Origin of the sequence: Amycolatopsis sp. lyj-109, from assembly GCF_046548995.1 — a bacterium.
Taxonomy (GTDB): Bacteria; Actinomycetota; Actinomycetes; order Mycobacteriales; family Pseudonocardiaceae; genus Amycolatopsis.
Genome location: NZ_JAJPWR010000036.1, coordinates 1 through 55,603, shown reverse-complemented (window position 1 = coordinate 55,603; position 55,603 = coordinate 1). Strand labels below are relative to the sequence as shown.

The window sequence follows — 55,603 nt, the reverse complement described above, 5'->3', positions numbered from 1 at the left end:
CGCCGGGAAGTCGAGCGGCTCGATCGTGGTCCGCACGCCGACGTCGGCGAGCTGCGACTGGACGACCTGCGCGGCCGACACCGCGTACGGCAGGTTCGGGATCCGCAGCCGCAGGTTCAGGTTCGTCGCGCCGGCTTCGGACAGCAGCGCCTTGGCCCGCGCGGGGTCGAACCGGTAGGCGTTCGCGAGGTCCTCGTACCAGGGGTCGGTCGGCGGGACCATGCTGCCGATCAACGTCCCCCGCCCGGCCCAGGCGGTGTCCAGCAACGCCTTCCGGTCGATCGCGTACGTCAGGGCCTGGCGCACCCGGACGTCGTTGAGCGGCGGCCGCGCGTTGTTCATGGCCAGCGTGACTTCGGAGTTCGTCGTGCCCTGGACGACCTGGAACCGGTCGTCGGCCTGGAACTGCGGGATCGAGTCGGGCGCGGTGATCGCCGAGATGACGTCGATGCCGTTGCTGGACAACGCGTTGTTCAGCGCGGTCGGGTCCTTGATGTACTTGAGGACCACCGTCGCGTACGCCGGTTTCCGGCCCCAGTACGCGGGATTCGCCGTCAGCACCACGGAGTCGCCGCGCTTGCGCGCCGCCACGACGTACGGCCCGGTGCCGACCGGCTTGGTCGCCAAATCGGCGACGCCGGTCGGGCTGAACATCGCGCCGAGCCGGCTGGTGAGGCTGAACAGCCAGCCGTTGGACGGCTTCGAGAGCACGACCCGCGCGTGGTCCGGCGCGACGACGTCGACGTGGTCGACGACGTCCATCGTGGACTTGATCGAGATCGTCCAGGCGGTCTTCACCCGCATCAGGGAGAACTTGACGTCTTCGGCGGTGAAGGGCGCGCCGTTGCTGAACTTGACGCCCGGCTGGAGCTGGAAGTCGTAGGTGCGCCGGTCCGGGCTGATCGTCCACGACTTCGCGAGCAGCGGGACCACCCGGCCCTGCGCGTCGAGCTTCACCAGGCCTTCGTAGACGTTGTAGAGCAGGGCCTGCGGGATGGCGGTGCCGTCCGTGCGGGTGAAGTCGAAGTTCGCCGGCTCCGCCGTGAAACCGACGGAAAGCGTGTCCGGACCTGCGGAAACACTTGCCGACGAGCCGGCCGAGCAACCGGACACCACGAGCAGCAGCGCCGCTGCCAGCACGTGAAGTCGGGCTTTCATTCGGCCTCCAGGTAAGTACACTGGTCTGACCAGTAGCCTGCACCGACAGCACGACGAGGTCAAGGGATGCGGTTCGAACCGGTGGCTCCGGTCCGCGCGTACGAGCGGGTCGTCGAGCAGATCGAGCAGGCCGTGGTCAGCGGCGCGCTCAAGCCGGGCGAACGCCTGCCGAGCGAGCGCGAGCTGATGACGCAGTTCGGCGTCGGCCGCTCGACGATCCGCGAAGCCCTGCGCGTGCTGCAGGCGGCCGAGATGATCCGATCGCGGCCCGGGGACCCGCGCGGTCCGGAGGTGCTGGCCGCCTCGCCCGTTGCGTTGCACCGCTCGATGCACCGGCTCGCGCGCGCCGACCACGTCGGGCTCGCCGAACTGCTGCAGTTCCGGATGATCCTCGACGGCTCGGCGCACCTGCTCGCGGCCGGGCTCCGCACCGAGGACGACCTGGCCGGCCTCGACGCGGCGCTGGAGTCGATGCGCGAAGGCGTCTCGCGCGGTTATGCCGAGTTCAGCCGCGCCGACGTCGCGTTCCACGAGGTGATCGCGCGCATCTCCCGCAATCCCCTGCTCGTGGTCAGTGAAGAAGTCGTGCGCGGGGTCGTGCTGGAACTGATCGAGGACAAGCTCGAGCACGCCAGCAACCGGACGTCGCTGATGCGCACCTGGCTCGCCCACCACGCCGAGGTGCTCGACGCGATCCGCGCGGCCGACGGCACCGGCGCGGCACACCTGGCCAAACAGGCGTTGTACGACAACTACGCCGAATACGTCCCGGCCGGACAGCGGCCTCTGCTCGCGCCGTTGCTGCGGCCCTAAACTCAACGGGGTGGACTCGGCGAAACGGGACGGCGTCGGCCTTGCGCTCTCGGGCGGCGGCTACCGCGCAATGCTCTTCCACGCCGGCGCGCTCTGGCGGCTCAACGAGCTCGGCTGGCTGCCGAAGCTGACCACCGTCTCCAGCGTCTCCGGCGGATCGATCGCGGCGGGCGTGCTCGCGCACGCGTGGAACAAGCTGTGGTTCGGCGAAGACGGCGTCGCGGAGAACTTCGGCAAGGAGGTCGTGCAGCCGATCCGGAAGCTGGCCCGGACGAACCTCGACATCCCGGTCACGCTCAAGGCGATGGTGATGCCGTGGCGCAGTGCCGGCGAGGAACTCGCGCGCCGCTACGCGAAGCACCTCTTCGGCGACTGCTGCCTCGCGGACCTCGATCCGGCCGGACCGAACTTCGTGTTCACCGCGACCAGCCTGCAGGACGGCTCGCTGTGGTGGTTCTTCCGGCAACCGGGCCCGCACGGGCAGATCCCCCTGGCCACCGCGGTCGCCGCGTCGTCTGCGTTCCCGCCGATGCTCTCGCCGGTCGTGATCCCGGATCCGGCCAAGCCGGACCGCAAGATCGTGCTGAGCGACGCGGGCGTGTACGACAACCTCGGCCTCGACCCGATCGAAAACCAGCGGGCGACCGTCCTGGTCAGCGACGCGGGCAAGAAGATGAAGCACGAGGCCAGCCCGAGGCACAACTGGCCGATGCAGCTGCTGCGCGTGCTCACCGTGATGGACAACCAGGTCCGCGAGCTGCGCACCGGTTCGCTGCTCAAGTCCTATGAGGACAAGGTGTACGCCGGGACGTACTGGGCGACCTACAGCAACATCGAAAACTTCGAATTGCCGGACGCGTTGCCGGCGCCGGTGGAGCAGACCCGGCGGCTCGCCGAGACGAAGACCCGGCTGACCAGGATGCCCGAGAAGGTGCAGGACAACCTGATCAACTGGGGTTACGCCGTCTGCGACGCGGGCATGCGCCGCTGGGTCTGCCCGGGCACCACGCTGAAGCCGGAGTTCCCGTATCCCGGCTCAGGCGTTGGTTAGATTCGCGTACACGATGACGTTGTCTTTGTAACTGTGCTCGGCGTGGTCGAACGCGCCACCGCAGGTGATCAGCCGCAGCTGCGGCTTGTCGCTGTTGCCGTAGACGGCGTCGCGCGGGAACGTGTCCTTCGGGACCTGCTCCACGCGGTCGACGACGAACTTCAGCTTCTTGCCGTCACTGCGGTCGACGTCCACCTCGTCCCCCTTCACCAGCTCCTTGAGCTTGAAGAAGATCCCCGGCTTCTTGTCACCGTCGACGTGGCCGAGCACGACCGCCGGGCCGATCTCGCCGGGCACCGGCGACATCTTGTACCAGGCCGCCTGCATCGGCGTGTGCACCGATGGGACCGAGATCCCGCCGTCGGCCTTCGGCAGCACCGAAACCAGCGACGACTGCGCGCCGATCTTCGGGATGTTCAGCTGCGTCGGGCGCAGGCCGGCGAACGGCTTGGTCACCGGCGGCGGGGCCGGTGCCGACGAGGACGGGCCCGGGGCTGCCTGCGGGTCGGAAGGCCCGCAGCCGGTCAGGGCGAAAGAGAGCGCCAGGGCGGCCGCGAGCACGCGGCCGCCGTGGCGGAACTGCATGGTCATGCGGTCAGGACCGAGCCGTCGCGCCGCCGCCGGTCTCGACGCCGCCGTTCTTCGGGGTGACCTTGACCTGGCCGCCGACGGTGGCCGAGCCGCCGCCGTGACCGACCGGCCGGGTGACCGGCTTGCCCTCGCAGGTCCAGGAGACCTCGGTGCTGTCGCTCAGGTGCTTGCCCTCGTTGAGCTGGATGTCGAAGCCCCAGTAACGGCCGTCCGCGCCGTCCTGGAACGGGCCGGCGGCGACGGTGAAGTCGTTGGCGTTGACGTTCCGCGGCTCGCCCGCCTTGCAGGCGATGACCAGGATGCCGGCGCCGCCCTCGAACTCCCACGCGTACGCGACGTCGTCGATGTAGTCGTCGCCGTGCGGGAACGGGTCGGTCGGCTCGGTGGTCGGCGTGGTGGGCTTGGTCGGCTTGCCCGAGGTGGGCGTGCCGGTGCCGGTGGGCGTGCCGGTCGGCGTCGGCTGCGACGTGGTCGGCTGCTGCGAGGTGGGCTCCGAGGACGGGGTGCTCGTAGGCGCCCCCGTCGTCGTGGGCGCCCCGCTGGTGGAGGTGGGCGCGGCTTCGGTCGTCGAAGCGACCGGAGCCTCCTGCGCGAGCGCGACAGGCGAAACGGTGAGCGTGAGCAGGGCCCCCGCGAGCACAGCGCCCGCGAGACGGCCCAGGGTCTTCTTCAAGATGACTCCCAGGGAAGGAAACGCGCAATGACCCCCACTACGCGAGCCGCCCGGTGCCGAAAGCACAAGATCGGGCGACTCGGACATCCTGCCCTACAACTGGTATATACCGGAAACGAATTGGACGTGAAGAAAACCACTGCGGAAACCGGTAACGTTCGGGCCCCGCGAAATCCACATCGGACAGTGTCGAACACGACGCATTCGGTGTGGATCAACCCGCCAGGTTCGCGTAAACGATGATGTTGTCCCGATAGCTGTGCTCTGCGTGGTCGAACGCCCCACCGCACGTGATCAGCCGCAACTCCGGTTCGGCACTGTTGCCGTAGACGGCGTCGCGCGGAAACGTGTCCTTCGGGACCTGGGTGACGCGGTCGACGACGAACTTCAGCTTCTTGCCGTCGCTGCGGTCGATGTCGACCTCGTCGCCGGGCGCGAGGTCCTTCAGTTTGTAGAAGATACCGGGTTTCTTGTCACCGTCGACGTGCCCGAGCACGATCGCCGGGCCGACGTCACCGGGCACCGGCGAGAGTTTGTACCAGGCCGCCTGCATCGGCGTGTGGACCGACGGAACGGAGATCGAACCGTCGGGCTTCACGGCGACGGCCAGCAGGCTGGACTCCGCGCCGATCTTCGGGATCTTCACCGACGTCGGGCGAAGTCCTTTGAACGGCACGGTCACCGGCACCGAAGACGGGACGGGAGCGGGCGGCGCGGCTTTCGGCGGCGCGGCGGTGCCGCACCCGGCCAAGGCCAGCACCAGGGCGAGCGCTACGCCCGCCCGGCGGACGGTCACCTGGCGGTGCCACCGAAGCCGGTCTCGACCCCGCCCTTGGGCGCGACCTTGACCTGGGCCTTCGGAGCGGCGTTGCCGGCGGGCGTGGAGCTGGTCGCGGTGGTGATCGGCGCGGTGGTGATCGGCGCGGTGCTCGACGCCGGGGCACTCGTGCTGGTCGCGGTGACGGTCGAGGTCGGCGGCTGCTGTTCCTGCTCGAACTCCACGACGCCGTTGCCCTCGGCACCGTCGCAGGTCCAGCTGAACTTCGCGGTGGTGGTGCCCGCCGGGGCGTCGACGACGCGCACGGAGTAGTTCCACAGGCGGCCGTCGGCCTCGTCCTGGTCCGGGCCGCCGGTGACGCTCAGGTACTGGGTCGCGACTCCGCTCGGCTTCCCGGCCGCGCAGGCGATGACCAGGACGCCCTCGCCGCCGAGGCCGACGAAACCGTGCCCGACGTTGTCCTGGTAGTCGTCCTTCGGCGCTTCCTGGACCGGCTTGTCCGGCTCGGCCTCGGCCTTGGGCGCCACCTGCTTTTCGGTGGTCTTGACGTCACCCCGTGCGCTCGACGGCGTCGTCGGCGGTGTCGTCGGCGGGGTGACCGAAGTGGACGAAGGTGCCGTCGTGCTCGTCGGGCTGCCCGAGGTCGGCGTCTCCGAAGTGGACGTCGTGGTGTCCGTGGGTGACGTGCTGGTTTCCGTCTGTGCCAGCGCGGCCGGCGTGGCGGCGAAGGTGGCGAGCGCACCCGCGAAAACGATCCCGGCGACCCGGCTCAGCGTTCTGCTCACGATGCACTCCCAACGCGTTGACCTGCGATGTCGCGACTATCGACGATTCGGCGGCCCGCGTTACTCCGGTAGGGCGATCACGAGGTCGTCCCACAGGTCGTCGGGATCTTCCAGGCCGACGCTGAACCGGATCAGCCCGGCCGGGACGCGCTCTTCGCCCGCCAGCCACGCCCGCCGCTCGACCAGGCTCTCGACACCGCCGAGGCTGGTCGCCGAGCGGATCAGCCGGACCGACGCGCAGAACCGGTCGGCCGTCTCGGCGTCGGCGAGGTCGAAGGCGACCATCATCCCGAAGCCCGGGTAGCGCACCCGCCGCACGGCGGGGTGCCCGGCGAGCCGCTCCGCCAGCAGCGCGGCGGTGCGGGACTGCTCGGCGAGCCGGACGGGCATGGTCCGCAGCCCCCTGAGGGCGAGCCAGGCTTCGAGGGCGCCCGGCGTCGACCCGACCCGCGTCCGGGCACCGCGCAGCTCCGCCGCGACGGCCGGGTCCTTGGCCACCGTGATGCCCAGCAGCAGGTCGCTGTGCCCGCCGATGAGCTTGGTCGCGCTGTGCACGACGACGTCCGCGCCCAGTTCGAGCGGCCGCTGCTGCAACGGCGTCGCGAACGTGTTGTCGACGACGACCCGGCCGCGCGCGGCGGCGGCGATCGGCTCGATGGCCATCACGTCGAGGGTCGGGTTGGTCGGCGACTCCAGCCAGACCAGATCGGACGTCGCGGCCTCGGCGACCCAGGCGCCGGTGTCGGTCGGGTCCAGCTCGGTCACGGCGAGCTTGCCGAGCTTCTGCGCGTGGGCGAGCACCCCGCGCGTCACGGCGTAGCTGAACGTCGGGACGGCGACCCGCGACCCGACCGGCAGCAGGTCCAGGACCGCGGACAGGGTGGCGACGCCGGACGCGAACGCCGTCGCGTGGCCGCCTTCCAGCGCGCCGACGGCTTCCTCGAGCGCGTGCCAGGTCGGCGTCCCGTCGCCGCGCGCGTACACGAAGTCGCCACCAGCCTGGTATGTGCTGGTGGCGACGAGCGGGGTGTTCAGCGGCTCGCCGGGGCCGTGCGGCCGGCCGGCGGCGATGGCCTTGGTGCGAGGCGTCCAGTGGTCCATTCGCCCCACGGTATGCGGCGGTCACCTCTCGTGAGTGGTAATTAGGGTTAGAACCCTAATTACCACTCACGAGCTGCGGCAGGGTCCTCAGTGGGCGTACACCTCGAACTCGTACAGCGAGTAGCCGTACTTGGTGCCGCGCTGGACGCCCTGCAGCTTCACGAACCGGGCCGGGGTGGCGGCGAACGAGACGTTGTCCTGCCCGCCGTCGCCGTCGGTCACCACGGCCGCATCCGTCCAGTTCACCGCGTCGGGCGAGAGCTGGATCCGGTAGCCCTTGCCGAACGCGGATTCCCAGTTGAGCAGCACCCGCGAAACCTGCTGGACCGAACCGAGGTCGACGGTGATCGCCTGGTCGTCGCTCCAGTCACTGGCCCAGCGGGTCGAGGCGTTCCCGTCGATCGCGTTCGACGCCGGCGAGTTGTAGAAGCCGGTCTCGGCGCTGGTGGCGCTGACTGTTTTCGCCGCCGCGAGGTTCGCGACGTTGTCCCCGCGGTGTGCGGCGTACTCGACGACCTGCTGGAACGTCGGGCGGTTCTGCCAGCTGATCTTGTCCTGCGTGATGCCGCCGAGCGGGTTCTGCACGATCGAATCGGCGCACCACTGGTCACCGGCCGAGCAGTTCGCGTCACCGGGGTAGACGGTGTTCGCGGCCTGGCCGGCGGCCGTGGTCAGCGAGTCGACGAGCGCCTGGCGGCACGCGGTGACGTCGCCGTTCCCGCAGAACGTCTGCCCGAGCGGGCCCGCCACCGGCTGGCCGAGCACCTGGCGGATGTCCTTGTTGACGTAGCCCCACCAGCCGAACTGGAACGACGAGCCCTTGTGGGGCTGGCCGGTGTGCTGGCCGTTGCCGTTCTGCCAGCCGGACGGGCTTTCGTTGATGCCGAGCACGCTGGTCATCGCGTTGTAGGCGGGGTCGCCCATGCCCGGCTTGAACTCGGCCTGGACCAGCAGCGGCCACCAGGCGTCGAAGATGCGGATCGCGTCGGCGTCCGCGTACGCCTTGCTGCCCGCCGACGTCTCCGTGCGCAGCTGGCCGCGGGAGAGCCACGCCTTCAGCTTCGCCTCGGCATCGGCCGCCGCGCCGGTGGTCGGCGTCTTGTCGAGCACCTGCAGCAGCAGCGGCAGCACGCGCTCGGCCCGCAGGTCGGCCAGCGCCGCCTCCGACATCGCCTGGGTCAGGTTGACCCGGGTGACCTTGGTGCCGCTGGTGATGAGCTTCTTCACCCGCGAGTCGAGCAGGTCGACGCGGTGCACGGCGGACTTGTCCGCACCGGCCGCGGCGTACCCGTTGGCCTGGGCGTTGTTCCAGCTGACGTAGTAGTCCTGATTGATCGACTGCGGGTGCTGCGACGCCGGCGTGTAGTTCGCGAGGTTGCCCGCCGGGTTCCAGCCGACCCAGTCGTGGCCCTGGTCGCCCCAGACCGGCATGTTCGGATCCACATTGGACTGCCGGGCCGGGTTGGCGCCGGAGTTGAAGTAGGCGATGTCCTTGGAGTCGGCGTAGAACCAGTTGAACGTGAAGTTGATGTCCTGCGCGGCCCGCTGGAAGTCCGCCGCGGACTTGACGAAGCTCGGGTCGTTCAGCTCCTGGAAGCCGATCAGCGAGTCGGTCTCGTGGAAGTAGGACGACCGCAGCGTCGTGTACGCCACCGGCTTGCCGCCGACGGTCGCCCGGCTCTGCACCGGCCCGTACTTGGTCCGGTAGCTGCGCAGCGTGTACGAGCCCGCCGCGGTGCCGTCGGCCAAGGTCGGCTTCCAGGCGTTCTTGACCTCCACCGTCTCCATCGGGACGCACTTGCCCTGGTAGGTGTAGTAGTTCGAGTCCTTCGTCGGCGCGTTGCCGCTCGGGTCGCACAGCTGCAGCGCGTAGGTGTCGATGATGTCCTGCGCCGACGTCGTCGCGCTCCACGAGTAGTCCTGGCCGCGGCCGAGGAGCGTGTACATGCTCAGCCCGGCGAAAGCCGCGCCGCGCGAGCTGATGCCCGGGCCCTGCAGCTCCTGCAGCAGCAGCAGCTGCGGCGCGAAGTACCCGGTCTGCGGGCCGAACACCGCGACCGGGTGGCCGCTGGCGGTCTTCGCGCCGGAGACGAGCAGCGCGTTGGACATGCCGTGCTTCTCGCTCAGCATGTTCGCCGGCAGCACGCCGTTCTCGAACATCCCGCGGGCGGGCTCCTGCTCGGCGGGTGCGGCGACGTCCACAGTGGACGGCGTCGCGGTGGCGGCCGAACCGGTCTGGTCGAACACCAGCGGCTGCGGCGTCACCGAGTTCTTGTCCGGCATGGCCTGCCCGACCGCGTTGGCCGGCGTCTTGCCGTAGGGGAAGGTCTGGCCGTCGTGCAGCGTCTTGACCGCTTCGGGGTCGTCCTCCGCGCGGAGGCTCTGCCACACCTTCTCGCCCTGCACGACGCCGTACTTCTCCTGCAGCGCGAGCTTCGCGATGGCGTTCTGGACCTCACCGCCGCCGCCCGCGCCGAACTCGGCGCCGATCAGCGAGGCCAGCGCGACCAGGTCGGTCAGCTTGAACGGGTCGATCGACCCGGCGTTGGTGATCGAGTCGACGTGCCCGGTCAGCACGTACTCGCCGGGGAAGTACCGGCCGCTGTAGGAGTCGCTGATGTACTTGTTGATGCCGTCCACGTAGGCCTGCGCGTCGGCGAGGCCCTGCGCGCCGCGCGGACCGCTGGCGGCCGTGCGGTCGATCTGCTGCTGCAGCTCGGCTTCGGTGTACGGCGCGTTCGCGAAGAATTGCTGCTCGAGTTCGCGGTTGGCCTGTGCGCCACCGGCGAACGAGGTCACCTGGCCGCGAGCGGCGTGCCGCAGCACGTCCATCAGCCACAGCCGGTCCTGCGCGGCCGCGTACCCGGCGCCGAACTCGGTGCCGGCGCGGGTGGTCCCGGTGATGTGCGGGACGCCGAGGGCCTTGTCCCGCACGATCGTGACGTCGGCACGCGGTTTCGACGTGCTCGCCACCTGGTCGGCCGGGACGCCGAACGAGGAGTCGTTGAAGTACTGGTTGATCGCGCTGGTGGTCAGCGTCTTGTACCCGTTGGCCAGCGAGGAGTACTTCCCGAGCTGGTCGGCGGAGTGCGCCGGGCGGGTGCCGAGCAGCTTGTGCGCCAGGATCTCTGCGAGGGTGGCGCTGCCCTGTTCGCCGGGCGGGAGGATGTCGCTGCACTGCCCCCCGCAGTAGTCGTCGGGCGACACGGCTGCCTGGGCAGCCGGCGCGGTGACGGCGACCTGGGTGAGTCCGGCCACGAGGGCCCCCAGTGCCGTAACGGTCAGGGCGCGGATGCGACGTCGCATGCCGGGCTCCCCTCAGTCCAGAAAAGTGACGAAGCGCACGCTACCCAGCAGTAGGCTACATGTGAAGACTTTTCGCGTTTTTCCCCTCCTTGGGCGTAGTCCGTTCGGCGCAGCGTCCGGGGCGTGGGTACGGTGAGGGCCATGACCTTGGAAAAGCCCCTCATCGACCGCCCGGACGGACCTGCCCCGGCCGAACTCGAGATCACCGACCTCACCGTCGGTGACGGCACGGAGGCCACGGCGGGCAAGACCGTCACGGTGCACTACGTCGGTGTCTCGCACTCGACCGGCGAAGAGTTCGACGCGTCCTGGAACCGCGGCGAGCCGCTGCGCTTCGGCCTCGGCGCCGGCCAGGTCATCTCCGGCTGGGACCAGGGTGTCGCGGGGATGAAGATCGGCGGCCGCCGCAAGCTGGTGATCCCGCCGCACCTGGCCTACGGCGACCGCGGCGCGGGCGGCGTGATCAAGCCGGGCGAGACCCTCGTCTTCGTCGTCGACCTGGTCGGCGTGAACTAGCTCCACGCATTTCCGGCAAACCGGCCCCGGCACCCCGTGCCGGGGCCGGTTTTTGCTCCAAGCAGCGCCTTTCCGGCCCGCGCGCCGTCGCTACGCTCGGAAGTGATCACCGGCAGCAACGGCCGGTGCGCGACAAGGGGGATCCACCGATGCGCGTTCGCGCTGTGCTTTCCGCTGCCCTTCTGACGCTGGCCACCGGACTCGCCATCGCGCCACCGGCCTCGGCCGTGGCCAACGGCGCCGACGTTCCGGCGGGTCAGTTCGGCTTCGCCGCGAAGCTCACCATGACGAACATCCCGAAGCCCGACGGCTCGAAGTACAACAGCGCGTGTTCCGGCGCGTTGATCGCCACGAAGTGGATCATCACCGCCGGCCACTGCTTCCACGACGCCAACCGCAACCGCGTCTCCGGGCCGGTGCCGTACCCGACGTCCGTGCTGCTCGGCACGGTCAACCAGAGCACGCCCGGGGTGACCCGCAACGTCGTCACCGTCTACCAGGCGACCGCCAACGACATCGCGATCGCCACCCTCGACGCGGACGTCACCGGCATCACGCCGCTGACGATCAACCGGGTCACGCCGTCGGCCGGCCAGCTGCTGACCCTCGCCGGCTGGGGCAGCCTCACCGCGGTCAACCCGGCACCCTCGACGAAGCTGCAGCAGGGCACCGTGAAGGTCGGCCAGGTCGCCACCGCGACGCTCGGTGTCCAGGGCGTCGCCCCGACGTCGACGACGAGCGCCTGCGTGTACGACTCGGGCGCGCCGTACTTCGCCGCGGGCGGCTCCGGCGGGCAGCTGGTATCGGTCGAGTCGACCGGCCCGGACTGCCCGCACAACCAGCTCGAGACCACGTCCCGCGTGGACGTCATCGCGGACTGGATCGCGGCGCACACCGGCTGACCCGGCGCCGGGCGTCACCCGATGGTCCACCGGGTGACGCCCGGCCAGGGAATTCCCCGCCCGCGTCGGCGGCCCTAACGTCGAACGTCGACCACCGACTCGACGAAGGGGAAGAATGCGCCTGCGCGCCCTGCTCGCCGCTGCTGTCTTGACCGTCTCCACCGCTCCCGCCGCCTGGGCCGTCGCCCACGGTTCCGACGTCCCGCCGGGCCGGTACGGGTTCGTCGCGAAGCTCGCGATGACGAAGATCCCGCGCCCGGACGGCTCGACGTACAGCAGCTATTGCACGGGCGCGCTGATCGCGCCCAGCTGGGTTCTGACGACCGGCCACTGCTTCCACGACGCCCACCGCGACCGGGTCTCGGGCAAGATCCCGTACCCGACGACGGTGACGCTGGGCCTGACCGACGAAGCCACGGAATCGGGCGTCGCCCGCAAGGCGACCGAGGTCCTCCAGGCCACGGAGAACGACGTCGCCCTGATCCGCCTCGACTCCCCGGTGACCACGGTGACGCCCCTGACGGCGAGCCGCGCGGTCCCGAAGGTCGGCGAGCAGCTGACGCTGGCGGGCTGGGGCAGCCTGACGGCCCAGAACCCCAAACCGGCCACCCGCCTCCAGCAGGGAACGGTGGCGGTGGCCAAGGTGGACCCGACCACGCTGGGTGTCCGCGGCGCAGCCCCGGAGATCACGACGAGCGCGTGCACGTACGACTCGGGAGCGCCGTATTTCACGGGCAACCAGCTGGTCTCACTGGAGGCGACGGGCCCGGACTGCCCCCACGCGGGCATCGAAACGACCAGCCGGGCGGACGTGATCGCGGACTGGATCACCACCCACACGGCGTAACTTCGCCCAGGGCGAACACCGGCTCGTGAGATACCCCACCGGACACGCTGGAAGCCGAGCGCAAGGCACCGTGGGGGGTCCGGGGGGCTCGGCCCCCCGGGAGACATAGGGCCAACGGGAAGAGCCCCGATCGCACTAGCGATCGGGGCTCTGAACAGCGTGGGCGAGGAGGGAGTTGAACCCTCACGTCCTTTCGGACACACGGACCTGAACCGTGCGCGTCTGCCATTCCGCCACTCGCCCGAGTGCTTCCTTGCGCAGCGATGAGAAGACTAGCAGGTGCTTTGGGCCGGTTTCACCGGGGGCCGTGTCGAGGCTCGCTCACCCGGATAGGATCGATGCGGAAGCACACGTGTGAGGAGGTTTTCCCCGGTGGGCCGCGCCGAACGATTCGACAGGCGACTCGAGAACCTGGTGGGGAACACTTTCGCGCGCATGTTCGGTGGCAATGTCGTCACGCAGGAAGTGGCGATCGCTCTGGAGCGGGAGAGTGAGGAAAACGTTCGTGAGCTGGCAGGCGGTCGGCAGCTCGCCCCGAATCACTACATCGTGTCCCTGGGGGCGGCTGACCACGAGCGCATGGCCGGTGACGAGCAACGGGTCACCCAGGTGCTGGCCAAGGCGGTGGCGGAACACCTCGCCGCCGAAGGCCTGGACACCTATGGTGACGTCGTCGTATCACTCGAGCGCAACGAGGCGCTGCATACTGGACAGTTCAAGACCCGTTCGTCCGTCGATCCCGACGCCCGCCCCTCAGGCGCCGGTTCACCGCGGTCGGCACGACCCAGCAACGCAGGAGACCCAGCAATGAGCCAGCCCCCCGGCTACGGCCAATACGACCAGGGTGACCCGTACGGCCAGCAGGGCCAGTACGGCTACGGACAGCAGGGTGGCCAGCAGCCCGGGTACGACCAGGGTTACGGCCAGCAGCAGGGTGGATACGACCAGTACGGCGGCCAGCAGCCCCAGGGCGGCGGCTACGACCAGTACGGCCAGCCGCAGCAGGGTGGTGGCTACGACCAGTACGGCCAGCAGCCCCAGGGCGGCGGCGGGTACGACCAGGGCGGCTACGCCCAGCCCCAGGGCGGCGGCTACGACCAGGGCGGCTACGCGCAGCCTCAAGGCGGCGGCTACGAGCAGCAGGGCTACGCGCAGCCCCAGGGCGGCGGGTACGACCAGGGCGGCTACGCGCAGCCCCAGGGCGGCGGCTACGACCAGTACGGCGGCCAGCAGCAGGGCGGCTACGACCAGTACGGCCAGCAGCAGGCGTACGGCCAGCCGGCCGGCGACCCGTACGGCCAGCAGCAGGGCGGCTACGGCCAGCCCGCGCCCGGCCGTCAGCTCGCGGCGAGCCTGCAGCTGGACGACGGCTCGAACCGGACGTACTCGCTCAAGCAGGGCGGGAACGTCGTGGGCCGCGGCCAGGACGCCGACTTCCGCCTGCCGGACACCGGGGTTTCGCGCCGTCACCTGGAGATCACCTGGGACGGCCAGAGCGCGACGCTCGCCGACATCGGCTCGACCAACGGCACCACCGTGAACGGCACCCCGGTCCAGACCTGGCAGCTCGCCGACGGCGACGTCATCCGGGTGGGTCATTCGTCCCTCGTGTTCCGTACACAGGGCTGACTCCGGACCCGGAATACTGTTCCCGCAGAATTGACGTGCGGGGGGACCGCGGCGTACCCGCGTCGCGGCTGCACGGAAGAGTCGGGAGCGGACACACCAAGTGCCAGAGCTGGTCGTACAACTCACCAGGGTGGGCTTCCTCGTGCTGCTCTGGCTCTTCGTGTTCGCCGCGCTCAGAGTCGTCCGTTCGGACCTCTACGCAGCGTCGGGCATGCGCGTCCAGGTGCCGACCTTCGGGCGCAAGAAGGAGAAGAAGCCGCGCAACAGCAAGTCGCCGCAGCAGCTCCTGGTGACTCACGGCGCGCTCGCCGGGACACGCATCGCGCTGGACGGCAGGCCGATCCTGATCGGCCGGGCCGACGACTCCACACTGGTCCTCGACGACGACTACGCGTCGACCCGGCACGCGCGGATCGCGCAGCGCGGTGAGGACTGGTACGTGGAAGATCTGGGCTCGACGAACGGCACGTATCTGGACCGGGCTAAGGTCACTGCACCCCTCCGGGTCCCGCTCGGAGTCCCCATCCGGATCGGCAAGACGGTGATCGAGCTTCGCCCATGACTCTCGTCCTCCGCTACGCAGCCCGCAGCGACCGGGGCCTGGTGCGTTCGAGCAACCAGGACTCCGTGTACGCCGGCCCCCGCCTGCTCGCGCTCGCCGACGGCATGGGTGGGCATGCGGCGGGCGAAGTCGCCAGCAAGGTCGTCATCGCCTCCCTCGCCCCGCTCGACGACGACGAACCGCGTGACGACCTGCTCGCCCAGCTGCGCGAAGCCGTGGCCAACGGCAACGCCGCGATCGCCGAGCTCGTCTCGCAGGACCCCGACCTCGACGGCATGGGCACCACGCTCACCGCCGTCCTGTTCGCCGGCACCCGGCTGGGGCTGGTGCACGTCGGCGACTCCCGGGCCTACCTGCTGCGCGGCGGTCAGTTCGCGCAGATCACGCGGGACGACAGCTTCGTCAACGAACTCCTCGAACAGGGCCGGATCACGCCCGAAGAGGCGGCGGTGCACCCGCAGCGGTCGCTGCTGCTGAAGGCGCTCACCGGCCACGAGGTCGAGCCCAGCCTGACCGTGCGCGAAGCCCGCTCCGGCGACCGGTACCTGATCTGCTCGGACGGCCTGTCCGGCATGGTCAGCGACGAGACGCTGGCCGAAGCCGTGCAGATCCCGGACCCGCAGCAGTGCGCGGACCGGATGATCGAGCTGGCCCTCAAGGGCGGCGGCACGGACAACGTCACGGTGATCATCGCCGACGTGGTCGACGTCGACTTCGGCGAGGACGCGCCCATCGTGGGCGGCGCCGCCGGGGACGGCAGCGACGAGCTGCACCAGGGCGACTCGCCCGCGGCGCGGGCCAGGGCGCTGACCCAGCCGCCCCCGCCGCCGCGCCAGGACCTGCCGCAGCCCAGCGAAGACCCGAAGGCCCGGCGCCGGAAGCGGTTCCGCTGGCTGGCCGGCGCGCTCGTGGTGCTCGTCGTGCTCGCCGCGGCGGCCATCGCGACCCGCTACTTCGTGCTGAGTCAGTACTATGTCGGCGAGGGAGCGGACGGGGAGGTCGTGATCTATCGCGGCGTCCCCGGCAGCATTCTCGGCATCGACCTGCACGCCTACGAGCAGGGGTCCTGCCCGCCGAGCCAGGTGTGCACGGACAAGCTGCGCGTCACCCAGCTCCAGGAGGACGCTCGGCTGGCGGTGCAGAACGGCGTCAAGAAGGACAACCTCGACGAAGCGCGGAAGTACATCGACGACTTCCTGCAGCTGCGCAAGCGCCTGAACAACTGCGCGCCGGCGGGCGGACAGCCGTCCCCGACGCCGACCCCTCCGGTCACGCCGACGACGACTCCGTCGGCTCCGGCCGGCTCCACTGCCCCGTCGTCGGCGAGCCAGCCAGCGGGGAGGGACTGCTCGACGCCGAGTTCGACGGCACCGACGACGGGAGGCGGTAACTGATGGGCCAGCCCGTCGCGCGTTCCGCCGAACCCCTCGCCGCGCAGTTCCAGACGAACCCGCCGCGCGAGGTCCCGACCCGCCGCAACACCGAACTGGTGCTGCTCGGGTTCGCGTCGTTCATCGTCACCCTCGCGCTCGTCCTGGTGGAGGCGAACCAGGAGCAGGAGCTGACCTGGTCGATCATCTGGCTCGGTCTCGCCTACCTCGCGATCTTCGGCGCGGCGCACCTGGCCGTCCGCAAGTGGGCGCCGTACGCCGATCCCGTGCTGCTCCCCTGCGTCGCGCTGCTGAACGGCATCGGCCTGGTGATGATCCACCGGATCGACCTCGCCCTGGCCGAGCGCGCCACGCAGAACGGCAAGGACTACACGCCGGCCGTCACCGCGCAGGTGCTGTTCACGGTGATCTCGCTCGTGTTCTTCGTCGTGGTACTGATCGTGGTGAACGACCATCGCACGCTGACCCGCTACGGCTACACCGCGGGCCTGGTCGGGATCGTCGCACTGGCGCTGCCCGCGCTGCTGCCGTCGAGCCTGTCCGAGGTCAACGGCGCCAAGGTGTGGCTGAAGCTGCCGTTCTTCTCGATCCAGCCGGGCGAGTTCGCGAAGATCCTGCTGATGATCTTCTTCGCTTCGTTCCTGGTGTCGAAGCGGGACCTGTTCATGGTGGCGGGCAAGAAGCTCGTCGGCGTCGAGCTCCCCCGCGCCCGCGACCTCGGCCCGATCCTGATCGCCGCGTTCGCCTGCATCGGCATCCTGGTGTTCGAGAAGGACCTCGGCACCTCGCTGCTGTTCTTCAGCGTCATCCTGGTGATGCTGTACGTCGCGACCGAGCGGGTCATCTGGGTCGTACTGGGCCTCAGCTTCTTCGCTGTCGGCTGCGTGATCGCCTACAACCTCTTCACGCACGTCCAGCAGCGCGTAGCGAACTGGCTGGACCCGCTGGCCACCTACGACGACGCCGGCGGCGGCTACCAGCTCGCGCAGGGCCTGTTCGGGCTCGGCACCGGCGGCGTCGGCGGCACCGGGCTCGGCGCCGGCCGGCCGGACATGGTGCCCGAGGCCAACACCGACTTCATCACCGCGTCGATCGGCGAGGAGCTCGGTTTCATCGGGCTGGCCGCGGTGCTGATGCTGTACTTGATGGTCGCCATGCGCGGCATGCGCAGCGCCCTCGCGGTGCGCGACACGTTCGGCAAGCTGCTGGGCGGCGGGCTCGCGTTCACCATGGTCATGCAGATCTTCGTCGTCGTCGGCGGAGTCACGAAACTCATCCCGGAGACCGGTATCACCGCCCCGTTCCTGTCCAAGGGTGGTTCGTCGCTGCTCGCGAACTACATCCTGGTCGCGCTGCTGCTCCGCATCTCCGACGCGGCCCGCAGGCCCACCTCGCGCCCGAAGCCGCAGCAGCAGCCGCAGGCCCCGATCGCGGAAGCGCACACCGTGCTCGTGCAGCGGCCGCCGGCGGACGGGGGCGCGCAGGCATGAACACCCCGCTCCGCAAGGTCGGCATGGCGATGCTCGTGATGATCGTCCTGCTGCTGGCCAACGCCACCTACATCCAGGTGGTGAAGGCCGACGACTACCGCACCGACTCCCGCAACGCGCGCGTGCTCTACGAAGAGTTCGCCCGCCAGCGCGGCAAGATCGTGTCGCAGGCCAACGGCGAGGTGCTGGCCAGCATCAACCCGTCGAACGACAAGTACAAGTACATCCGGACCTACGTCGACGGCCCGATGTACGCGCCGGTCACCGGCTACTACTCGATCAACTACGGCGCCGGCGGCCTGGAGCGCGCCGAGGACGACGTCCTCAACGGCTCCGACCCTCGGCTGTTCGTGCGGCGGCTGTCGGACATGGTCACCGGCCGGGACCCCAGCGGCGGCAACGTCCGGCTGACCATCGACCCGGCTGTGCAGAAGGCCGCGTACGACCTGATGACGCAGAAGGGCTACACCGGCGCCGTCGTCGCGATGGAGCCCAGCACCGGGCGGATCCTGGCGATGGTGTCGACGCCGTCGTATGACCCGAACCAGCTCGCTTCACACACGTCGAAGGCGCAGACCGACGCCTGGAGCGCGGCCAACAAGGACCCGAAGAAGCCCATGCTGAACCGGGCGATCTCCGAGACCTACCCGCCGGGTTCGACGATGAAGCTCGTCACCGCGGCGACCGCGCTCGAATCCGGCATCGGTCCCGACACCCCGATCGACCCGGCGGCGAACACGAAGGTCCCCGGCACCAGCAAGACGCTGGAGAACTACGCCGGCCAGCCTTGCCCCGGCACCACGTTCAAGGACGCACTGGCGCACTCCTGCAACGTGCCGTTCGCGCAGTTCGCCGGCCAGCTTGGCGCGGACAAGATGAAGAAGACGGCAGCGAACTTCGGCATCGGGCAGACCGACCTGACCGTGCCGATGAAGGTCGCCGGGTCGACGGTCGGCCCGCTCGACTCGCCGGACGCGCTCTTCCAGAGCGGGATCGGCCAGCGCGACGTCCGGCTGACGCCGCTGCAGGACTGCATTCTCGCGGCCACCGTGGCCAACGGCGGGATGGCGATGAAGCCACAGCTGGTGCAATCGGTGCTGGCACCGGACCTGTCGACGATCGAGGACTACAGCCCCACCGAGCTCACCGGCACCGCGGCGCTGTCGGCGTCGAACGCCGCCATCCTCAAGGACATGATGGTCGCTTCCGAGGGCTTCACCAAGGGCGGTGGCAAGCGCGACGACGTCAAGATCGCGTCGAAGACCGGCACCGCCGAACACGGCACCGACTCCAAGAACACCGCACCACATGCCTGGTACACCGCCTTCGCCCCGGTCGACAACCCGCAGATCGCGGTCGCCGTGATCGTCGAGGACGGCGGCAACCGCGGCCTCGCGGCCACCGGCGGCTCGGTCGCGGCGGAAATCGGCCGTGCGGCAATCAACGCGAAGCTCGGGGGTGGATAGCGCATGCTGTCCTCCGGTCAGCTGCTGGCCGATCGCTACAAGCTGACGAGCCGGATCGCCGTCGGCGGGATGGGTGAGGTCTGGCAGGCCAGCGACACCCGCCTCGACCGGACCGTGGCCGTCAAAATCCTCAAGGCCGAACTCTCCGGCGACGCCGAGTTCCTCCACCGCTTCCGCACGGAAGCGCGGATGACGGCGTCCCTGAACCACCCCGGCATCGCCGCGGTGCACGACTACGGCGAGACCATCTTCGACGGCGACCTGCCGATCGCCTACCTGGTGATGGAGCTCGTCGACGGCGACCCGCTGGCCGGGTTGCTGGCCAAGCACGGACGGCTGTCGGCGGAGTTCACGCTCGACATGCTCGAGCAGGCGGGCAACGCGCTGCAGGCCGCGCACAACCACGGCCTGGTCCACCGCGACGTCAAGCCGGGCAACATCCTGGTGACGTCGGCGGGTCAGGTGAAGATCACCGACTTCGGGGTGGCGAAGGCGGCCGACGCGGCGCCGGTCACCCGGTCCGGCATGGTCATGGGCACCGCGCACTACATCGCCCCGGAGCAGGCGCTCGGGCAACCGGCCGAGCCGGCGTCCGACGTCTACTCGCTGGCGGTGTGCGGCTATGAATGCCTCGCCGGGCACCGGCCGTTCCTGTCCGAGAACGCCGTGACGGTCGCGATGATGCACATCCGCGACATCCCGCCGCCGCTGCCGCCGGACGTGCCGCCCGCGGCGCGCGCGGTGATCGAGGCGACCCTGGTCAAGGACCCGCGGCAGCGCTACAACAGCGGCGGCGAGTTCGCGTCCGCCGTCGCCGCGGTTCGCGCCGGGCTGCCGCTGCCGACGCCGTCCGGGCTGGTCAACGCCACCTACACGACGGGCCAGCAGCCGGTGGTGCCGCAGCAGGTGCAGCAGCAGCCGCCGCCCCCGTCGATGCCGGTGCCGATTCCCCCGCAGCAGCTTCCGCCGCCGCAACAGCAGATGCCGGGTGGCCCGCCGTCCCCCGCGATGAACCCGATGATGGCCATCGGCCCGCCGTCCCGGCCGGCCCCGCGGCAGGTCATGCTGCCCGCTGCCCGGAAGAAGACGCAGTGGGGCTGGTGGGCGCTTCTCGCCGCGATCCTGCTCGTTGTCCTGGTGGCGGGCATCGTGCTGGTGGCGAAGATGCTGGGCGGCGGCAACGGCACGACGCCGCAGTCCGGCCAGCCGCAGAGCCAGGTGTTCCCAGGCAGACAGGCGCCCGCGGAGCAGTCCTCGAGCGGCTACCCGGCGGACACTCCCGGCGCGACCGACGATGGCCGGCAAGGCATCATGACCACACCTTGGACGGAATGGAACGGCACCCAGAGATGAGCACACCCAGACTGCTCTCCAACCGGTACGAGCTGGGCGAAACGCTCGGCTACGGAGGCATGTCCGAGGTCCATCACGGCCACGACGTGCGTCTCGGCCGGGAAGTCGCGATCAAGATCCTCCGTGCCGACCTCGCCAGAGACCCCCAGTTCCTGGAGCGCTTCCGCCGGGAAGCGCAGAACGCCGCCGCGCTGAACCACCCGGCGATCGTCGCGGTCTACGACACGGGTGAGGCGAACGCCGAGTTCGGGCCGCTGCCGTACATCGTCATGGAGTACGTCGAAGGCCGGACGCTGCGCGACATCGTCAAGACCGAGGGCCCGATGTCGCAGAAGCGGGCGATGGAGGTCATGGCCGACGTCTGCGCGGCGCTGGACTTCTCGCACCGCCACGGCATCGTGCACCGCGACGTCAAGCCGGCCAACGTGATGATCACGAAGAACGGCGCGGTCAAGGTGATGGACTTCGGCATCGCGCGCGCGATGCACGACGGCCAGTCCGCGATGACCCAGACCGCCGCGGTGATCGGCACGGCGCAGTACCTGTCGCCGGAGCAGGCCCGGGGTGAGTCGGTCGACGCCCGGTCCGACGTCTACGCCTCCGGCTGCGTGCTGTACGAGCTGATCACCGGCGAGCCGCCGTTCACCGGGGACTCCCCGGTCGCGGTCGCCTACCAGCACGTCCGGGAAGACCCCAGCGCGCCGTCGTCGGTGAACCCGGCGGTGGCGCCGGAGCTCGACGCCGTCGTGCTGAAGGCACTGGCGAAGGGTCCGGCGAACCGCTACCAGTCGGCGGCGGAGATGCGCTCGGACCTGGTGCGCACCCTCTCGGGCCAGCGCCCGGTGGCGCCGATGGTGATGTCCGAGGACGAGCGCACGCAGGTGATGAACGCCGACCGGCGGCAGCCGCAGCGCTACGACGAATACAGCGAGCCGGACAACGAAGACCCGAAGGCCAAGCGCCGTCGCCGCACGATCCTGGCCGCGGTGGCCGCGGTGTTCGTGCTGGCCGCGGTACTGCTGATCATGTGGCTGGCGGGCTCGTTCAAGAGCAACGACAGCTCCACGGTGGCGGTCCCCGACGTGCTGCACCAGACGGTGCCGCAGGCTCGGGAAACGTTGAAGAACAGGGGTTTCAACGGCACGCTCGAGCCGAAGCAGGTCACCTGCGGGGTGCCGGCCACCGACGGCAACCCGGAGTGCAGCCAGGACGACATCAACAAGGTCATCAAGACCGACCCGTCGGCCGGGGTGTCGGTCGCGACCGACACGAAGATCGTGCTGTACGTCGGCGTCGCGCCGGGCAAGGCCAGCGTGCCGGACCTCAAGAACAAGACGCGCGACGAGGCCGAGCAGGCGCTGATCGAGGCGAAGCTGACCCTCGACCCGAGCGTCGGGGAAACCGAGGTCACCGACCAGAACCAGGTCGGCCTGGTGCAGTCGCAGAACCCGAGCGCGGACACCCAGGTCGCCCAGGGCAGCAGCGTGAAGATCACGATCGGTAAGTCCAAGCAGCTCAAGTCGGTCACCGACTTCACCGGAAAGCCGTACTCCCAGGCCAAGGCGGCGCTGGAGGGTGCGGGCTGGAAGACGAAGCGGACCGACCAGCCTTCGGACACGGTGGCGAAGGACTCGGTCATCACCCAGAACCCGAACGGTGGCCAGCTGGCGATCGGCGAGGTGATCACGCTGACCGTGTCGACGGGTCCGACCACCCCGACTTCGACCCAGATCGAGATGCCGCAGCTGGTGGGCATGCCGGTCGACGAAGCTCAGCAGAAGCTGCAGAGCATGGGCTGGACCGGAACGCTGAACCAGCAGTCCGACCGGGGCAGCCGGCAGCCGGAAGGCACGGTGACCAAGCAGAACGTGAAGGCCGGTACCACGATCAGCAACACCCAGACCATCACCGTGTCGGTGTCCGAGGGGAACGGCGGCATCACATTCCCGACGCCGACGTCCTCCGGCGCACCCTGACCGATCTCGCGAAAAGGCCCGCACGGTTCGCCGTGCGGGCCTTTTTCGTCGGTCAGGCTTTGTCGAGGAACCCTTGCACGGCACCGAGAACCTGATCGGCGTCGCTCGCGGCACCGAAGTCGAGTTCGAGTTCCTCGGCGGCGCCCGAGCGTTTGACCTTCAAGGAGACGTGGGATTCCCGTCCCCGGGTCAGCCAGGCGAAGAGCGAGCGGCAGAAAACGCCGGCGGAGGTGCTGGAGACTCCGACCACGACGGCGTCGAAGACCTGGACGCGGCCACGGAGTTCGTCTTCGCCACGCAACCAGGCGGCGAGCTCCGGAAGCTCGCCGTCGGAGTTTGGCACGGTGATCGCGACGATCCCAGCCGTCACCCGATCTCCCTTCACCCAGAACCGGAGAGGCCCCGAACCTTAGTCGGGCGCGTGGTCCGGCTGGAAGACCGGGCCGGAAATTGAAGATTGCAAATTGCAGTCAGGAGCGCCGGTGCACGAGCGCCGAGACGGCGAAGAAGCTGACGGCCAGCATCGCCACCGCCGTCACCAGGGCCAGGACCAGCGGGCCACCGACCGGTTCGTCGTCGGTGAGGGCGTGCAGCAGCGGGTGGACCAGCGGGATCTTCGCCAGCAGGACGACGACGAGGGTGATCACCGCGGCCAGCACCGTCCAGCCGACGCGGTGGACCAGCAGCCGCGAGCACGGCAGCGCGATCGCGATGCCCAGCAGGGCGCACGCGAGGTGCGCGAGCAACCCGATCCCCAGTGCCGTCGGCTGGACCTTGAACGACTTGATCGCCGACCACACCTCGGTGATCGCGGTCAGGACCAGTGAACAGGCCAGCACGGTGAGGATCGCGCCGGAAATCATCCGCCGCCACTGCCGCGCGTGGCTCAGGGTCACCAGGCGCTGCACCGGGTCTTCGATGTCGAGCAGCGCGATCGTCAGCCAGCACGAGACGACCAGCAACCCGCCGGCGCTGACGCCGAACAACGGCAGCGGCGGGGAATTCGGGTCGGCGTAGAGGATCACGCACAGCGCGAGGTAGGCCAGCAACGCCGGCAGGTACCGCTGCGAATGGCCGAGCAGCGCCAGGTAGTACCGGGTCAGGGCGAGCACGGCGCCACCTCCCGCACCGACCAGCCGTCTTCGAGCGCCCGCCGCAGGACCGCGTCGACGCGGGCGACCTCGACCGTGAGCACCACGTGGGGTCCTTCGGCGACGGCGTGCCGCACGCCGGGCTCGTCCGCCCAGCCGGTGCCGCCGCCGCGCAGCACGATCCGGGTGGTCGGCTCCGCGCTCTCGGCCGTCAGCCTTCCGTCGTTCATGAGGTGGACGACGTCGGCGTGGTCGTGCACCACCTGCGGCCGGTGGTCGGTGAACACGACACTCGCCCCGCGCGCCCGCGTCTCGGCGACGAGCTCGCCGAGGATGGTATGCGTGCCGACGTCCAGCCCGGACCACGGCTCGTCGAGGATCAGCAGGTCGGGGCGGACCATCACGGCCTGCGCGAGCCCGACCTTCTGCGCGTTGCCCTTGGACAGGGTGCGCAGCGGCGCGGTCGGGCCGCCGACCAGGGCGAGCCGTTCGAGCAGCGGGTCGATCACCGAAAGATCGGCGAGCCCGTGGATGCGGGCCATGTGCCGCAGGTAGGCGCGGGCGCCCATGCGCTGGCCCGCCGGGAAGCGGTCGGGCAGGTAGCCGATCCGCGGGGTGCCGATCAGGGTGCCGGTGGTCGCGTGCGAGACGCCCGCCATGATCCGCAGCAGCGTCGACTTCCCGGACCCGTTGCTGCCGAGGATGCCGACGACGTGCCCGGGCTCGACGGTCAGGTCGACGTCGCGGAGGACGAAGTCACCGCGCCCGTACCGCTTGCCGACCCCCTCGAGCCGGATCACGCAACAGCGGCCTTCTGGAGCGCCTTGGTCGCGCGCTCGAGCTCGTTCACCCGGGCCGGGTCGACGGAGTGGCCCGCGGTGGCCAGCCAGTTCGCGAGCATCCGGTGACCGCCCTCGGTGAGCACGGACTCCGGGTGGAACTGGACACCTTCCAGCGGCAGCTCGCGGTGGCGCATGCCCATCACGATGCCGGACTCGGTGCGCCCGGTGATCTCGAAGACGGCGTCGGAAATCGTGTCCGGCACCACGGTCAGCGAGTGGTACCGGGTGGCCGTGAACTCCTCCGGCAGGTCCTTGAGGATGCCGGCGCCGGTGTGCCGGACCTGGCTCGTCTTGCCGTGGAGCAGCTCGGGCGCACGGTCGACGGTCGCGCCGTAGACGACGCCGAGCGCCTGGTGACCGAGGCAGACGCCGAGCATCGGCGTGCGCGTTTCGGCGCACTTCCGGACGACGTCCATGCTCTGACCGGCGCGTTCCGGGGTGCCGGGGCCGGGTGAGACGAGCACGGCGTCGAACTCGGGCACGCGGTCGAGGTCCACGACGTCGTTGCGCCAGACGGTGCAGTCGGCGCCGAGCTGGGCCAGGTACTGGACCAGGTTGTAGACGAAGCTGTCGTAGTTGTCGACGACGAGAACGCGCATGGCGCCGAGCTTACCGGCTCCCAGTCCGTGGACCGTACGCCAAATCACATTTCAAGTAAGGTCACCCTAACTTACCGTGGAGGGTGTGAGCCGATCTCTTCGTGTGGCCGTGGTGGGTGCCGGTCCGGCCGGCATCTACGCCGCCGACATCCTGGACAAGTCTGACGCCGACGTCTCGATCGACCTGTTCGAGCGGATGCCCGCGCCGTTCGGGCTGATCCGCTACGGCGTCGCGCCCGACCACCCGCGCATCAAGGGCATCGTGACGGCACTGGAGAAGGTGCTCTCGAAGCCGAACATCCGGCTGCTGGGCAACATCGACTACGGCACCGACATCAAGCTCGACGAGCTGCGCGAGTTCTACGACGCGGTGATCTTCTCGACCGGCGCGTCCGCCGACCGCCCGCTCGACATCCCGGGCATCGACCTGAACGGCAGCTACGGCGCCGCGGACTTCGTGTCCTGGTACGACGGTCACCCCGACGTGCCGCGCACCTGGCCGCTGACCGCGTCTTCGGTCGCCGTCCTCGGCGTCGGGAACGTCGCGCTGGACGTGGCGCGGGTGCTGGCGAAGACGGCCGACGAGCTGCTGCCCACCGACATCCCGGACAACGTCTACCAGGGGCTCAAGGCCAGCCCGGTGACGGACGTGCACGTGTTCGGCCGCCGCGGCCCGGCGCAGGCGAAGTTCACGCCGCTGGAGCTGCGGGAGCTGGACCACTCGCCGAACGTCGAGGTCATCGTGTCCCCGGAGGACATCGAGTTCGACGACGGCAGCATCGCGGCCCTGCGCGCGTCGAAGCAGATCGACATGGTGGTGAAGACGCTGCAGGAGTGGGCCATCCGCGATCCGGGCGCCCGCCCGCGCCGGCTGCACCTGCACTTCTTCCACTCGCCGGCCGAGGTCCTCGGCGAGGACGGCAAGGTGACGGGCCTGCGCACCGAGCGCACCGAGCTGACCGGCGACGGGAACGTCCGCGGCACCGGCGAGTTCCACGACTGGGACGTCCAGGCGGTGTACCGCGCGGTCGGCTACCTGTCGTCGCACCTGCCGGAGCTGCCGTTCGACCACGTGGCAGGCGTGGTGCCGAACCAGGCGGGCCGCGTGCTGGACCTGGACGAGAACCAGCTGCCGGGCGTGTACGTGACCGGCTGGATCAAGCGCGGCCCGATCGGCCTGATCGGCCACACGAAGGGCGACGCGGCGGAGACCATCGCGAGCCTCCTGGCGGACGCGGACACCCTGGCGGCCCCGAAGTTCGCATCCCCGGACGCGATCCTCGATTTCCTCGAGACGCGCGGCATCCCGTTCACGAACTGGGACGGCTGGGGCCGGCTCGACGCGCACGAGAAGGCGCTGGGCTCGGCGGCGGGCCGCGAGCGCATCAAGGTGATCGAGCGCGAGGAGATGACCCGGGTCTCGCGCGGCTGAGCAGTCTGCCGCAGCTTGTCGTGAGTGGTAATTAGGGTTAGAACCCTAATTACCACTCACGACCGGCCGAGGTAGGTGAGGACGGCCAGCACGCGGCGGTTGGTGTCGTCCGAGGCGGTGATGTCCAGCTTCGCGAAGATGTTCGCCGTGTGCTTGCCGACCGCTCCCTCGCTGAAGTGCAGTCGGGCCGCGATCGCCGCGTTGGAGCAGCCTTCCGCCATCAGCGACAGGACCTCGCGCTCGCGCGGGGTCAGCGCCGACAGCGGGTCGGAGGCGTTGCCGGCCACCAGTTTGGCGATCACCTCGGGGTCCATCACGGTGCCGCCCGCCGCGACCCGGCGGACGGCGTCGATGAACTGCTCCGCGTTGAACACGCGGTCCTTCAGCAGGTAGCCGATCGCACCCGTGCCGTCGGCCAGCAGTTCACGCGCGTACAGCTGCTCGACGTGCTGGGACAGCACGAGGATCGGCAGCCCGGGGACCTCCCGGCGGGCCGACAGCGCGGCCTGCAGCCCCTCGTCGGTGTTCGTCGGCGGCATCCGTACGTCCACAATGGACACCTCGGGCCGGTGTTCGCGCAACGCCGCCATCAGCTCGGGGCCGCTGGCGACCGCCGCGACGACGTCGAAGCCGTGCGCGGTCAGGAGATGGGTCAGGCCGTCTCGGAGCAGGTACTGGTCTTCGGCGATGACGGTTCTGGGGTGATCAAGCACGGGATCTCCAGGGTCGCCTTCGTCGGGCCGCCGATCGGGCTGGTCAGCGCCAACCTACCGTCGAAGCCGCCCAGCCGGCGCTCGATTCCCCGCAGGCCCGACCCACGGGCAAGGTTCGCGCCGCCCGGGCCGTCGTCGGTCACCACCACCGTCAGGAGTTCGCCGGCGAACTCCACTTCGATCGACACCCGTTTCGCGCCATGCTTCGCCGCGTTGCCGAGCAGTTCGGACACCGCGAAGTACACGCACGCCTCCACCGGCTCCTCGATGCGTCCCGGCAGCGAGCCCGTGACCTGTGCCTTCAGCGGACTGTCCAGTGCCAGCGCGCGAACGGCGTCCAGCAGCCCGCGTTCGGACAGCACCGGCGGGTGGATGCCGCGGATCAGCGCCCGCAGCTCGGTGAGCGCCTCCGACGACGCCGCGCGCAGCTCCGCCGTGAGCCGTTTCGCCGCCTCCGGGTCGGTGTCCACCAGCGCCTCGACCGCACCCAGCTTCATGCCCATGGCGACCAGCCGCGACTGGACGCCGTCGTGCAGGTCGCGCTCGATCCGGCGCAGTTCCGCCGCTTGCGTGACCGTGACGTCGGAACGCGTCTGCTTCAACCGTTCGACGCGCTGGGCCAGCTGGGCCGACTCGGTCGGCCCGAACCACACCCGCGCGAATCGGGCCTGTTGACGGGCGAGCCACGGCGCCGGCGCCACGGCGATGACCAGCGCCAGCAGGATCAACGGCGTCTGCGCGAGCGCACCGAGGTGCGTCGACACCTCGGGCAGCGGGGACCACTGGACACGTGACGACACGAACGGCCGCCATACCCAGAGCATCCAGAGGCCGGTCATGCCCCAGCCGAAAAGCACGAGCGCCGGCAACGAGCAAGCGAGCGACACGAGGGAGCTCAGTGCGCCGCCGGCCATGTCCCGCCAGGTGGCCCGGTCACCCAGGATCCACCGCGTGCGGGCGTTCTGGAGCGGCCAGAACATCTCTTCGTACAGCTGTCTGCCGACTTGGTAGAGCCCGTCGGCGCGGGGTATGGGCACCCCGGGCGGCGGCTGGTACGGCCGCGGGATCCGCACCCCGGTCCAGTTTTCGGCTTCGCGGCGCAGGGTGTCGGCGATCGAGCGGCTCCACAGCACGACCGGGGGCGCCAGCGGCGTGGCGCCGGCGACGACCACCAGCTGAACCACCGAAAAGACCAGCTGCACCACCGAAAGCGCGAGGATGCCGAACTGGTGGCCCAGTGCTTCGAGGTGCCGATGCAGCCAGTTCTTCCGCGCCAGCTCGGAGGGTGGGTGCGGCCCGATCCACCAGCGCGTCCACCGGCCGTAGCCGTGCAGCACCCGCGGCCCGCCGAGCAGGACGGCCACCGGCAGCAGCAGCGTCAGCAGCGGGTTCACCAGCTGCCAGCTGAATTCGCGGTTCGCCGCCGGGTCTTCCAGCGCCCAGGTGAGGCGGTGCTGCCAGCGGACCCAGAACGCCCGCTTGTAGAGCTGGTTGCCGTCGCGGTACCAGCCGTCGCGCTCGCGGACCGGTTCCGGCGGCTCGGGCCGGTACGGCGCTTCGATCTCGACGCCGCACCAGCGCGCGGCCAGCGTCCGCGCCACCGCCGACCGGCCGCGAGCCCATTCGACCGCGGGGCCGAGGAAGAAGACGAGCCCGCCGCAGAGCAGCACGAACGCGATCAGCTCGACCAGGACGTCGATCCAGCTGAGCAACGAGAACGCGGCCAGCGCCAGCGCCCGGCCGACCGCACGCAGGTACGGCATCCGGCACCTCCTTCCCCCGAGATCCTCGCCGATCCGCGCCGGACCGCGCAGTGCCCCAAGCCCCACGGAAGGGGTGGGCCCAGCTCCACCCCCGCTTCAGCAAAACGCTACCTGAGCTGGGGTTTCAGCGTCATTACGGACGCGGCCGCCGGTTCGTAGCTTTGGCGCCATGCCACTCATCGAAGTCACCGACCTCCGCAAACGCTACGGCTCCCAGGTCGCGGTCGACGGCGTTTCCTTCACCGTCGAGCGCGGCGAAATCTTCGGCATCCTCGGCACGAACGGCGCCGGGAAGACCACCACCGTCGAATGCCTCCAGGGACTCCGCCAGGCCGACGGCGGCACGATCTCCGTGCTCGGCCTGGACCCGGCGACCGACCACCTGGCGTTGACCCGCCGCGTCGGCGTCCAGCTGCAGGAAAGCCAACTGCCCGCGAAGCTGCGGGTGCGCGAAGCACTGGAGCTGTTCGCCTCCTTCTACCCGCAGCCGGCCGACATCGACGTCCTGCTCGACCAGCTCGGCCTGCGCGACCACGCCCGCAGCTTCTTCGGAAAGCTCTCCGGCGGCCAGAAGCAGCGCGTGTCGATCGCGCTGGCCCTGGTGGGGCAGCCCGAGCTGGCGATCCTCGACGAGCTGACCACCGGGCTCGACCCGCACGCCCGCCGCGAAACGTGGCAGCTCGTCGAAGGTGTCCGCGCCACCGGCGTCACGGTCCTGCTCGTCACCCACTTCATGGACGAGGCCGAGCGGCTCTGCGACCGCGTCGCGATCTTCGAGGCCGGACGCGTCGTCGCCACCGGCACCCCGACCGAGCTCCGCGCCGCGGCCGGAGCATCCACTTTGGACGACGCGTTCGTCTCGCTGACCAGGAGCGCCCGGTGAACACCTTCGCCAAGATCACCACCACCGAAACGAAACTCTTCCTCCGCTCGCCCTTCATGGCGCTCGGCGGCCTGCTGCTGCCGTCGATCCTGCTGCTCGCCATCGGCGCCATCCCGGGCATGCGCAAGCCCAACGAGGCGGCGGGCGGGCTCCGGCTCATCGACGCCTGGGTGCCGTCGCTGATCGTCATCAGCCTGGCGATGCTCGCGCTGCAGTCGATCCCGGCCGCCGTCGCCACCTACCGCGAGCAGGGCGTGCTGCGCCGGCTGGCCACGACCCCGGTGCACCCGGCCAACCTGCTGGGCGCGCAGCTGCTGATCCACGTCGTCGTCTCGCTGGCGGGCATCGCGCTCGTGCTGGGGCTGGGCAACGCCGTCCACGACGTCCCGCTGCCGAAACACCCGCTGTCGTTCGCGCTGACGCTGGTGCTCGGAGTGGTCGCGACGTTCGCGCTGGGCCTGATCGCGGCCGCGGTCGCCCGCACGTCCAAGGCCGCCACCGGGGTCGCGATGGTCGCTTTCCTCCCGATCATGTTCTTCGGCGGCGTGTACCTGCCACGGCCATTCCTGCCGGAGGTCCTGCGGCGGATCGGCGACTACGTGCCGCCGGGTTCGCAGGCGCTGCAGGACGCGTGGGTCGGCGCCGGCGTGCAGCCGGTGCAGCTGGCCGCGCTCGCCGCCTTCGCGGTGCTCGGAACGGTGCTGGCGGCGAAGCTCTTCCGTTGGGAGTAAGCCTTCCGCCAAAGTGGTGATGATCATCGTTTTCTCTTGTGGCGGGGCCACCCGGCCGGTAGCCAGGACAGTGGCCCTGCTCAAACTGGAGGTTCGATGTCCCTGGACGTGTCACCCGCGTTGCTGGAGAAGGCCGAGCGCGGCGAGGTCACCGACGCCGAGTTCGTCACCTGCGTCAAGGAATCCCTGCCGTACGCCTGGGAGGTCATCACCGGCGTCATCGCCGACGCCGAAGGCACGGCGGACGGTTTCGCCGACAACGAGACGCCACCGCCGAGCGAGGCCGCCCGCGGACAGCTGCTGCGGGCCCTCGCCTCGGACGCGATCCGCGGCGGTCTCGAGCGCCACTTCGGCGTCAAGCTGGCCTTCCAGAACTGCCACCGGGTCGCCGTGTTCAAGAAGTCCGAATTGGACGGTGACCGCTACCGCGCGTTCGTCTCGCCGCGCGGCCAGCTGCTCAACCAGAGCCCGGAACTGCGGGACTGCTAGCCCGCAGCGCGGGCAGCACCTCGGTGCCGATCCGCGCGATGTTCGCGAACGTGCCCTCCGGCGTACCCGACGCTTCCACGAGCATCAGCACGTGGGAGACGCCGGTGCGCCGGAGGCTCGTTTCCAGCGTCCGGACGCAGTGGCCGGCCTCCCCGATCGGGTGAATGGCGCAGAGCCGTTCGGTGTACGCCCGCGGATCGCGGCCGGGGCCGGGCCGTCCGTCGACCGTGACGTGCGCACCGAGCCCGTCCGCCAGCCACCCGGGCAGGGCTTTCCGGACGACTTCGGCATCGCCCACCTGGCAGAGCACGGTCGAGACGTGGTTCGCGGGCTTCCCGTAGGCCGCGACCGTGGCGGCTTTCTCCTCGTCGTCCGCGTGCAGGCCGAGCAGCAACGGCAGGTCCCGTTCCGCGGCCTGCCGGACCGCAGCCGACTCCGGCCCGCCGCACGCCACCACGACGTCCGGCCGCCGTTCCGGCAGGGGAACCACGGGCACCTCCCGGAAGGCGAAGTGCCTCCCCCGGGCTCCGACGCGGCCGGTGGTGGCGCGCAGGAAGACGTCGAGGGACTCCTCGAAGCCGGTCTCGAAGCGGTCCAGCCCGGTGCCGAAGACCTCCAGGTCCTGCCACGGACCTCCGCGCCCGACGCCGAGCCGCAGCCGTCCCCCGGAAACGGCGTCGAGCATCGCCCACTGCTCGGCCAGCGCGACGGGGTGCGTCGTCGACAGAACGCTCACCGCGGTGCCGACGCCGATCCGCGACGTCCGCCCGAGCACGTGCGCGGCAAGGGTGATCGCGGACGGGCAGACGCCGTAGGGCATGAAGTGGTGCTCGGCGAACCAGACGTCGTCGAAGCCGGCTTCTTCGGCCAGCTCGGCCGCGCGGACCGACCGGCGGAGGACGTCGCCGTCCGCCTGGCCGGGGAAGCGGCCGCTGACCAGGAAGACGCCGAACCTCAAGCGTCCAGCCCGGCGAGCAGGCGCGCGGTCGGCAGCCCGGTCTCGAGGTACTGGACGAAGAGTTCGTTGCTCAACGCCCACGGTGAGCGCCGCTGCCGGACCCGCTCGATCGCGGCCGGCACGCCGAGCCCGAGTTCGACGAGCGTCTGCGCGACGACGAGGCCGGACCGGTTGAGCCCGGCGTGGCAGCGCACGAGCGTCCGCCGGCCCGCGCGGACCGCCTCGGCCGCCAGCCCGGCGAACCGCTCGACGTCGGCGAGCTGCGCCGCGGTCAGCGGCCCGTCCGGCATCTCGGCGAAGTGGTGTTCGATGTCCGGCGGCGGTCCGTGACCTTCGCGCTCGTAGAGGCTCAGCACGAGGTCGAACTCGCGCCGCACGACGACCGGCTCCGCGCCCGCGCGGACGTGCCCGCCCATCCACAGCAGCGGCCCGACCTCGTTCCACGGGTCTTCCGGCGGCCGGTTGGACCGGTCCTTCTGGCGCGTCTTCACGGCGCCCCCTCTCCCGAGAGGGGCAACGGATCGCACGCCCGGCGGGTTCCGGCTCAGTTGACCGCGACCTCGTTGAACCACAGCCGCGGCTCCAGCCACGGGAACACCACGAACATCAGCAGCGCGATCACGCCGAGCACCAGCACGACCGCGATCGTCAGCTTCGCCGCGAACGGGCCGGGGAGCTTCTGCCAGATCCAGGCGTACATCAGGCCTCCCCGATCTTCGAAAGCAGGTCGCCGTAGTTCTTGACCTGGTCCTTCGGCACCTGCTGGGTCAGCACCGACGTGATGATGAGCCGCTCCTTGGCGGAGAACTGGGGGTGGCAGGTGGTGAGCGTGAGCAGCGCGGCCTGCTGGGCCTTCGGGAGCACGTCGGCGCCCTTGTACGGGACCGGGTTCACCGCGGTGCCCTGGCTGGGCAGCACGACCTTGCGGCCGAAGGTCTCGCTGTACGCGCCACCCTCCTCGGCGTTCTGGTCGCGCAGGGTGGAAACGCCCTTGCACTTGGGGTCGGCGCCCTTGCCGGTGGCCCAGTCCGTCATCTCGTCGTCGTAGGGCAGGACCTTGTAGATGTAGAAGTCGGTGGAGGTTTCGATCACGATCTGGTCACAGGAGGAGAGGTTGTCCAGGTCGTTGAACGGGGCGCCCTTGCCGACGCGGTGGCCGGCGACGGCGAAGTTGCCGGGCTCGCCGGGCAGCGCCGTGCCCTTGTAGTGGCCGGGGCCGACTTCGAGGGCGGCGTCGTCGGTGCCTTCCTGGATGGTGAAGTTGTAGTCGACGCCGAAGGTCGGGATGTGGATGCGGGCGAACGCCTTGCCGTCGATCAGCTCGGGGTGCAGCGTGCGGTCGTGCGCCCACTCGCCGTCGAGCTGGTCGCTCGCCTCGGACTGCTTGCCCGCCGAGAACAGGTCGGTCACGTAGAGCTCGTAGACCATGAACAGCAGCACGACCAGGCCCAGCGTGATGAGGACTTCGCCGGCCGTCCGGATCGCGACGCCACCCTTGCCGAGCGGGGCCGCGGCGGGCTTCTCCTTGGTCGCGGCGCCCCCCTTCCCGACCGGGGCGAAGACGACGGTCTCCTCGGCCGCGCCGGGCGGCGGGGGCGGGCTCGCGTAGCGGCGGGCCGGCGGCCCCTGCGGACGCCGCGGCGGCTGGCCCTGAGGGCCGCGCTGGGGCGGTGGGGGCGGCACTTGGCCGCGCGGGGGTGTGACGGGACGGCGCTGCGGCATGGGCGGCTGTCCGGGGTGTCTGCGCCGGTCGTCATCCGGTCCTTCGCGCGTAGCCACGCAAGCTCCTCTCAAGCCGCGTCGAACCCTGGGTGACCCCGTTGTCACGGTCCGGGAAATCCGACCACTCCTGGCCGCTGCTTTCCTGCGGTCGTTTACGTTAACGTGTGCACGTGGCGCCGGTTGCGCACCCTCAGCGGGACATCGCCACCAGACGAGCCCGAAGAGCACCGCGAGGAACACACGATGCCCAAGTCCAAGGTCCGCAAGAAGACCGCTTACACCCCGCCTGCCGACCGGCGCACGCCGGTGAAGGTGCGGGCGGCCGGCCCCACCGGCCTCGCCTGGAAGATCCCCATGTTCGGGTTGATGCTCCTGGGCCTGATCTGGCTCCTGGTCAATTACATCGCCGGGGACAAGATCTCCTGGATGGCCGACCTGGGCAACTGGAACTTCGCCGGTGGGTTCGCGCTGATGATCGCGGGTCTGCTCATGACCATGCGCTGGCGTTGATTGTTACTCCGATCGGCGGCTTGACGTCGAATTACAGCGTTGTGACTCATCCCCAGTGTGGATAACCCCTGTGGATAACTACCCCACCTCCTGGGCACCCCGGCAGGCCGTTGTGGTATCGGCATGGGCGGTCACCGCGCTGCTACTGACCGGCGTGGTGACCGACGCGCTGACCGGCGACCGCGGCGGCCTGGTGCTGTTCGCCCTGGCGGCCGCCGCCGTCGGCGCGTTCGCCGCGCACGCCACCTTGGTGCGGCCCCGCCTGGCCGCCGACGCCGAGGGCCTGGTGGCCCGGACGCTGGGCGGCACGCACCGGCTGCCGTGGGCGCAGACGCGCACCCGGCTCCGCACGACGCGGCGGATGGGCCGCGACGGCGTCACGCTCGAAATCGAGCACGACGAGCAGCTGTACGTCTTCGGGTGGCTCGACCTCGGCGAGGACCCGCGGGACGTCCTGGACGTCCTCAGCGCGCTGCGCGGTCAGCGGCAGGTGTAGTAGAGCCCCTCCGGGTACCGGAGGAACGCGCAGTTCGTCGTGGGATCGGCCTGCACGCCGCGGTAGACCATCAGGCCGAGGAGCGCGACGACGATGATCCCGATGCCGATGGCCTGCCACTGCGCCTGCTTGACCTGCGGCGCGTAGAGCAGCGCGACGGTGACCAGCGCGCCGGTCACCAGGCCGCCGATGTGCCCGAAGATCGAGATGCCCTGGATGCCGAAGGTGATGAAGGCGTTCAGCGCCAGCGTGATGATCAGGCCGGTGGGGTTCAAGCGCAGCTTCAGCACCGTGACGCCGTACGCGCCCATCAGGCCGAACAGCGCCCCGGACGCGCCCGCCGTGCCCGGAACGCCGATGGGGTCGCTGAACAGCAGCACCGCCGTGGAAGCGCCGAGCATGGAGACGAAGTAGAGCGCGAGGAAGCGGCCTCGCCCGCAGACCTGCTCCAGGGCACGGCCCATCATCCACAGCGAGAACATGTTGACCGCGAGGTGGATCGGCCCGTAGTGCAGGAACCCGTTGGTCAGGACCCGCCACCACTCACTGTCGCCCATGGTCGCGTTGCCGTAGAGGGCGCCGTGCTGGAAGAACGACGACTGGTCGTTGGCGGTGAGGCTCTGGGCCTGGAAGACCGTGAAGAGGAAGACCAGGACGTTCACCGCGAGGATGACCTGGGTGACGAGCACCGACTGCGAGAGCCGCGCGCCGAAGACGGTGCGCTGGCCGAGGCCGGCTTCCTGGTACCCGCGGTGCTGACGGCGCTGCTCCTGGCCGCCGGCGTGCACGCAGTCGGTGCACTGGAAGCCGACGGGGGCTTCGCGGAGGCAATCCGGGCACGCCGGACGCCCGCACCGGGAACAGCTCAGTCCGGTCGGGCGGTTCGGGTGCCACCAGCACCCGGGCAGCGCGGCTTGTTCGACGGCGGGGTTCGGCGGTTGGTTCACGATGGCACCAACCTACCGAAACCCACGCGCAGAGGCCGTCAGTGCTCGATCGAAACCTTCTCGATGACGACGTCGGTCAGCGGGCGGTCCGCCGGCCCCGTCGAGGTACGAGCGATGGCGTCGACGACGTTGCGCGACTCCTGGTCGGCCACCTCGCCGAAGATCGTGTGCCGGAAGTTCAGGTGGGTGGTCGGCGCCACGGTGATGAAGAACTGCGAGCCGTTCGTGCCGGGCCCGGCGTTGGCCATGGCCAGCAGGTACGGCTTGCTGAACTGCAGCTCCGGGTGGAACTCGTCGCCGAACTTGTAGCCGGGGCCGCCGCGGCCGGTGCCGGTCGGGTCGCCGCCCTGCAGCATGAAGCCGTCGATGACCCGGTGGAAGATCGACCCGTCGTAGAAGGGGCCGGAGTCCGTACCAGCAGCGTTCGGCTGGGTGTACTCCTTGGTGCCCTCCGCGAGCCCGACGAAGTTCGCGACCGTCTTCGGCGCGTGGTCCGGGAGCAGGTTCAGGTGGATGTCGCCCTGGTTGGTGTGCAGCGTAGCTTTCACGTACTTCATCGTGCCATCTGCGGCGGGCGGCGCAGAAAAGGGGCACGATAGGTTACGGGTAACAGAGCAGTGTCAAAACGAATGATGAGGTGAAGCCCATGTCCCGGGCGACAGCCCAGGCCGTCGAGACCGCCGACAAACTCGTCACCGAGGGTGTCAAGCAGGGGCGGCGCGCGCAGAAGAAGCTCGCGAAGAAGACGGAACTGACCCGCAAGGAGCTCAAGAAGAGCTCGAAGGCCGCTCGCCAGGAGGCGCTCGCGCGCCTGTCCGAGCTGCGCAAGCCGGGTCGCAAGGCGAAGAAGGCCGCCATCAAGGCCGCGAAGGCGGCCGGCGACTCGAAGCGCCGCGGCAAGAAGGACTTCAAGGCGGCGAAGAAGGACTTCTACGCCGCTGTGTCCGAGGCCAAGTCGGCTGCCAAGGGCACCCGCAGCCGTCGCAAGTGGCCGTGGCTGCTGGGCCTGGTCGTGGTCGGCGCAGGCGCCGCCTACGCCCTCCGCTCGAAGCAGGAGCCGCCGGTCGCGCCCGCGCCGCCGAAGGCCACCCCGCCCGCGCCGAAGCCCGCCGAACCGGCGAAGCCGAGCGCGCAGGCGAACGGCAAGGCGCCGTCCGCGGCGCCCGCCGAAAAGAAGAACTGAACAAGACGCGAAGAGGCCCCCGGGGGTGCAGCCGGGGGCCTCTTCAGTCGTGCTTGGGAACCGATCAGACGGCAGCGGCGTGCTTGTCGATCAGCTGGCCGAGCCGCGGCAGCGCCTCTTCGACGTTCTTCTTACCGTTCGGGCGCAGCTTGCTGTAAACCTTCTTGATGCTGTCGCGGCCGCTCTTCTCCGCGCGCGTGTCGGTGACGTTCAGCAGCGCGTCGGAGGCCTCGTCCGAGCGGCTGGTCAGGTAGGCGCCGAAGTCATTGCCGCCCTGGGCGCGGTAGTCGCCGTAGAACGGCTCGAGCGCGGAAGCGAAGTCCGGCAGCAGCGTGTCGACGGCCGAGGGGATGATGCCCGGCTTGATCTTCTTGACCGCGGCGAAGCCGGTCTTCACGACGGCACCCGAAACGCCGCCCTTGTCCGAGACCTCGGCGTCGACGAGGGTCTCGAAGTCGGAGACGACAGCCGGGCGACGGCCGGAGTCGAGCAGGATTTCCTTGAGGGTGTCAGCCACGAATCTTGTCCTTTGTCGTTGCAGAGTTGGTGCCCCGCCCCGGGGTGGGGATCCCCGATGGCTGCGGTGCGCGAGTCCACGAAGCCTGCGCGTGACGCACAGCGTAATACAAGATCAACATCACTCACCCGTGTGGAGGTCACTACCTAGAGCTTCAGGGCAGCGATAGCCTTCTTGACCACTGTGCGTGCCTTGACGCTCTGCTTCTGGTTCGTGGCCGCGATGACCGCCACGGCCCCCTTCGCGACCGCGTAGACGGCGCCGTCGTCGGTCGACAAATACCCTCCCTTCCAGCCGGAAGGGTCGCTCGCCGGGTTGGACGAGTCGAGCGGCGCCGCCTTGTTGACCAGCGCCGTCGCCGTCTTTTCGTCCCCGACGTACACCCGGACGGTGAGCTGGACCTTCCCGTCCGGGCGGTAGAAGAAGCACGCAGGGTGTGGCTGGTCGGCGGACACGCGCACCTTGGACACGTGCTGGCCGTTCGACTCGGCCACGAATTCGCTGCCGAGGTACGGGCAGTCCTCCGTCGCACCCGGTTGCGGGTCCGGCGGCAGGCCGGCGCCCGCGGCGGTGGATGCGGACGCGGTCGGGCCGGGGACCGCGGTGCCGGTCACGATGGTGGCGCTGCAGCCGGCCAGCAAGGCCACGGCGGGCGCGAGAAGTACGAGTCGTCGCATAGCGCGCACAGTCAACCACGAGGCATGTGTGAAAACTGCTGGCTGACGACGGCGTGACCACCGGACGTGCGACGATGACCCCGTGCTCACCCCCGAGCAGTACCTCGGCGCGATGGCCGAGCGCATCCAGCGGGCCGGCGGCCGGCTGAACACCGTGCAGATCGGACCAGCCACGGCCGTCGTCGGGCTGTTCACCGAGTCGGTCATGCTCTCGACGATGAACTACTGCGTGGTCGCGGCCGCCGTTCCCGAGGTCACCGCGGCCGCGCTCTACGACTTCACCGGCCGCGCCACCCAGCACGCCCGCGCGAACCTGACCGGCACCATGGGCTGGACGGCGGCATCCGTCGTGATCGCCGGGCTCGTCGGCGGCCGTGTGTACCCGGACGCCGCGCAGGCCGCGTCGGCGAAGTCGGGCAACCAGTTCGGCGGCGAGACGCGGATGGTCGCGGTGGACCTCTCGGCCGGCCAGCTGTACGCGTTCGTCGGCGGCAAGTTCTGGGGCGCCGCGGTCCAGGGTTCGGTCAACGCCAAGCTGACGTACTGCTTCCCGCAGCCCGCCGAGGTCTACCAGCAGGTCCAGTGGCAGCAGGCGCAACAGCAACCGCAGCACCCGATGCCCGCCCCGGCGCCGCAGGTGCCGCCCCCGCCGTACGCCGGCCCGGCCGGCCCGCAGCCGCCGGTCTACCCACCGCCCGGGCATGCACCCCACCAGGGTCCGTACGGTTATTGACATGGTGCAGTTGCGCGGCTGGCCGTCGTTCCCCGAAGACCTCCCCGGGTTCACGCCGGAAACGGCGCCGCCGGACCCGCAGGCGCTGTTCCTCGAGTGGCTGTCCGAAGCCGGCGAGCACGTGCTGGCGCCGCACGCGGTCACCCTGTCCACCGTGGATGCCGATGGCGCACCCGACGCACGCGTGGTGATCCTCAAGGACGTCGGGTCCGGCGGCTGGGCCGTCGCGACCAGCTCGGAAAGCCCGAAGGGCCGGCAGCTGAGCAAGGACCCGCGCGCGGCGTTGACGTTCTTCTGGCCCGGTCGCGGCCGCCAGGTCCGGCTGCGCGGCCCGGTCTCCCCCGCCACGCCCGAGGTGTCCGCGGCGGACTTCCTCGCCCGGCCGCCGGCGTCCCGCGTCGAGGCGTTCATCGGCCACCAGTCGCAGGTGCTGCCCGATCCGGCGGAGCTCGACGTGGCAGCCGCGGAGGCGCACCGCTGGGTCGAGGAGAACCCGGGGGTGGCCCCCGAAACCTGGACGCGATACCTGGTGGACCCGGACGAAGTCGAGTTCTGGCAGGCCAGTCACGACCGGCGGCACGTGCGCCTGCGGTACCGGAAGTCCGGCGGCGGCTGGGTCCGCGAGCGCCTCTGGCCGTGACCGGCCGCCCTTTCGGGGGTATGCGGGTTCCGCGCGGGTGTGCGCATGATGCACGCATGCGCTCGAAGATGCTGACCGCCGGGCTGGTCCTGGCGCTGACCGCCGCACTCGGGGGTGTGGCCGCGGCCGACGCGCGTCCTGGGGGACGACCGAAGCTGGCGGATCCGCACCCGTGCCCGGGACAGCCGGGCTTCACGTGCTCGATCCTGACCGTCCCGCTCGACCGCACCGGCCGCGTGCCGGGCACGCTCGACCTGCCCGTGGCGACCGCGGACAACGCGGACGCGCCCAAGGGCGTCCTGCTGTTCCTCACCGGCGGCCCCGGCCAGGGCGGCGTCGGCACCATCACGAGGATCGCCAAGCAGCGGCTGCCGGAAGTCGCGAAGGACTACCGGATCGTCATGCTCGACCAGCGCGGCACCGGGCCGTCGGGCGCGTTGCGGTGTCCCGGCCTGCAGGCGGAGGTGGGCAGCTCGGACATCGCGACGCCGTCGGTCGGCGCGGTGCAGGAGTGCGCGCGCATCCTCGGTGACACGGCGCCCCTGTATTCGACCGACCAGAGCGTGGCGGACTTCGACCAGCTCCGGCAGGCACTGGGCGTGCCGAAGCTGGTCGTCGACGGCGTTTCGTACGGCTCCTTCACGGCGGCGCGGTACGCGATCGCACACCCGGATCGCGTCAGCAAGGTCATCCTCGATTCGGTGCTGCCGCACCACGCGACGGCGTCGGCTTCGCTGTACCTGACGGGCTTGACGGCCGAGGCCCGCGTGCTGCGCGCGGCGTGCGCGGTGGCCCCGGCCTGCGGCTACGACCCGGCCGAGGACCTGGCGTGGGTGATCCGCCACCGCGGCACGGCTGATGGCGTGCGGATCTTCGACACGATCGTGTCGTACGAGTTCGCCGACCCGACGTACCGCAACCCCTCGGCGGGCGACATCATCGGCGCGCTGCACGAAGCCCGCGGCGGCACCCCGGCCCGCTTGGACGGCCTCCTGGAGGCGTACCGGTCCGGCGGCGACGACCCGGCGGCGTTCAGCGCCGGCCTCCACGCGGCCACGCTGTGCGCGGACGGCCGGTTCCCGTGGGGCTCCGCGGCGACACCGCTCGCGCTCCGCCGTCCGCTGCTGTCGCTGGCCTCCCACGCGCTCCCGGAGTCGGCGACCTGGCCGTACACGACCGGCGTGGCGACGCAGCAGGGGTTCATCCAGAGCTGCCTGCCGTGGCCGGCGGAACACCCGGCCTCGAACCCGGCCGGCTCGTTGCCCGACGTCCCGGTGCTGCTGCTCAACGGCGACCGCGACCTGTCGACGCCGTTGGAGTGGGCGCGCGAGGAAGCGGCCCAGGCCCCGCGTGGCGAGCTGGTGATCGTGCCCGGCGAGTCGCATTCGATCCAGAACCGCGAGCGCGGCCACGCGGGGCGGGACGCGGTGATCAGCTTCCTGCGGTGAGGGCGCCGAAGACCGCGTCCCGCACTTCGGCATCGGACGGTGTCTCTCGCCGTTGTTCGACGGCGAGCTCGGCGAGGGACACCATGGTGACGTCGGCGAGGCCGCACGCGGTGAAGCGGTGGAAGGCCGCCATGTCCGGATCGACGTTGAGCGCGAAGCCGTGGCTGGTGACGCCCCGGCGGATCCGCATCCCGATCGAGGCGACCTTGCGGTGGTCCGGCGTCCAGACGCCGGCGAGGCTGGACGCGCCCTTCGGCGTATCCCGCCGGACGGCCGGGAAGCCGAGGCTCCCGAGGGCGTCCACCAGGCCGTTTTCCAGCCACCGCACGATGTCGACGGGTCCTCGGGCCGGGTACGCGGCCCGTAGGTGACGATCGGCGGGTGGCTCAGCAGGAAGAGCCGGTCCTCGGCCAGGCCCTGCCGGCGCTCCTCCACCCAAGTGCTCATCTCGGCGAGAGCTTGGTGGTAACCGACCTCACCGAGGTCGACGCGCTTGATCGGCCATCCCACGAAACCAAGCTACGCCCACGTGACCGGCAGCTCGTGGACGCCGTAGATGTTCATGTCCGTGCGCAGCTTCACGTCCCCGGCCGGCACCGCGAGCGCCAGGGTCGGGAAGCGGCGCAGCAGCCCCTCGAACCCGGCGCGCATCTCGATGCGGGCCAGTTGCTGGCCGAGGCACTGGTGGATGCCGTGGCCGAAGGACAGCAGGCCGCGGGCGTTGCGGTGGATGTCCAGCGTGTCCGGGTTTTTCGAAGCGCCGGGGGTCGTGGTTGGCGGCCAGCAGCGAGACCACGACCGTCGAGCCCTTGGTGATCGTTTCGCCGCCGAGCTCGAGGTCCTCCGTGGCGTAGCGGAAGAAGATGTCGGCCACGGACAGGTAGCGCAGCAGTTCCTCCACCGCGCCGGGCAGCAGTTCCGCGTCGGCGCGGAGCTCGGCGACCTGCTCGGGGTGCTCCAGCAGGGCGAACGTGCCCAAGGACAGCATGTTGGCCGTCGTCTCGTGGCCCGCGAGGAGCAGCAGGAACGCCGCGCCGGTCAGCTCTTCGATGGTCAGGTCGTCGTGGCGGGCCAGGTCGGACAGGATGTCCTCGCCGGGCTCGGCGCGCTTGCTCGTGACCAGTTCGGTCAGGTACGTGTTCAGCGCGATGTACGCGCCCATCTTCTCTTCGAGAGTCTGCTCCCGGACCATGAACTGCGCCGAGTTGGCCTGGAAGGTGTCCCGGTCCGCGTAGGGCACGCCGAGCAGCTCGCAGATCACCAGCGAGGGCACCGGGAGCGCGAAATCCTTGACCAGGTCGACCGGCGGGGCGAGCCGCGCGAGGTGGTCCAGCTGCCGCTCGACGACGTCGGCGATGTGCTCCTCCAGCTGCTTCATCCGCTTGACGGTGAACGCGCCGGTGAGCTTGCGGCGCAGCCGGCCGTGGTCCGGCGGGTCCATCGCGATGAACATGCCCGGCATCGGCGGCGACGGCTCGGTGCCACCGGGCATGCCCGTCTCGTACGGCACGTGGATCACGTCAAGGTCCAGGCGGGAGCTGAACCGGGTGTCCGCCATCAGCTGCCGGACCTCTTCGTAGCCGGTCACGAGCCAGCCCTCGTGCCCGTCGGGGAAGATCAGCGGGCTGACCGGGCGGACGTCGCGCAGCCGGGTGAGCGCGCTCGGCGGGTCGAAGGGTCCTGCGTCGCGGTCCATGGGGAGTCCGTGCGGGACGTCGGCCGTCTGGCTCATCGGCTTTCCTTTCGTGGGTGTGCCGACGACGATCGCCGAGCGGGCTGACACGGGCCTGACACGCCTCGGACACCGCCATTCGTGGCAAGATCGGCCGCGTGCAGATCGGGATCCTGGGGCCCTTCGAAGTGCGCACGGACGACGGCGTGCTCGCCGATGTGCCGGGCGCCCGCCTGCGGGGGCTGCTGGTCGCCCTCGCGCTCGAGCCGGGCCAGGTGGTCCCGAAGGCGACGCTCGTCGACTGGATCTGGGGTGAACAGCCGCCCGCCGAGGCACCGAACGCGTTGCAACGCCTGGTTTCCCGGCTGCGGAAGGCACTGCCGGAGGGCTCGGTCGACGGCCGGCCGACCGGCTACCGGCTGGTGGTGGCGCCCGACGACGTCGACGCCGTGCGGTTCGAACGCCTCGTCGGCCAGGCCCGCAAGGACGACGATCCGCGGCGGCTGCGCGAGGCCCTCGCGCTCTGGCGCGGTTCGGCCATGCAGGACGTCGAACTGCCGGAAAGCGGGGCGTTCGAAGCCGCGGTCACCCGGCTCGAAGGGTTGCGCCTGGCCGCCTTGGAGGACCGGTTCGACGCGGAGGTCCGGCTCGGCGGCGGTGCGGAGCTGGTCACCGAGCTGACCGACCTGGTCGCCGCGCACCCGATGCGGGAACGGCTCGTCGCCGCGTCGATGCGCGCACTCGTCGCGACCGGCCGGGACACCGAGGCGCTGCTCGTCTACGAGCGCACCCGGGAAACCCTGGCCGACTCCCTCGGCGTCGACCCGTCGCCGGAGCTGTCCGAGGTGCACGTCGCGCTGTTGCGCGGCGAGCTCGGACGGCGGGAGGAAACCCGGAAGACGAACCTGCGGGCCGAGCTGACCAGCTTCGTCGGCAAGGACGCCGACGTCGCCGCGGTCGGCGAGCTCATCGCCGAACACCGGCTCACCACCCTGATCGGGCCGGGCGGTTCGGGAAAGACCAGGCAGGCCACGGAAACCGCGCGCACGCTGCTCGGCGACTTCCCGGACGGTGCGTGGCTGGTCGAGCTGGCGGGGACCGGCCCCGGCGACGACGTGGCCCAGGCGACGCTCGGCGCGCTCAAGCTGCGGGACTCGCTCGTCGGCGAGGCACCGGACGCGGAGCCGACGGACCGGGTCGTCGCCGCCCTGCGCGAGCGTTCGATGCTGCTGATCCTCGACAACTGCGAGCACGTCATCGAGTCCGCGGCGGCGTTCGCGCACCGGGTGCTCGGGGAGTGCCGCCGGCTGCGGATCCTCGCGACCAGCCGGGAACCGCTCGGCATCACCGGGGAGGCGCTGTGGCAGGTCGCGCCCCTGGTCCTACCCCCGGAGAACGCGGATCCGGCCGAGATCGAGGCCGCTCCGGCCGTCCGGCTGCTGCGGGACCGGGCCGGCGCGGTGCGCAAGGACCTCACGGCGGACGCCCGCACCCTGGCCCGCGTCTGCCGGGCGCTGGACGGGATGCCGCTGGCCATCGAACTCGCCGCGGCCCGCCTGCGCACGATGTCGCTCGACCAGCTCGCGCACCGGCTCGACGACCGGTTCCGCCTGCTGACCGGCGGCAGCCGGACCGCGCTCCCACGGCACCGCACCCTGCGCGCGGTGATCGACTGGAGCTGGGAGCTGCTCTCCGACGCCGAGCGCGTCGTGCTGCGCCGGCTCTCGGTGTTCGCCGGCGGGGCGAGCCTGGAGGCGGCCGAGCGGGTCTGCGGCGACGACTCGGCCGATGTCCTCGACCTGCTGACCTCGTTGACCGAGAAGTCGCTGGTGGTCGTCGTCGGCGAGCGCTACCGCATGCTCGGCACGATCAAGGAGTACGCCGAACAGCGGCTCGCCGAGGCCGGCGAGACGGACGTGGCCAGGCGGGCCCATCTGGCGTACTTCACCGAGCTCGTCGAGACCGCGGAGCCGCACCTGCGCCGCGCCGAGCAGCTGACGTGGCTCGCCACGCTCGAAGCGGAGCACGACAACATCACCGCGGCGATGCGCGGAGCGCTCGCGGCGGGCGAAGCGGCCGAGGCGATGCGGCTCGCGGCGAGCGCCGGCTGGTACTGGTGGCTCGCCGGGCACCGGGCGGAAGGCAACGAGCTGGTCATGGCGGCCACGGCCGTGCCCGGCGAGGTGCCGGACGAGATCCGCGGCTTGGTCTACACGTTCGTCGTCCAGTTCGTGACGGCCGGGCAGCAGAGCGACGAGTACCGGGCGGAGGACTGGATCCGCAAGGCGCACGAAATCAGCCTGCGGGTCGAGCACCCGAGGCTGGCGTTGCGCTTCGCGGGTGCGTTGGAACGCCTCCTGCACGGACCGGACGCGGCGCTGTCGGCGTTCGAACCGCTGCTCGCCGACGAGGACCCGTGGGTGCGCGCGGTGGCCCGGCTGCAGCTGGGCAAGATGCGCATCCAGTTCGGGCACGGCGACCAGGCCGCGGACGCGCTCCTCGAGGCGGCGGTCGCCGAGTTCCGCGCGCTCGGCGAGCGGTGGGGCACGTCGTTCGCCCTCACCGAGCTGGCGGACCGCATCGCCGTGCGCGGCGAGTTCGCCGAAGCGTGCGAGTACTACGAGCAGGCCGTCGAGGTCGTGACCGAGGTCGGCGCCATCGAAGACGTCGTCCGGATGCGGTCGCGGCAGGCCCAGCTGTACTGGCTGCTGGGCGACGAGAAGGCGAGCGCGGCCGCGTTGGCCGGAGCCCAGCGGGCCGCGGAGCGCGTCGCCTGGCCGAACGCACTGGCCGAGCTGGCGCTGGCCAAGGCGGAGCTCGCGCGCTGGAGCGGCGACCCCGTCCAGGCCCGCCGCCAGCTCGAAGTCGCGACGACGATGCTGAGCGAAGACGCCCATCGCGCGAACGTCCAGGCCCTGGTCCGGGACCTGCTCGGTTACCTCGCCGAGGACGTCGGCGAAGCCCGCGCCCACCGCAAGGCGGCGTTCGACGCGGCGGCCGAGAGGGGGCACCCGCTCATGATCGCGCAGGTCCTCATCGGACTCGCGGACCTGGCGCTGCGCACCGGGCAGGACGAACAGGCCGCGCGGTTGCTCGGTGCGAGCGCGGCCGTCCGGGGCCTGCCGGACCGGTCGAACCCGGATCTGCCCCGGATCGAGGAGAGCGCACGACGTCGCCTCGGTGACGAGGGGTTCACCGAGGCGACGCGGGCGGGGGCGGAGGCGAGCTGGCCGGAGCTGGCCGCGGTCACGCTCGCTTCTTGAAGGTGGCCGACGCCCACAGGTAGCCGACGACGGCGATCCCGGTGCACCAGGCCAGCGCGGCGATCAGCGTGCCGGTGGCCGGCGCCCCGTTGAGCAGCCCGCGCAGGGTTTCGATGATCGGCGTGAAGGGCTGGTACTCGGCGAATTGCTTGAGGCCGGGGCCCATCTTGTCCGCCGGCACGATCGCACTGCTGAAGAACGGCAGCATGACCAGCGGCACCGACGCCAGGCCGGCCGTTTCCGGCGATTTCGCCGCCAGCCCCAGCGCGATCGTCAGCCAGCCGGTGGCGAACCCGAGCAGCACGACGACGCCGAGCGCGCCGAGCCAGTCGAGAAAGCCCGCCGCCGGGGCGAAGCCCAGCAGGAAGGCGACACCGAGGAGAGCCGCGATGGCGACCAGGTTGGTCAGCACGCTGGCGACGACGTGCCCGGTCAGCACCGCGCCGCGCGAGACGTCCATGACCTTGAAGCGGTTGATGATGCCCTTGGTCATGTCGGAGTTCACCGCGGTCGCGGTGGCTCCCAGCCCGTAGCAGACGGCCAGCAGCATCAGGCCCGGCGTCGCGTAGTCGACGTAGTTCACGCCGACGCTGAACGCGTCGCCGAACATGTAGACGAACATCAGCATGACCACGACCGGCATCAGGATCGCGTTGAACACCGACATCGGGTTCCGGGCGATGTGCTTGAAGTTGCGGCGCAGCATCACGATCGAGTGGGAGTTCATTTCGCGGGAACCTCCGTGGCGTGGCCCGTCAGGGCGAGGAAGACGTCGTCGAGATCGGGGGTGTGGACGGAGAGCTCTTCGGCGCTGAGCGCGTATTCGTCGAGTCTGTCCAAAAGGGAACGGAGCGATTTCGTGCCGCCGTCACTGGGCACGCGCAGGGCCAAGGCCTCGTCGTCCCGGGTGGCGTCGGTGAGGATTCGCGCGGCCGCGTCGAGCTCGGTGGCGGTGGTGAACCGGAGCTGGACGTGGGTGCCGGGAATCCGGCGCTTCAGTTCGCCGGCGGTGCCCTGGGCGACGAGGCGGCCCTGGTCGAGCACGGCGATGCGGTCGGCGAGCTGATCGGCTTCTTCGAGGTATTGCGTGGTGAGGAAGATGGTGCCGCCATCGGCGACGAGATCGCGGATGATGGCCCACATCGTCCGCCGGCTGCGCGGGTCCAGGCCGGTCGTCGGTTCGTCGAGGAAAATGATCCGCGGACGGCCGACGAGCGTCATGGCGAGGTCGAGCTTCCGCCGCATGCCCCCGGAGTAGGTCGACGCGGGTTTGTGCGCCGCCTCGGTGAGTTCGAAGCGCTCCAGCAGCTCGCCAACGGTCTTCTTGCCCCCGCCGGCCCGGTTCAGGTCGACCATCAGCTGCAGGTTTTCCTGCCCGGTAAGAAGTTCGTCCACGGCGGCGAACTGCCCGGTGACCCCGATCGCCGCCCGCACGGCCTTGGCTTCGGTGGCAACGTCATGCCCGGCGACGCGGACGGTGCCGCCGTCGGCCTTGGTCAGCGTGGTGAGGACGTTGACGGTCGTGGTCTTGCCGGCGCCGTTGGGGCCGAGCAGGGAGAAGATGGTGCCGGCTTCGACTTCGAGGTCGACGCCGTCGAGGACGGTTTTGCCTTGGTAGGCCTTCCGCAGTCCGGAGGCCGTGATCGCCAGGTCTGTCATGAGAACCACTGTCGAGGGGTGACCTGACACCGGCCTGACACGGACCTGACCCGCCCCCCCGCGCGGGTGCGGGTCAGTGGGTGGTGGAACCCGAGTGCGACGCCGGGAGCCGAATCCATCTCCCAGGGTATCTGGAAAGTCACCATTCACTGATACGGCAGTCCACTTGCCGGTGGAGTTATGTTGCAGGCCTGACGTGGCACAATTAGAACTCTTCGATCTTGGTTGAAGGCCACGAGATCGAAGTCAGGCCAGTCGCGACTCGAAGTTTTACGGGCTGTGCATCACCTGCGTCGTGGTTGAGCCGATGTCGAGGACGGCCTTACCCGCGACGCGGCGTCTCAGGAGTGCGTCGGCTGCTTCCGATGCGCGGTCCCATGAGCTTCGCCAGCCGATCTGCGGGTCGAGCCGGCTCTCCGCGAGCAGGTCGATGAGGTGCGTGAGGTCCGGGCCGAACGGCTGACGGACGATGAACGGTTCGAGTCGCTTGTCACTGCCTCGCACGCGTTCTCGCTCGAAGTCGATAGTGGTCGGCTCACGGGATGCCTGTCCGATGCTCAGCGCGACACCGCCATCGCCGAGGAGGGCGAACCCTTCGGCCAGTTGACGTCCTCCGACATTGTCGAGCAGGCCGAAAACGGGTTCGGTGACGCTGCCGAGGCCGACGACGACCTCCGCTGCGCCGAGTTCGTCCAGCCCCTCACCCCGTGCCGGGCTGCCGACCGATGCGATGACGTGCGCTCCGCCGAGCGCGGCGAGTTGCACGGCGAACCGGCCCACCCCGCCGGAAGCGCCAGTGATGAGCACACGACGATCATCCACGGGTCCCAGCCGACGCAGCGCCTGGAGTGCGGTAACGCCCGCCGCAGGGAGCGCGCTCGCGGCGCCGAAGTCGACGGACTCGGGCACGACGGCGAGATCCGCGGTGTCGACAGCGCGCAGTTCGGCCCACCCGCCCCGGAAATCGAAGGACACGACCCGGGTGCCGACCGGCGGGCCCGACCCGTCCGCCGCCTGCCGGACGACGATCCCCGCCGCGTCGCATCCGGGCACCTCGCCAGGCCGGCGCTGCTGATCCAGGTAAGCGAGTTCACCGAAGTTGAGCGAAACGGCCTGCACGTCGACCAATGCCTGCGCATCCGTCGCGACGGGCGGCTCGGTGTCAGCGAGGCGGAGACCGGCCGGGGCGGCAGGGTCGTGGACCAAGGCGCGCATTCTTTCCTTCGTAGCGTGATAACGCGAGTCGTGTCAGTGCGGCAGGGTGGCGTGGCGTTCCAGGAACCGGGCGACGTCCGACGGGTCCTCCAGCGGGAGTGGATAGACCACGAGGCGGTCCACACCGAGAGCGGCGTAACGCTCAGCCGCGCGGGGCTCTACCGCTACCGGATCGAGCGGCATGTAGCTGATCTCCAGTCGCCCTAGCCGTTCCGGGCGCTCGGCCTCGCTTGCGGCCTGTCGAAGCCCGGCGAGGTGCCGAGGCAGGTCGTCGAGCGTGCCGTTGCCGAACCAGCCATGACCGCGGGCGACCGCACGACGGAACGCGGCGGGGCTGTGACCACCGATCACGATGCGCGGCCCACCCGGCCGCGCCGGGCGCGGATGCGCGTCGACGTCACCGAACGCGACAAACCGGCCCTGGTACGTAGGATTCGACTCGGTCCACAAGGCGGTCATCGCATCGAGGTACTCGTCGGTGCGCCTGCCTCGGTCGGACATCGCGACACCGACCGCACGCATCTCGGGTTCGAGGTAGCCGGCACCGACGCCGACCAGCAGGCGGCCGGCACTGAGCACGTCCAGGCTCGCCACTTGCTTGGCAAGGACAAGCGGGTTGCGTTGCGGCAGGATCACGATCCCGGTCCCGAGTTCCAGCCGCTGGGTAACCGCCGCGACGTAGGACAAGTGCACCAGCGGATCGAGAATCGGGTCGGTCGGCTCCATCGGCGATTCCGCCACTCGCGGGCTCGGCAGCACCACATGCTCGCCCGCCCACCACGACGTATAGCCGAGCTCCTCGGCCAGCCGGGCCAACCGCACTGTCTCGGTCGGACCCAGCGTGGCCTTGGCGTTCAACCCCGACACTCCCAGTTCCATGCTCGGTGCCCTCCTGCCGTCGGTGATCTCGCCTCATCGTCCGACAGCTCGGTGGGAGCCGTCCAAGACATGCGGCTATAGCCTGTGGCTATGGATGTCCATGTCCGAGACCTGCGTTACTTCGTTGCAGTGGCGGAAGAGCTGAGCTTCACCAGGGCAGCCGGCCGGCTGTTCATCGCCCAGCCGTCGTTGAGCAAGCAGATCCGCCAGCTGGAGACCTCGCTGCGAGCCACGCTCTTCGAACGGGACCATCGCACCGTCGCGCTGACCTCGGCCGGCGCGGCTCTGCTCCCGCGGGCCCGGCAGATCATCGAGCAGTGGGCGCTTGCGCAGCGCGCGATCTCCGATGCGGTCGCGGCGCAGCGAACGACCTTGACGGTCGGTTTCCACACCAGGATCGGCCGCGGTCTCATCCCCAGCGTCACCACCAAGATGGCCACTCTGCTGCCAGAATGGAAACTGCTGTTCCGCCAGGTCCCGTGGCGCGACCCCACGGTCGGACTCGCGGGCGGCGAGGTCGACGTGGCCATCGCCTGGCTGCCAGTCCCGGACAACGGCGAGTTCTCCTGGAAGGTCGTCGCCACCGAGGACCGCTGGGTAGCCCTGCCCTCCGGCCACCGTCTCGCCGCACGTGCGGTTGTCCCGTTCGGTGAACTTGCCGATGAGCCATTCATCGCGCTCCCACCAACAGCGGGAACACTGCGCGAGTTCTGGCTGGGAACCGACCATCGAACGAGACCGGCGCGAATCGTTGCGGAGGCCGAAACCGCCGAAGAGGCCATCGAAGCCGTTGGCTCCGGGCTCGGCGTAGTGCTGCTTTCCGCCGGCAACGCTGAGCTTTACCGGCGCGACGACATCACGTACCGCCCCGTCGGCGGGCTGCCACCCGGCGAACTCGCCGTCGTCTGGCGCAACAACGACGACCGTCGCGCCCTGCACATCTTCACTGACGCATGCACGCGGTGCCTCTGCGACCCACAACGCAGCAAGTCGCCCGCTGGATAATGGCGAACCTCGATTGGCCAACGCACGAGTTCGGGTACTGACAACTTGTGGAGCTGAGGGGAATCGAACCCCTGACCCCCGCCTTGCAAAGGTGCGAACCCGTCTTGCGGCTGACCAGCAGAACCGGTATCCCCTGATCACAGCCTTGATCCAACTGAGATTCCCCGTGGTTCCCCGCCCGTCCCTCGCCCAACGGGCACGCCTGGGGCACGCGGGGGCACAAGCGGCTGAAACACGCGCTGGTGGCCACTCGCTGGTGTTTCAGCCGCTTTTCGCTTTTCCCGTGACTACAGAGACATAGAAATAGAGTGGGAAAAGTGTTATCCCCGAGGGTGTCACTCACCTGTCACACCCAAACCCGCAGGTCAGGCAAGGTTGAGTGACAGAGTGACAGGTGTGACAGCCTCGACACCCCAGAGGTGTCACCGACCTGAAGTGTCAGGCAAGCTCCGTGGCAGTGTCACATTCCGCAGCATGTCGTCGACTCTGGAGGTGTGGACGAGACTCAGCCCTCACCCGTGCTGACCGACTTGACCGAGCTTGAGCAACAGGTGGTCAATACCGCCCGCCGTGGGCAAGTCGCCATGCCCGCCACCACGAGGACGGTGGAGGAGCTGGCGGTCACCGACGATCCCGAACTGCAGGTAAGAGCCGACCTGCTCCGTGAACTGCTTCGCGGCCTACACGGTGACCTCGATCCCCTCGGGATCCGGATCGAGGGGGTGCGGGTCGTCGGAGAGCTTGACCTCGATCAAGTCACTGCGGTTACGGGCCTGAACCTGTACCAGTGTGCGCTCCCGGAAGGCATCGTTTGCCGATCTGCGCGCCTTAGCGGGCTTAGTCTCAATCGCAGCTTGCTGGCCTATCTGGCCGCCGACAGCCTCCGCACCGACAGCAGCCTGTCCATGGACGACGCCACCATCACCGGCACCGGAGAATACGGCGCGATCCAGCTACTCGACGCCCACATCGGCGGCCAACTCAACCTCGTTAGAACCACTATCACCAACACCACCGGCCCCGCGCTGGTCGCCGACAACCTCCGCACCGACAGCAGCCTGTCCATGGACGACGCCACCATCACCGGCACCGGAGAATACGGCGCGATCCAGCTACTCGACGCCCACATCGGCGGCCAACTCAACGTCGTTAGAACTACTATCACCAACACCACCGGCCCCGCGCTGGTCGCCGACGGCCTCCGCACCGACAGCAGCCTGAACATCGACGACGCCACCATCACCGGCACCGGAGAACACAGCGCGATCCAGCTACGCGACGCCCACATCGGCGGCCAACTCAACGTCGTTAGAACCACTATCACCAACACCACCGGCCCCGCGCTGGTCGCCGACAACCTCCGCACCGACGGCAGCCTGTCCATGGACGAAGCCACCATTACCGGCACCGGAGAATACGGCGCGATCCGGCTGGTCGGCGCCCACATCGGCGGCGAACTCAACGTCGTTAGAACCACTATCACCAACACCACCGGCCCCGCAGTGAACGCCGACGGCCTCCGCACCGACAGCAGCCTGAACATCGACGACGCCACCATCACCGGCACCGGAGAACACAGCGCGATCCGGCTGGTCGGCGCCCACATCGGCGGCCAAGCAGCCCTGCTGGCGTCCAGCCTGGACAACAGCTCAGGCCCGCTCCTGAGCATGCATGAGGCGCAGGTCACCGGGGCGTTGCTGCTCCAGCCGACGATGGTGTGCCCAGCCGGCCATGCAGGGATGAGCCGCCGTGGTTGCTCGGATAGCGGCCGCACCATCACAGCCCAGGGATTGACCTACCCCATGCTGCGGGAGATCTCGTGGCGTCAATGGCTGCACCTGCTGGTTCACCACACCCCCAAATACTGGCCCCAACCCTTCCAGCAGCTCGCCGCGACCGAGCGCGCCGCCGGCCACGACAACAACGCCCGCGAAGTGCTGATCACCCAGCAGAACGAACTTCGCCGCCGCACCCCTGAGGCTCTGGGCAACCGGCTCGCACGCAGGCGACATGCGCTGTGGGGTTGGCTCGGCCGCTACGGCTACCGCGCCAACCGCCTCGTCACCGCCCTCGCCGTCGTCCTCACCCTCGCCGCCGCACTCAGTCTGCTCGCCGGACACGTCACCACCCACCCCAGCCACCACGCCGCCGAACGCGTCCCACCCACCAGCGCCAAACCCGACAACCCCGGCACACCCTGCTCCCCCGTCGAACTCATCGGCCTCGGCATCGACCGCGGACTCCCCCTCGGCACCACCGGCATCCGCACCCACTGCGACCTCGACACCACCACCGGCTGGGGCCAAACCTTCACCGCCGCCCTCTGGGTGCTCCAAGCCCTCCTCTGGGGCCTGGCCACCCTCGCCATCGCCGCCTACACCGGCCTCGTCCGCAAACCCACCTGACCACCGCGGCCGTATTCAGGGCTGGCCGGACCCGATGGTTATGCGCCCGCTGAGCGCCTCGGATGTCTCCGTTACGCATCTGGGGATGCAGCGAGACGCATGACTTGGACCACGATCCAAGCTAAATCCAACGAAGGTGACGCGTTGACCAGCGTAAATGCTCCGGGTACCGCTACCTCCCCGAGACGCATAACGACGCACGGAGACGCACCCAGATGCAGCGAGACGTAGCGTGATGTGGTTACACTGCTGTACACCGCTGTACAGGCGCGGAGAACGCCCCTGCTGAGCTGCAACTCAGCAGAGACGTCTCCCTAGTGCCGGCAGGTGGTTAGCGGGTGAGGTGCAGGTACTCCGCAAGCAATCGGACTGCACCGCCCAGGAGGTTCAGGATTGGGCCAAGCCAGCGGACTGCGTCCCCTGGCTGCCCTTTCTTTTGCCCGGGCATTTTTCACCCCCTCTGGGCTCGCCTTAGAGGCAAGGCGGATGCCCTCGGGGCCACTGGAGTCCCCGAGTTCGGGGCCTGCCGGTTCTCAGAGAGTACATACAGGGGTAGGGGTCTGCGCGGGACCCCAGATGGCGTGTCACGTTCTCACCCTGCTGAGTAGAGCAGTCACTTAGAGGTACTATGCAGTCATTAACGGAATCCGACCTGGGTGGTCGGGGTGTCACATTCCGTGCGAGGTCACAGCAGGACCGACGTGCATGGGACCGACGTCGACCCGTAGCTGGAAGATGCCAGCGGCCACGAGGATGAGCGCTAGCAGCACCCCGATGAAGATGAGCGCGCGAACCATCGCGCCGGGGGTCGCCATGACACGGCCGGCTAGAACCCACAGCCCGTGCCGTTCATCGTCCCCCCCTCTGACAGGACCGGCTTTCGCGATCTGCCGCCTAGCGTCTTGCGAGGGCTGGTCGCCGTGCGACCCTCGCGATCGACGGGTGTCACGCTTTATGGTCATTGGTGTCGCCCTTCGGTGAAGGTTATGGATGGTCCAACTGGCGAACACGTGCTGTACAGGCTGGTGAGTCGCCAGTCGGTTGTGACGCTCGACTGCCGCCGAAGACGACAACGGTTCGCAACGCGCTAACGCGCCGAACCGATAAGGGCGGCCTCCTCCTGCCAGAGGAGGCCGCCCCACCCGTCTTCAGCCTTCTGCTTCGCTCACAAGCCTATGACTGGATAAACATCCGTCGAGGAGCCCGACGCGCCCCCGTCGACGACCGGTGGTTACCGCGCGACGTACGCCTACCGTTCGCACGTGGAACTAAACGCAGGTGGCCACGAAAGCAGTGAAAAATAGCGCTTTTGGTGCCCCCTTAGTGTTCGTGGGGGCACCGTGATCTGACGTGACTTGGCATGACATGACGTGACACGGCATGACATGACGTGACCCACGTTAGCCGTTGGACAACGAGCAACCGGCTACTCTGCGTCATCTCTCAACACGCACGCTTCGCCGCTCTGAACTGCATAAACGACCGCTCATCGCCTGCGATCCGCCGCTTGTCGTCCCGGTCGTCAGGTCAAAGGTCGACTGCACAACCTGGCGGCCCGGCAGCCGCAACCTCAAGGTTGCCGAAGTCGAACACATGTTCTACATTCGGCTGCACGTTGGGCGGATAGAGGACGTGTCTGCCCGGCTCCGGCACGAAGGAGCACGTCATGGTCACGAAGTATGAGCGCCAGCTCAAGCGCGCCGAGGTCGCGAAGCGGATGCGGAAGCACGCCGACGAGGTGCACGCCGTCGGCTCGCGGACGCCGTTCTGGCGTCTCGACGACACTAGTGACGAGATCATGATCCGCGACCTCGACGGCTCGCCGCTGATCACCTTCCAGGGAATCCATGCGGCGGAGATGGCCGGCTGGTTCAAGCTGGTAGGCCGACGAACAACCGGCATGGCGTTGGCCGAGCTGATCCGCGCATCCAGCGGCAGCGCGGAAGAGATCCCAGGACGAGACGCGGCTCTCCGACTCCTCCAAGAGATGGGGCTCGAAGAGAAGCCGACCCGGTACCGGCGCTGAGGTACGCGAATGGACACCCCCGACCTGACGAACGCCACCACCTACGTCGTCGCTGGCCAGCCCAACGCCGTCGACCGCTGGCACGTCCTGCCCGACATGACCGTGATCTACGAGCGCCGCCCCGGCGAGTTCGAGGAAGCCCGCGTGCTCACCGCCACCACCCTTCGCGACCAGCCCCTGTGGACCGAGGTTCCGAAACCTACGGCGTAGCAGCCTGCCGTTTCGTGGCGCACCCCGCTATACAGGCGGACATGGCCGGTAGACGGTGATCAACAGACCTTCGCCGTGCTGACGCTGCAGGGTGAGCATGCCAAGCTGAGGACCAGGGTTCGGAGTCGGTGTGGAGTCTACGACGCTGGAAAGTCCAGGTGACAAGCGTCCACCTGGACGACGTCCGGCCTCGTGCCCGACTGAGACGCCGACCCCGGCAGCCACAGATTGTTGATGTAGTCGAACCGGTCGCGCACCCGCGCGGCGAGCGTTCGGGTCTGCCCAGAGTTTGGTTGACACCGGAGCTGACTGTTTTCAGGCCGCAGCTGCGGTCGTGTAGATGGTCTCAAACTCGACCGGGGTGAGCTTGCCCAGGGTGTGTTGGCGGCGTTTGCGGTGGTACTTCGTCTCGATCCAGGACACGATCGCCAACCGGAGTTCCTCGCGAGTACGCCACCGTCGGGTATCGAGAACGTTCTTCTGCAGCAACGAGAAGAATGATTCCAT

54 protein-coding genes, 1 tRNA gene and 1 pseudogene (1 of these 56 cut by a window edge) are annotated in these 55,603 nt (G+C 69.7%); 27 read left to right on the top strand and 29 right to left on the bottom strand.

Features of this window, described 5'->3' with window-relative positions; genetic code table 11:
- Positions 1–1,158, bottom strand: the 5' portion of a protein-coding gene (locus ACLJQF_RS44645; protein WP_410616387.1) for an ABC transporter substrate-binding protein. 333 nt of this gene lie to the left of the window's left edge; only the first 1,158 of its 1,491 coding nucleotides appear in the window; the start codon lies at positions 1,156–1,158; its stop codon lies beyond the left edge, outside the window.
- Positions 1,159–1,224: 66 nt separating this feature from the next.
- Here ACLJQF_RS44645 and ACLJQF_RS44640 point away from each other — a divergent pair, with 66 nt between their 5' ends.
- Both ACLJQF_RS44640 and ACLJQF_RS44635 read left to right on the top strand, forming a co-directional pair.
- Positions 1,225–1,971, top strand: a complete 747-nt coding sequence (locus ACLJQF_RS44640; protein ID WP_410616386.1) for a FadR/GntR family transcriptional regulator — start codon at positions 1,225–1,227, stop codon at positions 1,969–1,971.
- Between the two features lie 10 nt (positions 1,972–1,981).
- On the top strand, positions 1,982–3,022 hold the full coding sequence (locus ACLJQF_RS44635) for a patatin-like phospholipase family protein (RefSeq protein WP_410616385.1): 1,041 nt from the start codon (positions 1,982–1,984) through the stop codon (positions 3,020–3,022).
- Here the strand turns inward: ACLJQF_RS44635 and ACLJQF_RS44630 are convergent.
- From ACLJQF_RS44630 to ACLJQF_RS44605, 6 genes are all read right to left on the bottom strand, one after another.
- A complete protein-coding gene (locus tag ACLJQF_RS44630) occupies positions 3,008–3,613 on the bottom strand; it encodes a class F sortase (protein ID WP_410616384.1) in 606 nt (201 codons plus the stop codon). The two genes, ACLJQF_RS44635 and ACLJQF_RS44630, sit on opposite strands and share 15 nt — an antisense overlap.
- Positions 3,614–3,617: 4 nt before the next feature.
- Positions 3,618–4,286: a hypothetical protein gene (locus ACLJQF_RS44625; protein WP_410616383.1), complete on the bottom strand. Its 669-nt coding sequence runs from the start codon at positions 4,284–4,286 to the stop codon at positions 3,618–3,620.
- 214 nt (positions 4,287–4,500) lie between these two features.
- Positions 4,501–5,082, bottom strand: a complete 582-nt coding sequence (locus ACLJQF_RS44620; protein ID WP_410616382.1) for a class F sortase — start codon at positions 5,080–5,082, stop codon at positions 4,501–4,503.
- On the bottom strand, positions 5,079–5,849 hold the full coding sequence (locus ACLJQF_RS44615) for a hypothetical protein (protein WP_410616381.1): 771 nt from the start codon (positions 5,847–5,849) through the stop codon (positions 5,079–5,081). The genes ACLJQF_RS44620 and ACLJQF_RS44615 overlap by 4 nt, the downstream gene beginning before the upstream one ends.
- A 60-nt stretch (positions 5,850–5,909) precedes the next feature.
- On the bottom strand, positions 5,910–6,950 hold the full coding sequence (locus ACLJQF_RS44610) for a trans-sulfuration enzyme family protein (protein ID WP_410616380.1): 1,041 nt from the start codon (positions 6,948–6,950) through the stop codon (positions 5,910–5,912).
- 87 nt (positions 6,951–7,037) lie between these two features.
- Positions 7,038–10,256 (bottom strand): penicillin acylase family protein, encoded by a 3,219-nt coding sequence (locus tag ACLJQF_RS44605; RefSeq protein ID WP_410616379.1) that lies wholly within the window; start codon positions 10,254–10,256, stop codon positions 7,038–7,040.
- Positions 10,257–10,397: 141 nt separating this feature from the next.
- Between ACLJQF_RS44605 and ACLJQF_RS44600 the strand changes: the two genes are divergently transcribed.
- The 3 genes from ACLJQF_RS44600 (at position 10,398) to ACLJQF_RS44590 (ending at position 12,521) form a co-directional block, all read left to right on the top strand.
- Positions 10,398–10,772, top strand: coding sequence for an FKBP-type peptidyl-prolyl cis-trans isomerase (locus tag ACLJQF_RS44600; RefSeq protein WP_410616378.1), 375 nt, complete (start codon positions 10,398–10,400; stop codon positions 10,770–10,772).
- A 149-nt stretch (positions 10,773–10,921) separates the two neighbouring features.
- Positions 10,922–11,674, top strand: coding sequence for a S1 family peptidase (locus ACLJQF_RS44595; RefSeq protein WP_410616377.1), 753 nt, complete (start codon positions 10,922–10,924; stop codon positions 11,672–11,674).
- A gap of 115 nt (positions 11,675–11,789) precedes the next feature.
- A complete protein-coding gene (locus ACLJQF_RS44590; protein WP_410616376.1) occupies positions 11,790–12,521 on the top strand; it encodes a S1 family peptidase in 732 nt (243 codons plus the stop codon).
- Between the two features lie 160 nt (positions 12,522–12,681).
- Here ACLJQF_RS44590 and ACLJQF_RS44585 read toward each other — a convergent pair.
- A tRNA-Leu gene (locus ACLJQF_RS44585) sits at positions 12,682–12,764 on the bottom strand.
- Between the two features lie 129 nt (positions 12,765–12,893).
- On the opposite strand from ACLJQF_RS44585, the gene ACLJQF_RS44580 reads away from it, so the two are divergent.
- The 7 genes from ACLJQF_RS44580 (at position 12,894) to pknB (ending at position 22,388) form a co-directional block, all read left to right on the top strand.
- Positions 12,894–14,150, top strand: coding sequence for a DUF3662 and FHA domain-containing protein (locus ACLJQF_RS44580; protein ID WP_410616375.1), 1,257 nt, complete (start codon positions 12,894–12,896; stop codon positions 14,148–14,150).
- 100 nt (positions 14,151–14,250) lie between these two features.
- A complete protein-coding gene (locus ACLJQF_RS44575; protein WP_003079002.1) occupies positions 14,251–14,712 on the top strand; it encodes an FHA domain-containing protein FhaB in 462 nt (153 codons plus the stop codon).
- The gene (locus tag ACLJQF_RS44570; RefSeq protein ID WP_410616374.1) at positions 14,709–16,106 is read left to right on the top strand and encodes a PP2C family protein-serine/threonine phosphatase; all 1,398 of its coding nucleotides are present in this window, start codon (positions 14,709–14,711) and stop codon (positions 16,104–16,106) included. The genes ACLJQF_RS44575 and ACLJQF_RS44570 overlap by 4 nt, the downstream gene beginning before the upstream one ends.
- The gene (locus ACLJQF_RS44565) at positions 16,106–17,593 is read left to right on the top strand and encodes an FtsW/RodA/SpoVE family cell cycle protein (protein ID WP_410616373.1); all 1,488 of its coding nucleotides are present in this window, start codon (positions 16,106–16,108) and stop codon (positions 17,591–17,593) included. Before ACLJQF_RS44570 ends, ACLJQF_RS44565 begins: the two co-directional genes overlap by 1 nt.
- Positions 17,590–19,059 (top strand): peptidoglycan D,D-transpeptidase FtsI family protein, encoded by a 1,470-nt coding sequence (locus tag ACLJQF_RS44560; RefSeq protein WP_410616372.1) that lies wholly within the window; start codon positions 17,590–17,592, stop codon positions 19,057–19,059. Before ACLJQF_RS44565 ends, ACLJQF_RS44560 begins: the two co-directional genes overlap by 4 nt.
- A gap of 3 nt (positions 19,060–19,062) precedes the next feature.
- On the top strand, positions 19,063–20,412 hold the full coding sequence (locus tag ACLJQF_RS44555) for a serine/threonine-protein kinase (RefSeq protein WP_410616371.1): 1,350 nt from the start codon (positions 19,063–19,065) through the stop codon (positions 20,410–20,412).
- A complete protein-coding gene (gene pknB, locus ACLJQF_RS44550; RefSeq protein ID WP_410616370.1) occupies positions 20,409–22,388 on the top strand; it encodes a Stk1 family PASTA domain-containing Ser/Thr kinase in 1,980 nt (659 codons plus the stop codon). The genes ACLJQF_RS44555 and pknB overlap by 4 nt, the downstream gene beginning before the upstream one ends.
- Before the next feature lie 52 nt (positions 22,389–22,440).
- On the opposite strand, the gene ACLJQF_RS44545 is transcribed toward pknB, so the two are convergent.
- The 4 genes from ACLJQF_RS44545 to ACLJQF_RS44530 form a co-directional block, all read right to left on the bottom strand.
- A complete protein-coding gene (locus ACLJQF_RS44545; RefSeq protein ID WP_410616369.1) occupies positions 22,441–22,758 on the bottom strand; it encodes an effector-associated constant component EACC1 in 318 nt (105 codons plus the stop codon).
- A gap of 100 nt (positions 22,759–22,858) precedes the next feature.
- Positions 22,859–23,500: a hypothetical protein gene (locus tag ACLJQF_RS44540; RefSeq protein WP_410616368.1), complete on the bottom strand. Its 642-nt coding sequence runs from the start codon at positions 23,498–23,500 to the stop codon at positions 22,859–22,861.
- A complete protein-coding gene (locus tag ACLJQF_RS44535; protein ID WP_410616367.1) occupies positions 23,488–24,279 on the bottom strand; it encodes an ABC transporter ATP-binding protein in 792 nt (263 codons plus the stop codon). Before ACLJQF_RS44535 ends, ACLJQF_RS44540 begins: the two co-directional genes overlap by 13 nt.
- Positions 24,276–24,920, bottom strand: a complete 645-nt coding sequence (locus tag ACLJQF_RS44530) for an aminodeoxychorismate/anthranilate synthase component II (protein ID WP_410616366.1) — start codon at positions 24,918–24,920, stop codon at positions 24,276–24,278. The genes ACLJQF_RS44535 and ACLJQF_RS44530 overlap by 4 nt, the downstream gene beginning before the upstream one ends.
- A gap of 112 nt (positions 24,921–25,032) precedes the next feature.
- On the opposite strand from ACLJQF_RS44530, the gene ACLJQF_RS44525 reads away from it, so the two are divergent.
- Positions 25,033–26,352, top strand: coding sequence for an FAD-dependent oxidoreductase (locus ACLJQF_RS44525; protein WP_410616417.1), 1,320 nt, complete (start codon positions 25,033–25,035; stop codon positions 26,350–26,352).
- A 56-nt stretch (positions 26,353–26,408) separates the two neighbouring features.
- On the opposite strand, the gene ACLJQF_RS44520 is transcribed toward ACLJQF_RS44525, so the two are convergent.
- Together ACLJQF_RS44520 and ACLJQF_RS44515 are read right to left on the bottom strand one after the other, a co-directional pair.
- Positions 26,409–27,065 (bottom strand): response regulator, encoded by a 657-nt coding sequence (locus ACLJQF_RS44520; protein ID WP_410616365.1) that lies wholly within the window; start codon positions 27,063–27,065, stop codon positions 26,409–26,411.
- On the bottom strand, positions 27,005–28,828 hold the full coding sequence (locus ACLJQF_RS44515; protein WP_410616364.1) for a histidine kinase: 1,824 nt from the start codon (positions 28,826–28,828) through the stop codon (positions 27,005–27,007). The genes ACLJQF_RS44520 and ACLJQF_RS44515 overlap by 61 nt, the downstream gene beginning before the upstream one ends.
- 169 nt (positions 28,829–28,997) lie before the next feature.
- Between ACLJQF_RS44515 and ACLJQF_RS44510 the strand changes: the two genes are divergently transcribed.
- The 3 genes from ACLJQF_RS44510 to ACLJQF_RS44500 all read left to right on the top strand — a co-directional run bounded on the left by ACLJQF_RS44510 (position 28,998) and on the right by ACLJQF_RS44500 (position 30,931).
- Complete coding sequence (locus ACLJQF_RS44510; RefSeq protein WP_410616363.1) at positions 28,998–29,711, top strand: ABC transporter ATP-binding protein; 714 nt, start codon at positions 28,998–29,000, stop codon at positions 29,709–29,711.
- On the top strand, positions 29,708–30,442 hold the full coding sequence (locus ACLJQF_RS44505; protein WP_410616362.1) for an ABC transporter permease: 735 nt from the start codon (positions 29,708–29,710) through the stop codon (positions 30,440–30,442). The genes ACLJQF_RS44510 and ACLJQF_RS44505 overlap by 4 nt, the downstream gene beginning before the upstream one ends.
- Positions 30,443–30,538: 96 nt before the next feature.
- Positions 30,539–30,931 carry an SCO5389 family protein gene (locus ACLJQF_RS44500; protein ID WP_410616361.1) on the top strand — a complete coding sequence of 131 codons (393 nt, stop codon included), beginning with the start codon at positions 30,539–30,541 and terminating at the stop codon, positions 30,929–30,931.
- Here ACLJQF_RS44500 and ACLJQF_RS44495 read toward each other — a convergent pair.
- The 4 genes from ACLJQF_RS44495 to ACLJQF_RS44480 are packed head-to-tail and all read right to left on the bottom strand — an operon-like array spanning position 30,900 to position 33,611.
- Positions 30,900–31,889 carry an LLM class flavin-dependent oxidoreductase gene (locus tag ACLJQF_RS44495; protein WP_410616360.1) on the bottom strand — a complete coding sequence of 330 codons (990 nt, stop codon included), beginning with the start codon at positions 31,887–31,889 and terminating at the stop codon, positions 30,900–30,902. The genes ACLJQF_RS44500 and ACLJQF_RS44495 overlap by 32 nt on opposite strands.
- A complete protein-coding gene (locus ACLJQF_RS44490; RefSeq protein ID WP_410616359.1) occupies positions 31,886–32,380 on the bottom strand; it encodes a protein phosphatase in 495 nt (164 codons plus the stop codon). The genes ACLJQF_RS44495 and ACLJQF_RS44490 overlap by 4 nt, the downstream gene beginning before the upstream one ends.
- Before the next feature lie 53 nt (positions 32,381–32,433).
- Positions 32,434–32,589 carry a hypothetical protein gene (locus ACLJQF_RS44485; RefSeq protein WP_410616358.1) on the bottom strand — a complete coding sequence of 52 codons (156 nt, stop codon included), beginning with the start codon at positions 32,587–32,589 and terminating at the stop codon, positions 32,434–32,436.
- Positions 32,589–33,611: a class E sortase gene (locus ACLJQF_RS44480; protein WP_410616416.1), complete on the bottom strand. Its 1,023-nt coding sequence runs from the start codon at positions 33,609–33,611 to the stop codon at positions 32,589–32,591. Before ACLJQF_RS44480 ends, ACLJQF_RS44485 begins: the two co-directional genes overlap by 1 nt.
- Positions 33,612–33,854: 243 nt before the next feature.
- On the opposite strand from ACLJQF_RS44480, the gene crgA reads away from it, so the two are divergent.
- Complete coding sequence (crgA, locus tag ACLJQF_RS44475) at positions 33,855–34,121, top strand: cell division protein CrgA (RefSeq protein WP_348952508.1); 267 nt, start codon at positions 33,855–33,857, stop codon at positions 34,119–34,121.
- A gap of 112 nt (positions 34,122–34,233) precedes the next feature.
- Positions 34,234–34,617: a PH domain-containing protein gene (locus ACLJQF_RS44470; RefSeq protein WP_410616357.1), complete on the top strand. Its 384-nt coding sequence runs from the start codon at positions 34,234–34,236 to the stop codon at positions 34,615–34,617.
- Here ACLJQF_RS44470 and ACLJQF_RS44465 read toward each other — a convergent pair.
- Both ACLJQF_RS44465 and ACLJQF_RS44460 read right to left on the bottom strand, forming a co-directional pair.
- The gene (locus ACLJQF_RS44465) at positions 34,602–35,564 is read right to left on the bottom strand and encodes a rhomboid family intramembrane serine protease (RefSeq protein WP_410616356.1); all 963 of its coding nucleotides are present in this window, start codon (positions 35,562–35,564) and stop codon (positions 34,602–34,604) included. The genes ACLJQF_RS44470 and ACLJQF_RS44465 overlap by 16 nt on opposite strands.
- A 38-nt stretch (positions 35,565–35,602) precedes the next feature.
- On the bottom strand, positions 35,603–36,121 hold the full coding sequence (locus tag ACLJQF_RS44460) for a peptidylprolyl isomerase (protein ID WP_410616355.1): 519 nt from the start codon (positions 36,119–36,121) through the stop codon (positions 35,603–35,605).
- A gap of 89 nt (positions 36,122–36,210) precedes the next feature.
- On the opposite strand from ACLJQF_RS44460, the gene ACLJQF_RS44455 reads away from it, so the two are divergent.
- Positions 36,211–36,747, top strand: coding sequence for a hypothetical protein (locus tag ACLJQF_RS44455; protein ID WP_410616354.1), 537 nt, complete (start codon positions 36,211–36,213; stop codon positions 36,745–36,747).
- Positions 36,748–36,811: 64 nt separating this feature from the next.
- Here the strand turns inward: ACLJQF_RS44455 and ACLJQF_RS44450 are convergent, their stop codons facing one another.
- A complete protein-coding gene (locus ACLJQF_RS44450) occupies positions 36,812–37,264 on the bottom strand; it encodes a DUF6918 family protein (RefSeq protein WP_410616353.1) in 453 nt (150 codons plus the stop codon).
- Positions 37,265–37,410: 146 nt separating this feature from the next.
- Positions 37,411–37,941: a DUF2020 domain-containing protein gene (locus tag ACLJQF_RS44445; protein ID WP_410616352.1), complete on the bottom strand. Its 531-nt coding sequence runs from the start codon at positions 37,939–37,941 to the stop codon at positions 37,411–37,413.
- An 82-nt stretch (positions 37,942–38,023) separates the two neighbouring features.
- Here ACLJQF_RS44445 and ACLJQF_RS44440 point away from each other — a divergent pair, with 82 nt between their 5' ends.
- Genes ACLJQF_RS44440 through ACLJQF_RS44430 form a run of 3 tightly spaced genes read left to right on the top strand, consistent with a single transcriptional unit; the run spans position 38,024 to position 40,762 of the window.
- Positions 38,024–38,674: a hypothetical protein gene (locus ACLJQF_RS44440; protein WP_410616351.1), complete on the top strand. Its 651-nt coding sequence runs from the start codon at positions 38,024–38,026 to the stop codon at positions 38,672–38,674.
- 1 nt (position 38,675) lies between these two features.
- Complete coding sequence (locus ACLJQF_RS44435) at positions 38,676–39,314, top strand: pyridoxal 5'-phosphate synthase (RefSeq protein WP_410616350.1); 639 nt, start codon at positions 38,676–38,678, stop codon at positions 39,312–39,314.
- Positions 39,315–39,370: 56 nt separating this feature from the next.
- Positions 39,371–40,762, top strand: a complete 1,392-nt coding sequence (locus ACLJQF_RS44430; protein ID WP_410616349.1) for an alpha/beta fold hydrolase — start codon at positions 39,371–39,373, stop codon at positions 40,760–40,762.
- Here the strand turns inward: ACLJQF_RS44430 and ACLJQF_RS44425 are convergent.
- Together ACLJQF_RS44425 and ACLJQF_RS44420 are read right to left on the bottom strand one after the other, a co-directional pair.
- A complete protein-coding gene (locus ACLJQF_RS44425) occupies positions 40,746–41,090 on the bottom strand; it encodes a lipoyl protein ligase domain-containing protein (protein WP_410616348.1) in 345 nt (114 codons plus the stop codon). The genes ACLJQF_RS44430 and ACLJQF_RS44425 overlap by 17 nt on opposite strands.
- Positions 41,091–41,281: 191 nt before the next feature.
- A pseudogene (locus tag ACLJQF_RS44420) lies at positions 41,282–42,494 on the bottom strand (cytochrome P450).
- Positions 42,495–42,592: 98 nt separating this feature from the next.
- Here ACLJQF_RS44420 and ACLJQF_RS44415 point away from each other — a divergent pair.
- The gene (locus tag ACLJQF_RS44415) at positions 42,593–45,697 is read left to right on the top strand and encodes a BTAD domain-containing putative transcriptional regulator (protein ID WP_410616347.1); all 3,105 of its coding nucleotides are present in this window, start codon (positions 42,593–42,595) and stop codon (positions 45,695–45,697) included.
- Here the strand turns inward: ACLJQF_RS44415 and ACLJQF_RS44410 are convergent.
- From ACLJQF_RS44410 to ACLJQF_RS44395, 4 genes are all read right to left on the bottom strand, one after another.
- On the bottom strand, positions 45,681–46,424 hold the full coding sequence (locus ACLJQF_RS44410) for an ABC transporter permease (protein WP_410616346.1): 744 nt from the start codon (positions 46,422–46,424) through the stop codon (positions 45,681–45,683). The two genes, ACLJQF_RS44415 and ACLJQF_RS44410, sit on opposite strands and share 17 nt — an antisense overlap.
- Positions 46,421–47,356 carry an ATP-binding cassette domain-containing protein gene (locus ACLJQF_RS44405; protein ID WP_410616345.1) on the bottom strand — a complete coding sequence of 312 codons (936 nt, stop codon included), beginning with the start codon at positions 47,354–47,356 and terminating at the stop codon, positions 46,421–46,423. Before ACLJQF_RS44405 ends, ACLJQF_RS44410 begins: the two co-directional genes overlap by 4 nt.
- 270 nt (positions 47,357–47,626) lie before the next feature.
- Positions 47,627–48,571, bottom strand: a complete 945-nt coding sequence (locus ACLJQF_RS44400; protein WP_410616344.1) for a zinc-binding dehydrogenase — start codon at positions 48,569–48,571, stop codon at positions 47,627–47,629.
- Between the two features lie 33 nt (positions 48,572–48,604).
- A complete protein-coding gene (locus ACLJQF_RS44395; protein ID WP_410616343.1) occupies positions 48,605–49,450 on the bottom strand; it encodes an LLM class F420-dependent oxidoreductase in 846 nt (281 codons plus the stop codon).
- A gap of 90 nt (positions 49,451–49,540) precedes the next feature.
- On the opposite strand from ACLJQF_RS44395, the gene ACLJQF_RS44390 reads away from it, so the two are divergent.
- The 4 genes from ACLJQF_RS44390 (at position 49,541) to ACLJQF_RS44375 (ending at position 55,096) form a co-directional block, all read left to right on the top strand.
- Entirely contained in the window at positions 49,541–50,455 is a 915-nt protein-coding gene (locus ACLJQF_RS44390; protein ID WP_410616342.1) for a LysR family transcriptional regulator, read from the top strand.
- Positions 50,456–50,949: 494 nt separating this feature from the next.
- Positions 50,950–52,860 carry a hypothetical protein gene (locus ACLJQF_RS44385; protein WP_410616341.1) on the top strand — a complete coding sequence of 637 codons (1,911 nt, stop codon included), beginning with the start codon at positions 50,950–50,952 and terminating at the stop codon, positions 52,858–52,860.
- 1,666 nt (positions 52,861–54,526) lie between these two features.
- Entirely contained in the window at positions 54,527–54,886 is a 360-nt protein-coding gene (locus ACLJQF_RS44380; protein WP_410616340.1) for a hypothetical protein, read from the top strand.
- A 9-nt stretch (positions 54,887–54,895) separates the two neighbouring features.
- Complete coding sequence (locus tag ACLJQF_RS44375; protein WP_410616339.1) at positions 54,896–55,096, top strand: hypothetical protein; 201 nt, start codon at positions 54,896–54,898, stop codon at positions 55,094–55,096.
- Between the two features lie 315 nt (positions 55,097–55,411).
- Here the strand turns inward: ACLJQF_RS44375 and ACLJQF_RS44370 are convergent.
- On the bottom strand, positions 55,412–55,603 hold a 192-nt coding region (locus tag ACLJQF_RS44370), incomplete at its 5' end, for an IS3 family transposase (RefSeq protein WP_410616338.1).

Excerpts from the sequence above, each read along its gene's own strand:
- ACLJQF_RS44640 (WP_410616386.1), top strand. The coding sequence starts at position 1,225 with ATGCGGTTCGAACCGGTGGCTCCGGTCCGCGCGTACGAGCGGGTCGTC.
- ACLJQF_RS44630 (WP_410616384.1), bottom strand. The coding sequence starts at position 3,613 with ATGACCATGCAGTTCCGCCACGGCGGCCGCGTGCTCGCGGCCGCCCTG.
- ACLJQF_RS44610 (WP_410616380.1), bottom strand. The coding sequence starts at position 6,950 with ATGGACCACTGGACGCCTCGCACCAAGGCCATCGCCGCCGGCCGGCCG.
- ACLJQF_RS44605 (WP_410616379.1), bottom strand. The coding sequence starts at position 10,256 with ATGCGACGTCGCATCCGCGCCCTGACCGTTACGGCACTGGGGGCCCTC.
- ACLJQF_RS44600 (WP_410616378.1), top strand. The coding sequence starts at position 10,398 with ATGACCTTGGAAAAGCCCCTCATCGACCGCCCGGACGGACCTGCCCCG.
- ACLJQF_RS44595 (WP_410616377.1), top strand. The coding sequence starts at position 10,922 with ATGCGCGTTCGCGCTGTGCTTTCCGCTGCCCTTCTGACGCTGGCCACC.
- ACLJQF_RS44590 (WP_410616376.1), top strand. The coding sequence starts at position 11,790 with ATGCGCCTGCGCGCCCTGCTCGCCGCTGCTGTCTTGACCGTCTCCACC.
- ACLJQF_RS44570 (WP_410616374.1), top strand. The coding sequence starts at position 14,709 with ATGACTCTCGTCCTCCGCTACGCAGCCCGCAGCGACCGGGGCCTGGTG.
- ACLJQF_RS44565 (WP_410616373.1), top strand. The coding sequence starts at position 16,106 with ATGGGCCAGCCCGTCGCGCGTTCCGCCGAACCCCTCGCCGCGCAGTTC.
- ACLJQF_RS44560 (WP_410616372.1), top strand. The coding sequence starts at position 17,590 with ATGAACACCCCGCTCCGCAAGGTCGGCATGGCGATGCTCGTGATGATC.
- ACLJQF_RS44555 (WP_410616371.1), top strand. The coding sequence starts at position 19,063 with ATGCTGTCCTCCGGTCAGCTGCTGGCCGATCGCTACAAGCTGACGAGC.
- pknB (WP_410616370.1), top strand. The coding sequence starts at position 20,409 with ATGAGCACACCCAGACTGCTCTCCAACCGGTACGAGCTGGGCGAAACG.
- ACLJQF_RS44530 (WP_410616366.1), bottom strand. The coding sequence starts at position 24,920 with ATGCGCGTTCTCGTCGTCGACAACTACGACAGCTTCGTCTACAACCTG.
- ACLJQF_RS44515 (WP_410616364.1), bottom strand. The coding sequence starts at position 28,828 with ATGCCGTACCTGCGTGCGGTCGGCCGGGCGCTGGCGCTGGCCGCGTTC.
- ACLJQF_RS44510 (WP_410616363.1), top strand. The coding sequence starts at position 28,998 with ATGCCACTCATCGAAGTCACCGACCTCCGCAAACGCTACGGCTCCCAG.
- ACLJQF_RS44500 (WP_410616361.1), top strand. The coding sequence starts at position 30,539 with ATGTCCCTGGACGTGTCACCCGCGTTGCTGGAGAAGGCCGAGCGCGGC.
- ACLJQF_RS44485 (WP_410616358.1), bottom strand. The coding sequence starts at position 32,589 with ATGTACGCCTGGATCTGGCAGAAGCTCCCCGGCCCGTTCGCGGCGAAG.
- ACLJQF_RS44480 (WP_410616416.1), bottom strand. The coding sequence starts at position 33,611 with ATGCCGCAGCGCCGTCCCGTCACACCCCCGCGCGGCCAAGTGCCGCCC.
- crgA (WP_348952508.1), top strand. The coding sequence starts at position 33,855 with ATGCCCAAGTCCAAGGTCCGCAAGAAGACCGCTTACACCCCGCCTGCC.
- ACLJQF_RS44460 (WP_410616355.1), bottom strand. The coding sequence starts at position 36,121 with ATGAAGTACGTGAAAGCTACGCTGCACACCAACCAGGGCGACATCCAC.
- ACLJQF_RS44455 (WP_410616354.1), top strand. The coding sequence starts at position 36,211 with ATGTCCCGGGCGACAGCCCAGGCCGTCGAGACCGCCGACAAACTCGTC.
- ACLJQF_RS44445 (WP_410616352.1), bottom strand. The coding sequence starts at position 37,941 with ATGCGACGACTCGTACTTCTCGCGCCCGCCGTGGCCTTGCTGGCCGGC.
- ACLJQF_RS44435 (WP_410616350.1), top strand. The coding sequence starts at position 38,676 with ATGGTGCAGTTGCGCGGCTGGCCGTCGTTCCCCGAAGACCTCCCCGGG.
- ACLJQF_RS44430 (WP_410616349.1), top strand. The coding sequence starts at position 39,371 with ATGCGCTCGAAGATGCTGACCGCCGGGCTGGTCCTGGCGCTGACCGCC.
- ACLJQF_RS44410 (WP_410616346.1), bottom strand. The coding sequence starts at position 46,424 with ATGAACTCCCACTCGATCGTGATGCTGCGCCGCAACTTCAAGCACATC.
- ACLJQF_RS44405 (WP_410616345.1), bottom strand. The coding sequence starts at position 47,356 with ATGACAGACCTGGCGATCACGGCCTCCGGACTGCGGAAGGCCTACCAA.
- ACLJQF_RS44400 (WP_410616344.1), bottom strand. The coding sequence starts at position 48,571 with ATGCGCGCCTTGGTCCACGACCCTGCCGCCCCGGCCGGTCTCCGCCTC.
- ACLJQF_RS44395 (WP_410616343.1), bottom strand. The coding sequence starts at position 49,450 with ATGGAACTGGGAGTGTCGGGGTTGAACGCCAAGGCCACGCTGGGTCCG.
- ACLJQF_RS44390 (WP_410616342.1), top strand. The coding sequence starts at position 49,541 with ATGGATGTCCATGTCCGAGACCTGCGTTACTTCGTTGCAGTGGCGGAA.
- ACLJQF_RS44380 (WP_410616340.1), top strand. The coding sequence starts at position 54,527 with ATGGTCACGAAGTATGAGCGCCAGCTCAAGCGCGCCGAGGTCGCGAAG.
- ACLJQF_RS44375 (WP_410616339.1), top strand. The coding sequence starts at position 54,896 with ATGGACACCCCCGACCTGACGAACGCCACCACCTACGTCGTCGCTGGC.